Here is a 56617-nt window from a genome sequence, read left to right as displayed (position 1 = left end):
GTCCGCCCGGTCGGCTTCGAAGTGAGAACGGAGAAATCGGATGGTTAAGTGGGCAGGTTGGATCATCGCCCTCGCCGGACTCGGGCACACGCTGGGCAGCCTCGTCGAAGCAGCCCCGGACCACGCTGGAGCATGGTTTGGCGGGGTCTGGAACTTGGGGGACTACCCCGAGATGAGTGACGCCACCGTCGCGTGGTGGTACTCGGTGTTCAGTTTCGGACCGCCGCTTCTTCTGATCGGTCTGACCGTGCTGTGGCTGGACCGCCGCGGTATGACGCCGCCGCTGTTCATCCCGTGGGCCATGGTGGCGTGGGTCGTCGTGGGCTTCGTGGTCGACGGGCCCTCGCCCTTGCTGGTCCTCCTGGTCGCGGCCGGCCTGCTGCTGGCCGGAGCCCGGCGCACCAGGCGCCGCGAGAACGCGTCGCTCCGGGCCGACACGGCTTCCGGGGCGCGCATCGAGTCGTGATCAATATGTAGGGCTCGCCCTCGCGGTGGGGTTTGGGGCGTTAGGTCTGCTGGCGTGAAGCGCGTGCAACTAGCAGATGTGGAACGTGAGTTCAGTGGGTCGTGCCTGCCGGTCGGCGGGTACGGCCCGTATCCCGAGCACGAGGTCAAAGGGGGCGGTCTCGGGGAACGAAACGGGCAGGACACCGAGGCGGATCCCGGACGGGAGGAGTGACGACGTATCCGGCGCCGGTGCAAACTCCGGCTGAAGGCCGCCCTCCTCGGACGTTCCAGAGGTGGGCAGACCAGCAAGGTCCATCTCGCCGCCGACCGCGAGTGCCGCCCGTCGGCGTTCGTCCTGACTGCGGGCCAGGCGGCGGACAGCCCGCAGTTCGAGTGTGCCATCAACAGGATGAAGGCATGCCGGGTATCGCCACCCGCTACGACAAGACCCCGGGGAGCTGCCTCGCCGGCCTCCACCTCCGCGCCGCGATGATCTGGATCAAGGACCTCACGCGAGCCACTCCTTGATCACAACCAAATACGCGCCCTGGGTCCCCAGGCTCTCCTGTGTGCATGGCGTGATCGCCTGCATCCCATCTATGCTTTTTGACTGTAAACACCTGGAATTCCCTCTCCAAGGCTGTTGGCCACCAGTTCGGCCATCTTGAGCAGGGCATGGAAGTATCTGAACGCCTCGGGAAAGTTCGACGGGTGGCCCAGCCGGGGCAGATACCGGCGTAGTTCGGGCGCCCGCTCGGTGACAATGCGCCGACGGCCAGCGTCAAGGCTCCCGTCGTTTGCGAGGTACGTCGAGATGCACCCGGCCAGCCACGTGTCCAGCTCGGCCAGGACGCTCTTGTCCTCGCGCGGGATGCTGGGAAACGGTGCCCGGGCGAAATCGGTCCACAGCCGCCTGACCTCTTCGAGCATCGCGGGCTTGCCCTGGGGGCCGGGCCAACGGGGCCCGTACACGTAACGCACCTGCGCCCGCGGCGGGGTACGCCGGTGCCGGGTCTTCTCCCCGCGGCGGTGCTCGGCGAATGCCTCGGTCTCCCTGATCCATACTGTCCGGCTGGCCTCCAGCATCTCCAAGGCGCGCAGCAGTGCCTTTTCGTCGTTGCGCAGGTCCCCTGCTGTGCTGAGGTAGGCCCAGGTGCCGTGGAAGCCGAGCGGGCAGTAGAGCCCCACAGCGTCCCGCAGGGCGCGGTGGCGCCGGACGAGGGGAAGACCGCGGTCACGGACGCGTTTGGCATGCACGGAGAAGCTCACGCACCGATCATCCCCCAGGCGCTGGGCGCAGCTTCACGCGGAGTATCCGGAGCAGGCGTTGAGAGGGCGGGGGCCCCGGACGGCGATGCGTGCAGTGTTCGTTGAACTCCCCGCTTGGTTGAGCAACGGGACCGCGTGAGGCGACGAGTACCCCTGGCCGATTTCAGAGATCCCCATCGGTGAGTCGTTCACCCGCCGCCGTGAGATCCACCAGACCCCGTCGGCCGCGTAACGCCAGCATCTGCACGAACAGTGACTTCAGGGCATCACGGTGGCGTCGCACGAACCGCGCGACGGTGGAGTGATCAACCCTGCGGTTGGCAGTGATGACCCGGCAGCCCACGTCATCCCAGCAAGCTTGCTCGATTCGGCGGGATGCCCACACTCCCTTGCTGCGGCAGTACAGAATCAGCGCGACCGTGCTCGAGGGAGAGTAGGCGGCCCCTCCTTGCCTGTCGGCGCGGTAGCTGCCGTCGAACGCCGAAAGATCGAGTTTTCCGGCGACGTCGAGGGCCTTCCAGCACAAGTGCTCGGGCGGCAGCCAGCCCCGGGCGCTCCGCGGCATCCCAAGATCGCCTTCACGGTCACACCACAGGAAGTTCCGCCCCACGGAGCAAGATTCCGGGGCTGGCGTGGTGATCGGAACCGAATAGCGACTCGCTCTTGATTACCGCCAGGGGGAAGTCGTGCGACAGCCTCCCGGCTCGCCGCCCGGTGCACCAAAACCTCCCCGCCCGGGGCCAGGTCGGCCGCACGGCCAGTGGCGAGGACTCGCCCGACATCGTGACAGGGCGCCGGACGCCGGTTCTTCGAGACCCCCAGGCCTGGGACTCGTCGGCTTCACTGGAGTGGGCCCGCGACCTGTTCACGCCCCTGACAGAGTTCTTCCGGGGTGCCGCGTCCACCGGCCACGCGATGCTGATCTGACTTTCTGAGGCTGCCGACGCACCTGGGCCCTGGAGCAGGGGCGGTTCGGCGTGCCTGATGGTCTTCCGGCCACACAGGCGTCCACACACCCATTCGATGGAGGGGCGCGCTCGTCATGTCCCAGGACATCCAGCTGCTGGACAAGGCCTTGACCCGGACAACGCAGCTACTCGGCAACGTCACCCCGGACCAGTACGGGGCGGCCCACGCCGTGCGACGACTTCGATTTACGAACCCTGGCCAATCATGTCGTGGCCGGCAACCCCTACTACGTGATTCTTGCCCAGGGTGGTGCTCCCGACTTCTCCCTGTTCGCCCAGGACCACATCGGCGAGCGGCAGCCCGGGGAGGTCTATGCCGAGGGAGCCAAGGAGGTCCTGGCTGCCTGGCAGACCCAGGGTGCGCTGGAGCGGCGGATGCCGCTTCCGGGCGGCGGGCTGGGGCCGCGCCTGCCCGACCTGCACCTGCTGGAGGCCGTCCTGCACGGCTGGGGCCTCGCCACCGCCACCGGCCAGGACCGCGTCGGCGACCCGGGCGCCGTTGAGGCGGTCTTCCGGACCTGATACGGCAACTACCCCGACGAGATCCGCTCCCGGACGGGCACGTTCGGCCCGTCCAAGACCGCTGCGCAGGATGCCCCCGCCCTCGACCGGCTCGCCGACTACCTCGGCCGCACCGTCTGACCGGACGGCACTGTGGTGGCCTGACCGGGACCCTGGCAGTCACTCGCGCAGGGCAGGGGCGTCGGGATAGCGTGTGTGGGTACAGCCATATCGCGGTTAGCTGCGCAGCCCGTGGTGTGGATGCTGGCGAGGGTCGGCCCGGAACCGGGCCTCGCCAGGACGCAGAAAGAGGCCCCCGCCGCCGGCCGGAATCCGAGGGCGAGGGCCAACCATAGGTGACGGTTCTGACCGTCAGCCCTCAGGTTGTGTGAGGACTGGCGGTCACCGTCCGGTGAGCCACCTCCAGTTCCCGGATCACCGCTGCGATCCGTTCGTGGACAGGCTCGGAGGGCCCGGCGGGCGGCAGGCGAGGTGCGTGGCCAGCGCCACCCCGCCCCGTCCGGCCTGCCCCACACAGAATGCTGGTGAACCTCGCGCTCACGCCAGAACGCCGCCTGAGTCACCATCAGGTAGGTAGTCATGCCAGGACAGAGGCAGGGCCAAGAGCCTGATCCGTCCCACCGTTCCGAGCGCTGCATACCCACCAGCGATGGATCGCAGGCGGACCACCGCCCGCGTACTGAGCGCGCTCGGGTGGTGCGACAACGCCGTGAGGTACGGCATGCCTGGGGGCACCTCCCAGCGGTAGCCGGAGGAGTCGCAGGGCCCGCGTTGACCCGTCGGACACGCCTTAGGGCGTGTCCGATGGGTCAGCCGGGAGTCGCGGGGCTGATTTTTGCCAGCGCTGCACTTGGGCTGGTTTCGGCGCTGCTGGGTGACGCTTCCACAGGCCACTGTGAGGGCAAAAGGTCTGTCGAGAAGGGTGAGGATCATGCGCGAACGCAGTCGGCGCGTCGTCGCCGTTGCAGCACTGACCGCCACGCTGGGGGCCATGGGAGTCGCCAACGCTGCGACCTCCGGTGCGAGACCCGCCGCCGAGGGGCGGCTGCTCGATACGTACAGCCTTTTCACGTCCCGCTACAGCGGCCGGTGCCTCGATGTCGCGGGTGGCAGCAGCCTGGACGAGGCGAATATTCACCAGTGGGACTGTGTGGGCGTCGCGAACCAGCGCTGGAAACTCGCACCGACCGGTGACGGCTACTACTACATCACCGCTCAGCACAGCGGTAAGTGCCTGGACGTCGATACCCGCGCCGCCAACGGCGACTACGGCGGCAACGTGCACCAGTACCACTGCTGGGGAGGTGCGAACCAGCAGTGGCGCCTGGACTACATCGGCGATGGCTACTACTACGTGATTTCACGGCATAACAGCAAGTGTCTGGACGTGGACACCCGCCGTGGCAATGTGAACGGTGCCAACGTTCACAACTGGACCTGCTGGGGCGGAAACAACCAGATGTGGAAGATCTCGCCAGCGTAGGGCTTCCTGACAGGGCGTAAGGGGGCCGGAGCCGACAGCTGCAACGGCCTCCCCCTCACTGCTGCCCGACGGCACCGTGATCATCGGTCAAGTCTCTGCAGACTTCGCCGGAAGGCAGCGCCCAACGGCACTGCGGCCTTCAGCCATCCCCTCCAGACCGTGCGTGCTCGATGGGCTGCTGACGCGCGCGGCGATCCTCACGGGAGACGCCGGTCTGCAGGCGCGGCTCGACCAGTTCGCCACCCGGATCCTGCGGCTGCGTACCGGTGAACGATGGCGTGAAGCCCTCTCCACCGCGCTGCTGGGCGACTGGGTTGCCCCGCCGGCGCAGGAGCGCCGCCTGCTGCCCGATGCCATCGGCGTACTGCGGACGGAAGTGCGCACCATCCACCGGCAGCTGGTGCCGCTGTGGCGGCGCCGGGCCGGCGGCCTGTCCCGCGACGGCCACCGTATGGAACGGCGCGTGCTCCCGCTGGAGACGCCCTGCGGCAGAAGGCCTCACTCTGCGGGGCCTCCTCGCCGAAAGCACCTGCTCGGGCGACGCGGTGCTGTCCGACGCGACAACCCTGGGAGGCCCTGCACTTCGTCGAGCAGGTCCTGGCTGGTCATGTCGGTGTGCGCCTGTCACGGCGGCCGCCGCCGCGGACCCGGGCCGGGTGTGGGTCCTTTTCAGCTTGGTGTGACGGGTGTTGCGCGGGGTGGGGCACATGGCCGGTTCCGAATTATGCGGGTGAAGGTACGTGCAACCTCTATGGGGTGTGGAGTGTCTGGGGAGGCACGGGGACAGCCGTCCCCGCGTACGTCCTCAACCGGCACCATGCGACTCATCCACGGAGGAGATCAGTGAAGCGTGCTGTAAGTACCCGTGTTGCGGGAGCTGCGCTGCTCGCCGCTGCCACCACCGTCACAGGGTTGGTGGCAGGCACCGGGACGGCCGTCGCCGCTCCGGCCCGCGCCGCCGCCACGTACAACAAGGAGTGCGGCACCGGATACACAAAGGTCAACGAGATCCCGGTCCCGGGCCGCGGGACGGTCTTCCTGACCTACAACGCGGCCACCGGCAAGAACTGCGTGGTCACCAAGCGGAACACCTCGGCCGGCTCGCCGCTGTGGGTGGGCTCCTGGCTCCAGCGCAACCAGGAACTGAAGTCGAAGCAGGAAGAGTACGGCTTCTTCACCTCGTACGCGGGGCCGGTCTACCTGGACGCCAAGGGCAAGTGCGTTGACTGGGGCGGCGAGATCGACGGCTACGTCGTGGCCCGCTACAAAACGAACTGTAGCGCCCTGGCCCAGACCGGGCAGCAGGCCGACTGACCCGGAACCACGGCGGCGGGCGGCGGGACGTACAGCCAAGCCCCGCCTGGGGTCGCCTCCTGGAAGCAGGACGGCACTGACCGCCGCCTCCGCCGCGGACCGGCTCCACTGGTGAAAGGGCCTTGCGCCCCGACCCCCGGCGAGCAAGCGTTACGACCACGGGGCGGGGCCGTCTGGGCCCGTGTGCTGTTCCTCCCCGGCTGGTCGGTGTCCGTCGTTGTCAGTGCTGTCCTGCGGCCAGTTGTAGAGCTGCGCGGTCGTCGGCGGTGAGTATCCCGGCCGGCAGGGTCTCGTCGTTGAGCAGTGCGTGCACCAGGTGTGCGTGTTCGGCGAACGCGGCTCTGCACTGTTCGTGGTCCGGGTGGTCGCCGTCGGTGCCCCACAAGGTGCCTTTCTGGCCTGGTTCGAGGGGCCGGGACAGCTCGGCGGCGATGGCCAGGAAGCCGAGGAGGTCTCCCCGTGCCGGGACTTGCGGGTCGGCCGCGAGCCGCAGCAGGAACGGCAATGCCGCCGGCGTGGCCGGGCTCAGCAGGAACATGTGACTCATCAGGACGGTGGTCAGCACGCTGTCGGCTTCCGGTGCGGTCACCGGGTCGAGCAGTGCGTGCAGCAGAGCCGGCATCTCGGGGGTGCATCCGGGCAGCTCGGACCAGGGGATCTCGTTGCAGCCGCGGAGTGCGGGGTGTTCGGTGCCGTCGGTCCGTCCCGCCTGCGGGTACTTCTCCAGGAACCGCGCCACTCCGGCCTCTTTGGCCTCGGCGCTCATCTTGCACATCCGCCTGCCCCCCTCTTACTTGGTACCGACTTGGACGGGCAGCATCGCACGGGGGCAAGCCCTTGAAGGTGTGGGGGCGGCTTTAGCGGTTCCTGAACGGACGGGGCGAGGGTGACGGGGGTGTCGCTGGCCCGGGGGGAGTCGTGAATGTCCGGCCGGACGCGCCGGCCGGTGGCGGGGGAGGGTCACATCATGGCTTCCACTCCCGCGATGAGCATGGTCAGGACGGATTCGAACAGTACGTCCGGGGGCTCGTAGGCGGACTGGGCTGCGACGCGTTGCAGGTGGGGGAGTTCTCCGGTCGCAGAGTTCGGTGGCACGCCGGTCCATCCGGGCAGGTCCGAGCCGGGCGGCGGCCGGTCGTGCCAGGCGTCCCAGATTTCTGCGAACCCGGAGACCTGGAGGACGGTGATCGACCAGGCCCGGTAGGCGTTCTGCGGGGACAGTCCGAGGTCGAGGAAGAAACCCACGAGGATGTCGTCGGGCCGCATCAGGTCAGCGGACGCGAAGGGGGTCAGGTCCTCGGCACGTGCGAGCGCGAGCATTCCCGGGTGCACGCGGTACCAGGCGCGCAGGTCCCGGCAGTAGGTCCGCAGGCTTTCCTGCCAGCGGCCGGTGTCCAGCCGGGGCTGCGGCCGGTCGCTCTGGCAGACGGCCACGATCTCCCCGAGCAGGTCATGCCGGTCGGTCACGTAGTTGTAGAGGGCCCGCGGCGACACCTCGAGGCGTGCACCGACAGCGCGCATCGTCAGCTCCGCCGGTCCTGCCTCGCCCAGGATCTCCAGAGCTGCCCGGGCGATCCTCTCCCTGGTCAGAGTAGGCCGGCCCTTGCGGAACTCCGGGCGCCTGCGGCCTGCGGCCGCATGCCCGTCCGGGGGTGCAGCCGCAGGCCCGGCATCGTCTGCTGTTGTTGCCACGGCAGCATCGTAACCCTTGAACTTCACAGTGCGTTGACTTCATGGACGGCGGAAGGTTAGGTGAGCCTTACCAAGTTCGGGAATGCTTCGGGAGGTTGGCATGCAGTGGTCGGCGGTCCTCGGGTACGGCCTGGGCTACGGGCTGGCGCTCAGCCTGCTGTTCACCGCGGCGGTGTTCGCCGGAGCGGCCATGAGCAGGGACTTCCTGCTGGACGACTATCCACCCGCGATCCAGCGCCGGTACGGCAGGCCCAAGAGCGCCCGCGGCCGCCGGGTGGCGGTGCTCTTCGGCGTGTTCGTCTGGGCCGTCTGTGGCCTTCCCCTGATGACCGCGGCGATGACCGGCCTCGACGGCGCACTGGACGACGGCCTGGAATTCCTGCCCGCCGCTGTCTGCGCGGCCCTCGTCTTCGCCACGCTGACTGTCTGGGACCTGGTCGTCCTCGACTGGATCATCTTCGCCGGGCTGCGCCCCCGCCTGCTGGTCCTTCCCGGCACCGAGGGTATGGCGGAGTACCGCGACCTGCGATTCCATCTCAGCGCCGCCCTCAAGGGCAGCCCGCTGATCATCGTCGTGGGTCTGCTCACCGGAGGCATTGCCGCCCTGATCGCCTGAAACGAGAACCGGGGATGGCGGTGCCGTGCCGCATGAATCGTCATCGCGCGCAACGAGGTTCCGCGTGCTGCCTTGCGCGGCGGCTGCTCGTACTCAGGCTCCACGTGCGCGTTAAAGCAGGCGTGAACCGCCCCAGCGACGGGGCCGTTGTCCGCTTCACTCAAGCCGGCCGCCGCGCCATCGAAGCCGCCGAGTGGCGTTCGGTGTCATCGACCGTAGCCGTCACAGGCCGGCCCCGGCCTGGTGGCGGACACGACTCCGCCCGTGACGGGCATCGGGGCCCGCGTCCCTGTGCCGGGCCGGCTCCTGGCGGCCCGGCACAGGGACTTGCGGGGTGGTGTCAGCTGATGGGGTGGAGGTAGAAGGCTTCGTTGTCCGCGGGGTAGGGCAGTGGCCCGTACTGCTGGGAGTACTGGATGACGGGGGTGCCGTCGGCGGTGCCGTTTCCTGCGACGTTCAGGAAGTAGGAGGTGGCTTGGTTCGTGATGGTGGTCAGGTTCGGGAAGAGGGGCAGGGGGTGTTCCAGGGCGAAGTTCTGGGTGTCGTTGTACGGGCCGTGGCGGTGGCAGTCCCAGATGTTCATCCGGGAGCCTTGCTTGCTGGCTTTTCCGTAGTCGACGTCCATGCACTTGCCGCTGTTGGTGCTGACGATCCGGTTGAAGAGGTTCCGGAAGCCGTCGGGGCGCAGTGTCCACTGCTGGTTGGTGGCGCCGTTGGGGTGGTAGAGGATGACGTGCGTGCCGTTGGCCTTCTGTCCCTGGTAGACGTCCAGGACACCGCCGTTGCCGCCGTTGTCGCTGAGGGTGAACCGGGCGGGGCCGGCTCCGGCGCGCAGTGAGGAGAAGGTGATGGGCCAGTGGTCGCTGCCGCGGGGGTTGCCGCGGGCGGCCTGCCAGTTCTGGGTGTAGACGTTGGAGACGGCGTAGTCCAGGCGGCCGCCGCTGAGCTGGGTGGGTCCGCCGCTTTCGTAGATGTGGGAGTTGGCGGGTATGCCCGTGCGGCCGCCGACGGGCAGGGAGCGCGGGGCGCGGTTGAAGTCTCCCAGGACCACCCAGTTCGCCAGGCCCAGTGCCCGGGACCGGTCGGCGGTGCGACGTACGAGTGAGGCGGCGTCAGTGCCGCCGCTGGCACTGGCGTGGATGGAGGCGAACAGGGTGTTGTCCGCCCTGCGTACGACGCCGAGGGCGGAGCGGTAGACGCCGGGGATCTCCTCCACCCGGTCGGGGCGGAATGAGGTGATCATGGCCGGGTTCACACCCCGCTCGGGGCGGGCGCCCTGGTAGAGGATGTACAGGTACCGCACGCCCCGGGTACGGGTCGCGGGGATGCGATAGGCGCGGACGTTGCGGCCGATGCGGCCCAGCGGCACCGCGCCGGCGGGCGGCGTGACGGAAGCCTCCTGCAGGGCCACCACGCTTGCCCGGTCGGACAGTTCCAGGGCGTTGGCCCACCGGCCGGACGAGCGCTGCATGTTCCAGGTCGCCATCCGGTTCGAGTCCGGTGGCGCGGCTGCCGCGGTGCCCTCGCCTCCCAGCAGGAGTGCGGCGCATAAGGCGCCGACCGCCAGTGCTGTCAGTCCCCGTCGGCCTCGAACGTGCCGTTCGTTTGCTTCTGTTCTCTTGTCTGGGTGATGCATGCACGCCAATATCCTGCTGCCTCGTCCGCGACGGCCACTGCATTCAAGGCAGAGTTGCCGTGGGGCGAAGGGGCCGCTGTCAGCCGCTGTCAAGCGCCCTTCGATGCCGGGAGAGGGTAACTCGGCGTGCGTCCGGACTTGCCCGGCCTGCGCCACCTGGCTGCGGCTGATCGCCGCCCGCCTTGTTGCTGCAGCGAATGACAGTACCGGTATTCCCGATCATGCCTTCCTGGATCCCCGCCCCCTGCCCCGCGCGCCACGGCGCGGACGTGCGCCGGTGGCGCGAGATGACGGCGGCCCGCTTCGTGGGCCTGTGCCCGCCACATGTACGGGTCCATGCATGACCGTTCCTCGTCCGCTCTGGTCGGCCTGCTGTTCGCCCCGTTTACCTTGTCCGGGTCCCTCCTGTTTTCGGAAGTCGTATGAACAGGCACGTCTGTTGACGTTTTGTGTTCATCAAATTTAAGGTCGCCGGACTCTTAGGAGATCAAGACGACGGAGACCAATGACGCCCTCTCCCGACGTGCGGTCGCGCCCCGGCCGCCTGTCCGCCCTTCTGCTCGCCGGTGCGCTTGTCGCTTCGGTACCGCCCGCGGCCGCCGCGCCGGCATCACACCCCCCCACCACTGATCGTTCCTCCGCCTCCACCTCCCCGTCCCCGGGCAGTTGCCGGACCGGCGACGGCTGGACACTTGAAACAACCCGCGCCAGTGCCGACGGCACCCATCACGCCTACCTGGGCAACGGCTACCTGGGGCAGCGCGTACCGCCCAACGGTGCCGGCTACACCGGCACTGACGCCAAGACGGGCTGGCCGCTGTTCACTCCGAGCTACGACGGCTCGTTCGTCTCCGGGCTCTACGCGCACAACAAGGAGACCGCCGGGGACCGACAGGCTGTCGCGGCTCTTCCCACCTGGTCCGCGCTCACTGTCGGCACCGGTGGTGAACACGGCGATACGTTCAACTCTTTGACACAGTCGGACCGAATATCCGGATATCGTCAGACCCTCTTCCTGCACTGCGGCATCGTCCGGACCTCCCTGACCTGGACCGCCGCCGACGGGCGGAAGACCGACCTGGTCTACGAGGTCCTGGCCGACCGCAACGATGCGCATGTGGGTGCGGTCCGGCTGAGCATGACGCCGCGGTGGAGCGGCGAGGCCACCGTCACCGACCTGCTCGACGGGCGCGGCGCCCGGCGTATCCGGCAGACCGGCGGCGGCGATCGGACCACGGGGACCGGCCAGGGCAGCCCGACCACCATGGACGTGGCCTTCCGCACCGACGGCACGGACACCGACGGTGCCGTCGCCTCCTCCCTGAGCGCCGGGCCCGGCGTACGCACCGCCAAGGCCCAAAAAGCGGGCGCCGCCCGCGACTTGAGCGCCCAGCAGTCGCTCACCTTCCCCGTGCGCAAGGGCCACGCCTACGACCTCACCAAGTACGTCGGCGTCGACACCGCACTGACCTCACGCTCGCCCCGCCAGGGCGCCACCACCACCTCCCAGCGCGCCGCCCGGCGCGGATGGCAGACGCTGCTGCGCGCCCACACCGCCTCCTGGGCCCGGCTCTGGCGCGCCGACATCGAGGTGCCGGGCCGGCGCGAGCTGCAGGCGTGGGTGCGCTCCGCACGGTACGGGCTGCTCTCCAGCACCCGTACGGGCGCCGCGAACAGCATCGCCCCGGCCGGGCTGACCAGCGACAACTACGCGGGCCTGGTGTTCTGGGACGCCGAGACGTGGATGTACCCCGCCCTGCTGGCCACCTCACCCGAACTCGCCCGGACCGTCGTCGACTACCGCTACCGCACCCTCCCCGGAGCCCGCGAGAACGCCCGCAAGCTCGGCTACCAGGGCCTCTTCTACCCCTGGAACAGCGGCAGCAACGGCGACCTGGCCCAGGAATGCCACAGCGTCGACCCGCCCCACTGCCGCACTCAGATCCACCTCCAGTCGGACATATCCCTCGCCGCCTGGCAGTACTACCTCGCCACCGGCGACACCGGCTGGCTGCGCGAGCGCGGCTGGCCGGTGATGAAGGGCATAGCCGAGTTCTGGGCCGCAAGAGTCACTCGCAACACGGACGGCAGCTACTCCATCAAGGACACCGCCGGCCCCGACGAGTACAGCAACGGCGTCGACGACGCGGTCTTCACCAACGCCGGTGCCGTCACCGCACTGCGCAACGCCGCCCGTGCCGCGCAGCTGCTCGGCGAGCGCGCCCCGGGGGAGTGGACGGCGATCGCCGACCGGGTCAGGATCCCGTACGACGCGCAACGCAAGGTCTTCCAGCAGTACGACGGCTACAAGGGCAGCAAGATCAAGCAGGCCGACACGGTGCTGCTGATGTACCCCCTGGAGTGGCCGATGCCCACGGGCGCCGCGGCCGGCACCCTCGACTACTACGCCCAGCGGACCGACCCCGACGGCCCCGCCATGACGGACTCCGTCCACGCCATCGCCGCCGCCGGCACCGGCGAGCCGGGCTGCTCCACGTACACCTATCTGCAACGCTCCATCAGGCCGTTCGTCCGCGGTCCCTTCGCCCAGTTCTCGGAGGCCCGCGGCGCCAAGGCGGGGGCCGAGGACCCCCTGGCCGGCACGCCCGCCCACGACTTCCTCACCGGCAAGGGCGGCTTCCTGCAGACCTTCACAAACGGCCTGACCGGCATGCGCATGCGCGAGGACCGGCTCCACCTCGACCCCATGCTGCCCCCGCAGCTCAGCCACGGCGTCACCCTGCGCGGCATGCGCTGGCAGGGCCGCACGTACGACATCGAGCTGGGCGCCCACCGCACCACCGTGCGGCTCACCGACGGCGCGCCCATGACCCTCGAGACACCGCAAGGGAAGCAGGTCCTGACCAAGGCCGCCCCGGCCGTCCTCGAGACCCGCCGCCCCGACCTCACGCCCACCAACAACCTCGCCCGCTGCACCACGGTCACCGCCTCCTCCGAAGAACCCGGCCTCTACGCGGACGCCGCCGTCGACGGCAACCCGGCCACCGCCTGGGTTCCGGACGGCCCCAAGGGCAGCCTGACCACCGACCTCGGCAAGACCGCACGCATCGCCAAGGTCGCCCCCACCTGGAGCGGCCCGGAGCCGGTCTCCTACGACGTTCAGCTGTCCGCCGACGGACGCCACTGGCACGCCGCCCCTGCCGGTGCGGCCGCCGGCAGCGGTACGCCCGAGCCGGCACGGTACGTACGGGTGGTGGTGCGCGGTGACGCCGACGCCATCTCACGCACAGGCATCGCTGAACTGACCGTCTCGTAGCGGACGGCACCTTCCGCGCGCCGATGCGGCTTGCGTCGTCGGGTCCCCTTCCCCAGGGGAAGGGGACCCGACGACGGGCAGGTGACCGGACCGGTGCGGCCGCCGTGCGCGAGTGCCCGCCCGCCCGGACGAAGACGAAGGCGGTGTGTTCCTCGCGTACGAGGCTGTTCCTCGCGTACGAGGCCGGCGCGTTCCGCGACGGTGAGTGCGGCATCGCCCGGCCTCTCGGTTCAGCAGGCGCCGGTCCAGGTGGTCCAGGCGGTCAATGCGGCGGCCCTGCCGGCGTGAAGAACGCGGGGCTCGGTCGTGCGGGTGGCCCAGGCGATGTGGCCGTCGGGCCGGATGAGGATTTCGCTTACGTTCTTCAGGTCCGGGTGGTCCCCGTGCCCCAGCACGCTGACCCCGCGGACACGGCCGGACGAGGCCGGGGCGGTGGCAGCACGCGGGTGCTGTCCGCCGTCGAGGCGGAGCAGGACGAAGCGGCCGTCGTGCAGCAGCTCGTAGACCCGGGTTGGCCCTGCCGCCGTGGTGAGGCCGAGGTCGGGCATGCGTCGGCCGGTGAGCGGGTCGGCGTCCGGGGTGGTGGGGGGATAGGTGGTGTCAAGGGCGGAGATGCGGCCGGCCAGGTGCCGGTTGACGTCCTCCATGTCCAGGAGCGTGTCAAGAAGTTCGCACAGGTGCCTTGCGGGGCCCGCGTACTGTTCGGTGAGGGGGAGTTCCACCAGCAGGGTCTGGGCGCGGGTGGCGGTGGTGACGGCGTGTCCGACCGGGTGGCGCTCGGCGTGGTAGGTGTCCAGCAGGCCGGGGGGTGCCCAGCCTCGAACGGTGGCGGCGAGCTTCCAGCCGAGGTTCATGGCGTCCTGCAGCCCGGTGTTCAGTCCCTGGGCGCCGACGGGGAAATGGATGTGTGCGGCGTCGCCGGCCAGCAGGACGCGGCCCCTGCGGTAGGCGGCGGCGAGGCGGGTGGTGTTGCCGAAGCGTGACAGCCAGCGCGGCTCGCCGATGCCGCAGTCGCTTCCGCAGACCCGCATCAGCGAGGTGCGGAACTCCTCCAGCGTCACCGGTTCGGTGGAGGGCACCCGGATCCGCTGCGGGTCCATGACCACGTACCGCGTCAGCCCGGCCTCCAGGCGGGCGACGAGCACGCCGTGCCGCCGGGCCTGCTCATTGTGCGCGTGGTCGGCGACGGCGAAGTCCCCGACCACCGCGGTCATCGACTCCCGCGTCCCCGGGAAGCCGATCCCGGCCGCCTGCCGGACCAGGCTGCGCCCGCCGTCGCAGCCCACCACATACGCGGAACGGATCGTCACGCATCCGTCCGGGCCGTACACGTCGGTCTCGACGCCCTCGGCGTACTGCCGGAGGGCGACGGCCTCGTGCCCGCGACGGATCTCCACACCCAGCTCACGGGACCTTTGGGCCAGCAGCGCCTCGGTCCGGGCCTGCGCGAGCAGCAGGGCATAGGGGTGCCGGGTGTCGAGCGCGGTGAAGTCGAGCGGCCTCTTGAGGCTGACGGCGAACTGCCAGCCCGGCACCGTACGGCCCGCGGCCAGGAAGCGGCCGGCCAGGCCGCGCATGTCCATCAGCTCGATGCTGCGGGGGTGGAGGTTGAGCGCCCGTGACTCCCGGTGCGGCTTCGGGCGCTTGTCGATCACCACGGTCCGCACGCCCGCCAGGGCCAGCTCGCACGCCAGCAGCAGCCCTGTCGGGCCGGCGCCCACGAGGAGCACGCCGGTGTCCATGTGTGAGCCGGGGGACGTCACGCCCCCACCTTTCGGTGCGGACCGTTTCCCGTCAAGGCACCCTCCCGGAAGGTGTGTTCCCCGGAATGGCCGGGCCTGGGCTAGGCGGCGCCGCGGTCCCGTACTGGAATGTCGGAGGTCCGGACGGGAAGGTGTGGGAGGAGTCCGCTGGTGATCCACATGACCGAGACCCTGGCCGTGCAGACTGTTGAAGGGTTCCTCACGCCCGACGAGACCGCCGAGCTCACCAAGGTGCTGGACGAGCATCTCGCGGTCACCGGCTGGGTTCCCGCGCGTCCCAGCGAGGGACTCACCCCGCCCGAGGCGGCGCAGGCCATCATGGACGCCGGCCTGCAGCGTGCCCTGCCCGCCATCCGCCGGGCCTTCCCCTCCGCCACGGGCATCGAACCGTGGCTGTACCACGACCTCAAACCCGGTGACGAGATCCGTCCGCACGTGCACGGCGTGGGCGACCCGCAGGCCCGGCCGCAGCGGATCGCCCGGGTCGGCTTCGATCTCCAGGACGCCCGGCGTGGCGGTGAGTTCTACCTCGACACCTGCTCCGCCGACGCCCTGTGGAGCGACGTCACCGCGACGGGCAGCGACTACGCGCCCGGGACGCGGTTCGTCCACGAGATCACTGCCCGCACCGGCCCGGTGAAACTGGCCGACACCGCGCACACCCGTTGGACGTGCACCCCGCCACCCGGAACGACCGTCGTCTACGGCATCCAGCTGGTCCACGGGGTCCGGCGAGTCGAGGAAGGCAGGGTACGCAAGCTCATCACCACGCTCCTGGCGTGAGCCCGCACGGCATGGTCACCCTGACACCCCACGGCCCTGCCGGAGAGCCTGCAGGCCCCGGTCCAACTGGGAGACCGCCTCGTCGGCGGCGCCGTCGAGCAGTGTGCCGTCAGGCAGGGCCCGCAGCCAGGCACGCGCCGTGTCCCCGAGGCGTTCGGGGACCTTGAGCACCGGCCGGTGGAACCCACGGACGCAGGGCGCCGGGTTGAGCGGACTGCCCGGAAAGCACAGCAGTTCCGTCCCGCCTGGTGCGGGTGGCAGCGCCGCGCCGTTGGGTACCGGCAGCTCGAGCGCGACCAGGCCGGCCCTGGGCCTGCGAGGGGTTTGGCCGAGCGCGGCCTGTGCGTACGCCTCGTGCGGATCACAGCCCGTACTCGCCCAGCTCATGTTGGACACGCCGCTGAGCCGCCCGTTCACTTCGATCACCTTCAGCCGGCCGTCGTCCGTGACAGCGAAGTCGATCTGCCAAGGCCCCAACGGTCCGAAGGCGTCCGTCATGTCGGCGATCGTTGCGGCCAGTTCCCCTCGCGCGTCGGCTGGCAGTGCCGCGGGGGCGACCCTCACCCGTCGGCCCGGGTCGCAGTCGCTGCCGAGACGGCCCAGGGAAGCCACCGGCCACGCCACCGTGGAGGATGAACCGGACAGGAGCTCGACCGCGTACTCCTCCCCTGCGACGGCCTCCTGGACCAGCACCGGATACGTCACCTCGGCGCCCGCCCTGCCGAGACCCACCCCGTCCTGCACATAGTGGCGCCCCGAGCCGAACTCGCTGCGGGCTTCCTTGACCAGGACGGGGAAGCCGAGCTCCTCCACCGCGGCCTTCACCGCCCCGGGTTCTTCGCACACCACGCCCCGGGGCACGGGCCATCCCCGCTCCTCCGCCAGACGATGCAGCGCCACCTTGTCGCTGGCCAGCAGCGCGAACTCCTCCGCGTGCACGGGCATACGACAGCCCGCCTCCCGCACCCGGGACGCGGCGCGCGCGTAAACGGGCAGGAACTGTTCCTGCCCGTGGCACCCCAGGTTGGGCAGAGCGACATCGGCCCGGCAGGCGTGAAGCAACCGCAGCAACGCATGCCCGTCCAAGGCGGAGGGCAGCTCGGCGCACGCCACCCCGGGGCCGAGGAACGGGGCGAGGTCGGCAAACCCCAGCACGGTGACCTCCGCACCGCCGCGCCTGAGCGGCGCAACCACGCGGTCCGCACGAAACTCCCCCAGGACCACCACGCGCACCATCCGCACCACCCCATCGGTATGCCGGACACCGCCTCGGCAGGCTAATCCATCCAGCTTCCTCCATCACGACGCCAGTGACAGGGAGGCGTGGAGGCCGCATTCTCCCGGTGTTCCATCCCACAACTGGTGATTGATTCTGTGATGCGGGCTCATGTCAGCGCATCCCGCACACCTTCAGTGTTTTGATGTGGCAATGCCAGAATGTTGATCATGAGTGACCGTCAGCCCGAGCAGCCCCCGCCACCCCAGGAAGCCCCGCCGTCCGAGCCCGTCGATGCCCCGGAGCCGGCGAAGGCGGCGGATGCGGACTCCGGTACGGGCCCGGCGGAAGCGCCGGAACCCACGGGTGTGCGCGATACGGGCGCTGAGCAGGCGGACGACGCTCCGGAGCCGGCGGCTGCACAGGAAGCGGACAGCGCGTCGGAGAAGACCGGCACCCCGGAACCGGAAGCCGGACAGGCCGACATCGACGCCCCGGAGCCGAGGCCGTAGCGGAAACCGACAGCGCGCCCGAGGAAAGTTACACTCCGGAGCCGGAAGCCGAGCAGTGGGGACGATGAGGCTCCGGAACCGGCGACTGCTGAGGACGCAGACTCCGAAACCGGCCCGGCAGCCGCGCGCGAGGCGGATGCCGACCAGGGAGACGACGCCCCGGAACCGGCGGACGCAGAAGAAGCCGACATTCCGGAGCCGGAGGCTGAGCAGGCCGACGCGCCGGAATCCGTGAACGCGGCGGACGCAGATTCCGAATCAGGCCCCGTAGATGCGCACGACGCGGGCGCCGAGCAGACGGACGACGCTCCGGAGCCGGCGGCTGCGGAGGACTCACAGGAAACAGCTGAGGAGTCGGAGGCCACGGAGGGAGGCGACGACGAGGACGATACTGAACGCAAGGCCGAGACAGATGCCAAGATCGCAGAGTTTGAAAGCCAAGGCCACGGTCCGCAACGGCACCTGCACCCGAGTACCGAGGCTCTGAAGGCCCGAAAGGGCGAGCCGAAGGCCGACGACAACGGCAACGTGAAATTCAAGGGCAACGGCCATGTCGAGACCAAGCGCCACGTGAACCCGGAGACCGGCCGCTTCAACGACGTCAAGGCGAATGGTGGAACCAGGCCTCACGGTTGCGGGGATTACGCGACCAAGTTCGATAATGCCGAAGACTACGTCAAAGCCGAGCAGTACCTGCGCCAAAAGGCGGAGCAGACCGGAAAACCAAAAGTCAACGCCACTATCGAGGAGATATTCGGCCCCGGCGACCATTCGGATAAATTCGAGGGATATTACGTCGATCCCGCGAACCCCAAGAATGAGGACGGAACCGTCAACCATCTTCTCGTGGATTTCCGCAAAGGACGCATTATCGCTGAATTCAACGAAAGTGCCGGCGGACTGCATGCGATGTACCCCGACCCCAGGGCCGGACGACAGCCTTAGGAAAGCTACATGGACGAAAATACTCAAGACTTCATCAGCAGCGCATTCGGTCCCTCGTATATCAATGAGCCCGAGGTTCTCAAGGCGAACCTGGTGCACAGCCTCAGTGCGCCGGGCATCTTCACGGCGACCCGTAAGGCTCAGCGCGACGGGTTCGCCGAGGTGATCCGCAACCGCGAGATGTCGCTGACGGACTGGGACATCATCACGGAGGGCGTGATCCGCTTCCCGACCGAGGACGAGATGTACGCGTTCCTTCAGGCGTCGTACGACTACTTCTTCGGCGACGCCCTGGAGCCGCCGGACTACCCGGAGAGCGATGAGGACTGAAGTGGGCGAGCGCCAATCTGTCACGGCGATCGAGTTCGGGACCGATGAGGCCCTTTACGGATACCTGCGGGATGTCTACGACTTCCTGTTCGGGAGAAGCGGAAAGCAGGCCGTCCTTCCGAAATGCTGACGGTCATGGGATTCGCTGCGGAGCATGGTCCGGTCCTGCCCGGTGGCGGGGCCGGCACCCCCTACTCCAGTGAGGGCTCCGCCCAGTTCCTGGAGGTCCGGCACCGCGGACACGCCACCGTCGAAGACCACATCCGGTGCGGCAAGGACGCCGGGTTCGGCCGCTTACCCTCCCGCCACTTCGCATCAACACGGCCTGGCTCGAACTCAGCCTGGCAGCGATCGGCCTCCTCGCCTGGACCCGCGTCCTGCTACTGGTCGGCGAGCTGGCCGACGCCGGGCCCAGGAAACGGTGTTACCGGCTGCTGCACGTCGCCGCCCTCACCCGCGGCGGCCGCCGACTCCACCTGCGAATCTCCTCCACGTGGCCCTGGAGACACGAAATCGCCGCCGCGTTCCACCGACTCGCGGCCTTGCCCCGCCCGGCCAGCCTTCACGACTCAACGACGAATGAGACGTAGAACTGGCTTGCGGCATAGCCGACATAGCGGTATGCCCGACCAGGCTCACGGCACTCGTGCTGGTTCACCCGTTGCCCCCTGAACCGGGCTGACCGATCCCGCTGCCACCTCCGTCAACGCGTCACGGAAGCTGCGGGACGGTTCGGCTCGGGTCCCATGGGCCGGGCGCGCGGCCACCCGCCGCCGTACCTTCGGGCGCGGCGTGCCCGCCCTGATCCCCGCGCCGCCCTGGCAGCGGTCCGCCCGCCCCGTGCCGCTGCTCGTGCTGGAGGGCGTGGCCAGTAGCACCCGGCTGCCCTGGCCCTACTGGAATGCTCCGGGTCCCCGGCCCAGATCCGCAAGGCGGGACGGCGCCGGTTGGTGAACCTGCTCCGGCCGAAAGCACCCAGAATGGCCGAACGACTGGTCGACGACATCTGCACCGCCCTGGACGAACGACCGTCGTCGTCCCCGGGCCGCTGAACAACGTCACAGCCATTCGAGGACGTTGTCTGGACCGCTGACCGGGAGGTGGAGCGGATGGAGCGGGGTTGCCATCCACGCTCCCGAACACTCTGGTGTCGCACCTCTACGGTGGGCGGCAGGGGCAGTTCCAGGGCATCCCGCATCCGAGTATTGCGCTGGCCGGCCACCTGCTCAGCGCGCTGCATGGGTCCTTGCCGGCGGAGATGTTTGAGGACCTGCTGGCCGGACTTGTCGATGCGGTACATGCGGTGATCGCCGACGAGCGTCAAGAGAACGTGTTGCGGGTGGCCGGGTGCCTGGAACCGAGCGTCGGGTGACAGCTGGGTCGACCATGAGGCCCGGACCGTGGTAACCGCCACCCCGCCATGCCAAGCGGTCAGCGTGACCAGCGTGACGGCCACCATGGTGTACGCGATGATTGCCCGGGCTTTCATGCAGCCCCCTGTTCGTTTCTCGGCACCGCCCAGGGCCGCGTGCCGGGCCAGCGCCCGTGAGGCACTGCCGGTTGCAGGCTTTGGTCATCGAGGCGGCGGTCTCCGGTGCGGTCCCCCGTCTGGATCTGTCGCTATCGTGCTTCCGTGACTGGCTCTGTGCAGCGTTCCTTGTTGTTTCTCGATGTCGATGGGCCACTCATCCCATTCGGCGCGGTGTCCCAGCCGCATCCGACCTACGCGACGAGCCCTGAAGTGCCTGGTGCTGACGCGAATCCGCTCCTGACCAGGATCAATCCCGAGCACGGGCCCCGGCTGGCGACGCTCCCGTGCGAGGTGGTTTGGGCAACGACATGGATGGCGGACGCGAACGAGTGCATCGCGCCCCGCATCGGTCTGCCTCAGCTGGCAGTGGTGGTCTGGCCGGACCCGTCCGACATCGATGACCAGGATGAGCGGAACGGACTGCACTGGAAGACCCGCGCGCTTGTCGAATGGGCGGCAGGGCGTCCATTCGCCTGGGTCGACGACGAGGTCACAGATGTCGATCGGGCCTGGGTAGCTGCCCACCACCAGGGGCAGGCCCTGCTTCATCGTGTCGATCCCCGCCATGGCCTGACTGACAGCGACTATGCGGTTCTCGACTCGTGGCTGCGACAGTTGGCCTGAGACTCGGCTGGAGCCGCGAGGAGGACCGGCAGCATGTATGGGACGGCCCGCCGCCCGTGGGGGCGGCGGGCCGTCGAGACGGAACCCGCAAGCGTCAGCTGGCCGTGGTGGGGTCTTCGGCTCGTGCTCGGGTGCTTGCGAGGTGGTAGGAGTTGGTGCCGGTCTCGATGATCGCTCGTCGATGCAGAGGAGATAGACGCGGCCGTAGCGGGCGATCGTCTTGTTCAGCTGCTTCTCGTCGGCAGCCTCGACCAGCTCGTTGACCAGCTTCGTGGCGAGCGAGTAGTGGACGCGATAGTCGAGATCGAGCTGGCCGCGGTTGTCCACCTCGGCGAGGACGGGGTGGGCGCCGAGGCGGAACAGGGACGTGGCGGTGGCCTGGAAGGCCAGGGCCGGGACGATGACCTCGTCGCGATGCTGCGCCGCGTGCTGGTCTGACGGGATCCGCCTCACCGGATCAGCTTTTGAGGCTGTAGAAGTGGATTCGTGTGTTCGGCTTGAACCCGATGCGCGGGTATACGGGGGCTCCGGCAGCGGTGGCGTGCAGCGTGGCGCGGGTCAGTCCGGTGGCCCGCGCGCCTTCGTACAGCGCCTTGCGGGTGACCGCCTCGCCGTAGCCCTTGCGCTGCCACTGCGGGTCCGTGGCGACGAATGCGACGAACAGGCGGCCTTGTGCTTCGACCGTGGCGGCGCACGCCACCGGTTCGTCGCCTCGCATGGCCAGGTAGGCGTACACCTCATTCTTCCAGAGCGTGGATCCCACCAGGCCGTCGCGGCCCTCCTCCAAGGGGAAGCCGTACGCTCGCGATTGGAGGTCGGCGTAGGCCTGCAACTGCTCGTCGGTGCGCACGCGGGCGAACGTCAGGTCGGGGTGGTCCGGCTCGGGGATGGGGAGCAGGTCGCCGGCCATGCCCGTACCGGGGAAGGCGTACTGGAGGCCGGCCTGCTCGGCCGTCGTTTCCAGGGCGGAGCGGGCCTCGTCGTCGAGGAGGTCTTCGAAGAGCCACACGAGGCCCGGGTGCTTCTTTGTCCGCATGATGGCCGCGGCCTGGCTCAGACGGTGCCTGAGGAGTTCTGCTCCTACTTCCGTCTCGGTCAAGACGATGCAGTTCCAGAACCCGAACCGGCTGTCGGCCCAGCGGACAGTGATGCCCGGAAGCTCGCGCACGTCCGCGTCCGCGTCGCGGTCGAGCACCATGGTCCGCCAGACCGTGGTGAGCTGCTGTACCGATTCGATGGACTCCGCGGAAGCGGTCACCATGCCTCCATCACTCGTTGTGCTGGGAGAGGACCCTGAGCAGGGATGGGGTGCCGCTGGCGCCTCTGCGGCAGTGGGGACTCTACTGGCGACATGCGGTTCTGATGTCATCAGATGATGTTTTCGGCCTCTTCGGTCTGGTCGTGGGCGTTCGCCGTGCCGGCGCTGGGCACACCGTAGGAACGGCGTCCGAAGTGCCACCACAGGGCGGCCATGACGAGGGCCACCAGCAGGGCGACGGGCGTGTAGTTGAAGCTCGTGGCCGTGACCGGGCTGGACTGCGGCAGCAGGAACAGCACCGTTACCCCGGCTGCCCAGAGCACCGCCACCCAGCCGATCGGCCGGCTCCAGCGGCCCAGGTGCCAGGGACCGGGGGTGAACCGGTCCCGGTGGCGCAGTCGCAGCAGCACCGGGATGGCGTAGGCCGGGGTGAAACCCACGACGGAAATCGCGGTCACCGCCGAGAACGCCGTGGCGGAATACTGGGACGGCAGGGCCAGCACGAAGGCGACACCGACCGCGAGCCAGACAGCGTTGGCCGGGACGGCCGTACGACGGCTGACCTTCTGCCAGCGCGCCGAGCCGGGCAGGGCGCCGTCCCGGGCGAAGGCGTAGATCATGCGGCTGGCGGAAGCAGTGACGGTGTAGCCGCACAGGAACTGCGCAACGATGATCACCAGCAGCAACGCCTTCGCCATCGCCACGCCCAGAGCGTCCAGGAAGATCTGCGCCACCGGCACCCCGGTCTCGCTGCCCAGCGTCGCGGCGTAGTCCTGGACGGCGAACAGCAAGGCGCCCAACAGGACACCACCGGCGATCCAGGACACCGCCACCGAGCGGACGATCCCGCGCGCCGCGGCCACGGAAGCCCCACTGGTCTCCTCGCTCAGGTGGGCCGAGGTGTCGTAGCCGGCCAGGGCGAAGCACGGCAGCAGCATGCCCAGCAGGATCACGTACACGGGGCTCGACCAGCCGGTGTTGTTGGTGAACTCGGAGAATACGAAGCCGGCCGGCTGGTGGTGGGAGGGGAGGAGAGTCAGGGCGCCGATGATGACGACGGCCCCGGCCAGGTGCCACCACGCGCTCAGGGACGTCAGGACGTTCATCAGCCGGGTGCCGAAGAGATTCATGACCGCGTGCAGCGCGAGGATGACCGCGTACATGACCAGCAGGGATTTTGGCGTCGGCTCGTAGTCGAACTGCAGGTTCGCCCAGGCAGCGGTGAAGGTCGCGATGCCGTAGTCCTGTGCCGCGATCCCACCGAGCAGCCCCAGGAGATTGAGCCAGCCGGTGTACCAGCTCCACCGCTCACCGCCGAGCTGGCGGGCCATGTAATACAGGCCGCCGCTGGTGGGGTAGCGGGAGGTGATCTCGGCCAGCGCCGCGGCCAGGCACAGCACCAGCGGCCCCACGGCGAGCCACCCCCACACCACCACCGCGGGTCCACCGCTGTTCAGGCCGTAGCCGAAAAGCAGCAGCGTCCCGGACATGATGGAGATGACCGACAGGGAAGCGGAGAAGTTACCGAAAGCGCCCATGCGCCGGTGCAGTTGCTGGGTGTAGCCGAGCTCCTTGAGTATGCGCTCGTCGTCGTCCTGAGGCTCGGACCGCTTCCATCGTGCATGTGCTGATGTACGCATCGGGATTCTCCGCACATGAAAGAGCCGAATGGGAAAGGGGGCAGGGGAAGGGGGCTGCTGGGCTGCTGGGCCGTCAGCGCGGCACGGCGGAGCCTGCCGGCGGCCAGGGCCGGCAAACAGATCGGGGCCACCGGGTCCCCGGGGCTCAGCTCATCCGCCCTGCGGCATGCCTGTCGGGCCCTGTCCACCGGCTCATCCAGCTGCTGAACCCGCCGCGGGTCATCCACCGACTCTGCGCTGCGATGGGCATCCGGTGCCCGCTCGGTGGTCACCCTGGCGTACATCACCTGGGCAGCGGCGCTCCGCGGCTCCTCCTGCAACCACAGCTCGACCACATTGCGCCGGGCAGCCACTACGCCCAGCACCTGCGTGCGAGCGATCCGCTCCCGCCACGTGCCGCCTGGGTCGGCACCTGCCGCATCTGCATCCAGTGTCCCGCCTTCACGCCCTGCACGGCCGCGTAGAGAGCGGTGTCACGGCCGGCCGGGTGGTAGCTCACCATCAGCGGATACCCCCAGTCGGCCACGGAGCTGGCTGTACGGCAGGCACCAGGTGCGGCGTGGCACGATCAACCGGCCGCCGGGGCGTGGCGGGAGGAGAGATGAACCGGCCACCGCCGCGGGGTCCGGGCGTCCGGAACTGCGCCGTCCCGCACCGTGACCGGCGAAGGCCCGCGGCGGTGGGGATCGATAAGCACGATGCTGCGGCGCTTCGGGACTGAGACAGGCCGCCTGATAAAGGCATCAACGCTCCGAGGCAAGGGCGGAGGATGAGGGGGAGAACTGGGACACGCATGCCGTGGCGGGGCTGTCGCCTGACAGCCGCCGACGACGTGGGGCACCGTAGCAGTCCAGCACGTGCATGATGAAGCGAATCACCCGGCTTTTCAATGTAGTTGAGAGCCCTCGTGCTGCCGTACGGCACCGTCGGCCACCCGCCGTGCTCCTGGTCGCCGCCGCTCCGTGGCTTCGTCCTCTGCCGCCGACCGCTGCTGGTCGCCGCCGTGTCCAGGCTGGGTGAGGCCGGGTACCTCGGAGTTCTCGCGCGTGATAGATGCCGATGGTGCTTCGTCGGCGTCGATGGCGCCGTCGGCAGCAGGCATGCCGGGCAGTAGATGACGTCTTCGAGGAACACGCGGCCGCGGCCGTCGGTGCGGGCGGCGTGCACAGCTGGACTGCCAGGCCGAGCCGGTCCTTCGCGCTACGGCCGCGGCCGGGATCGATGAACCCCAGGTCCGCCGGGGTGAGCTGAAGAAACGGATCAGCTCTTCCTTGCTGATCTTTGGGAAGCCCCGCAGCCGGGCCGGCCCGTCATCCGAGAACACCCGCGTCGCCACCGAGACCCCCACTGTTCTCCCAGCAGCCCGGCCAGCTCCTAGTTGAGTTGCGCGGTTTTGCTGGCAACGAGCCGGCTGCCGGCGAAACCCTCCACGCGGGCGGAGCGAGCGGTGGCGGCGTTGGGGATGGTGATGTCGGTCTGGCCGTCGGTGAGGTCGACGGAGGCGCGTGGGCGCTGGTCGACGTAGACGTCCAGCCGGTCGATGTTGGTGGTTTTGATCTTGAGTTGCAGAGACCCGTCGGCTGTGGTCGCGTCTGTGATGGACACGGGGTGTGGCGTCAGGCTCTTGAGGATCTGTCCAGCGCGCTCGAAGAGGTCGGCGTTGCCCTCGAGCAGGTCCCGGCGGGTCATCCGGTGGAGCACCTCTGGGGTGATGCCGAGGTCCTCCACCGGTGTGCCGGAGTTGGCGCCGACCCGCAGGGTGCGGCGGATCGACACCCGCATGCCGGCTTCCTTCGGCAGTCGCACGTACGGGGTTTCGGGGTCGTCCACGAGGAGTCCTACGAGGCGCTCGTGTTCCCAGACGTTGGCGCCGCCGGCACCGGTGTTCTCGTCGGTGCCGAGGACGGGGCCGATCTGGTGGTCCTGGAAGCCGGCGGCGAAGATGTCGGTGGCCGAGTAGCAGCGAGCGTTGGTGATGAGGACAACCGGGCCGAAGTACTGCTGGCCGATCGCGTTGGCTCCCTCCTCGGGTGTGATGGGGACGGCGCTCGAGAAGGTGGTGCCGGTCTCGACGGCCTGTTCCATGGAGGGCATCCAGGCGCCCAGCTCATCCTGGTGCTTGCGGCAGATTTGCAGGTTGAGCGGCGTATTGATGAACTGCGACGGCTCGGGGGTGATGCGGCGCGGGGTGAGCGTCTGCAGGATGAACTCGGCGTTGAAGATGATGCCACCGCCGTTGTCCCGGACATCCAGGATCAGTCCGCGGTCCGGCATCAGGCCGAGCAGGCGGATGAACTCACTGACGAACCCTTCCACGTCGCGCTTGAGGAAAGTGAAGATCCGGATGTAGCCGAAGGTGCCGGAGGAAGTCCGTACCTCCTGTGCCCGGAACACAGCGGGCATCGAGGTGGAGATCTCGCCGGCGCGTACCTCGGGGGCGGCCTCGTCTGCTTCGAGAGCTTTCGCCCGGGCGACGACCTGCGGCGCGAACAGCATCACCTTGGCACGGTTGGCTTCGTCCATGTCGAGATCCAAGCCCTCGGCCAACGCGGTGCCCATCGGCGCCTGCGCCGTGACGAAGCGCGGGAGGTTCTCCACGATCCGCCAGGTCTCCCGCAGCTCGCGCTTGGTGCTGCTGTTGTCGGTGTAGCTGACGGTCACCCACTCTTCGAACGGGGGAAGATGCATGACGAGCGGCCGCACGGTCAGCGACTGAATACCACGGCTGCGGCGGGCGGCGGTGTTACTGCCCGCGAAACGGGCGGCGTTGAGATCAACGGCCTTGGCGATGGGGATGCCGCTCCAGTGGGTAATCTCGATGCCGGGCTCGAAGCCCGGAGCGGAGAATCCCTGGGCCACATGGGTGACCATGAAATGCTCGCCCCGCTCATCTTCGTACCGCTCGACGAGGAACGGCAGGTAGGCGACCTTGCGAGCGTAGGGGGCGGGGAGCAGATAATTGGTGTGGAGGTCCCTGACCGAGTGGAAGATCTCCGACATCTCGGCGTGGAACATCCACTCCGGAGGTTTCGTCGTTTCGGTCTGGCGCTCCAGTCGGCGGCGCAGAACCCGTAGACGCTGCACCGGGTTGACGGCGTGCATCGCCGTTTTGAGCGGCAGGTGGACGTAGTTCTGGTCCAGCATGAGCTTCGCCTGGTCGACAATGAGCTGGCGCTCGGCCAGCGTCAGGGTGCCGGCGTCGGCGAGGAACTCGGCCAGTCCGGTGGAGGTGGCCAGGTGTTCCCGGACAGGTTCGGCGGCCTGAGGAACGAAATCCGGGGCGGAACTGTCGGCTGGATGGGCCATCACGTCTCCCGAGGTTTTTGGAGTGGAGTCTCTGGGGCTTTTGACCTCAGTTATCGGGCGGCGTCCGCAGGAAAGTGAGTGATACACCCATCATTCGCCTGAAAAGACCTGCTCGTCGCGAGTGCCTGAGGTAAACGGCGCCGGGAGCCGACATCCGGATTCCGGCGGGGCGGGACTTCGAAGCCCACCCGGACGCCGACGCTGGAGCTGCTGACCAGCCGGCTCTCCGACTCCGGCCGATGCTCGTGTTCCGTAGCTTCGGCTCCCGGCCCTGCGCCGATGTCATCCGCGACCTCGCCTCTGTACTACGCCTCGATCTAACCGATGAGATTCGTGATGGCTTCAGCATCAAGCTTGCCCGGTGGATCTGCACCATGTCCGCCGTCTTCTCTTCCTCGTGGTGGCGTCCGGCAGCGCGTTGAGGCCGCGGTTCAACTACCTGGCCTTCCTCGGCCTCGCCGCGGCGATCTGCTGCTACAAACGAACCCACAAACTCACCATGTAGGACACGGCCTGACAACGGCTGACACGATGACTTCAGTTGCTGGTGGGTGATGAGGCAGCAGGCGAGTTTGAGGAACGCTTCGTGGATGTCAGTCCGTCGTTCCCAGCGGACCCGCAGGCGCCGGAAGCCGTGCAGTCATGCAAACGTCCGCTCAATTACCCACCGGTAGGTGCCCCGGGCCAGTCCCGTGCCAGGTGCCGCGGCGGGCGACGGCCGGCGCGATGCCGCGGGCGTGGACCTGGTCGCGGTAGATGCGGTAGATGTCGTGGTCGTAGCCGCGGTCGGCGAAGTGAGTGGGGCTTGCGGCGGGGACGGCCGACGCGTCCGCGGACCGGCGGGGTCCGCGTCGGGCAGTGGCAGGAACTGGGTGACGTCATTGCGATTGCCGCCGGTCAGCAGGACCGCGAGTGGGGTGCCGTGCCCGTCGGTGATGAGGTGGTGTTTCGAGCCGGCCCGGCCCGGCCCCGGCCGGCCGGCGACGGGCCCAACCCCGCAGTCGGCGCCAGCACGTCATGCCCGAGCCGAAACCGAGCCCCTTCGGCCGGTACTCCCACTGGATACCGGTGTGCAACACATACAGGATCCCGCACAGCACCTCCCGGTCAGGCAACAGCCTGCGGCCCGGATAGCGAAGACGCCGCTCGCGCTGCGGCGGCTCCAGGCGATCCCACAGCTCATCCGACACGATCCACGGCGACACCCCCCACCGGATCGAACGCTCGACGCCTTGCTGGACACGGCAACCAGGAGCGATCCACCTCATTGTGCTGGCCCTTGCAAGGGCACAGGCTCTGGCCTCTTTCGGCGCTGTGACCTGCTGTTGTGCTGCTCGTTGACCTGGTATCGGGGGCAGTACTCGGCTGCGGCGGGCTCGGGGGTTGAGAATGCGGCGTCGGTGGACCGTGACGTGGGCGTTGTGTGGTGCCTTGACCGTCGGGCTGGGGATGGTCTGGGCATTGCTGGGGTCCGGCGCGGCTGCCAATGCCGGTTCGGTGGTGTCCGCTGTCATCGGGCTCTTCGGCGTACTGGCGGTGTGGGTCTGGCGCCCTGGCACAGGCAGGTGTTCCAGCGCGGGGCAGGTGACGGATGCGGTCCGGGTGCTGGCTCGGTCGGTGCGACGGCAGTGGGAAGCCGAGGCGGTGTTGCGGCAGCTGTTCGATCCGGCGCCGCTGCCGGTGGTGTGGGCGGACTGTCCGCTTCCCGGAGTGTCCGATCACCGGCAGTTGATCGGTGATCCCGTCTCCTGTCGGGCAGACGCAGCAGACGAGTTGGCAGCCGCCTTTCGCAGGCTGCCGCGCCGTCGCCTGGTCGCCGTGGGGCCGGCCGGGTCTGGCAAGACCACCCTCGCCGTCTTGCTCACGCTCGCCCTGCTGCGTGACCGCGACGCGGATGATCTTGTGCCAGTGGTGTGCTCGCTGGCTTCCTTCGACCCGGACCGGGACAGCGTGCGGAGCTGGCTTGCCCGCCGGATCGCCGCAGACTAACCGGCGCTGGCCGACGTGGAGGTCTTCGGCCCCAGCGTGATCGAAGTCCTGCTCGACGAGCACCGGGTGCTGCCGGTCCTGGACGGTCTGGACGAGCTGCCCCCGCCCGCCCACGCGAGGGTGCTGGCTGCCCTCAACGACACCCTCGACGCCCATACCCCTTTGGTGCTCACCTGTCGCACCGCGGACTACACCACCGCCGTGGCCCAAGCCGGCGTGCTGGCCGGCGCGGCGGTCATCGAACCTGCCCCTGTCCGCGCGACCGATGCCTTGGCCCTGCTGCGCATGGCCACCCCGCCAGGAGTCCGCCAGGCACGACTTGGTGCACTGGCCGAGCACCTGGCCTGCCACCCGCAGGGTCCGACCGCTCAGGCCCTGGCCAGTCCGTTGATGGTCGCCCTGGCCAGAGCCGTCTACGCTGACGCTCCCGCAGACCCGGCCGAGCTCACCGACTCCCGCCGCTTCCCGACCGCGGCAGCCGTCGAGCACCACCTGCTGGACTCTCTGGTCCCGGCCCTGTACGCCCGCGCCCACCGCCAGGACCCGACCGCACGCGGCCCCGATCCGGCGCGCGCTCGCGATTACCTGACGTACCTCGCCACAATGCTGGACCGTCACGGTATCCACGACCTCGCATGGTGGCAGCTTTACCGCTGGACTCCGGCCCTGGCCCAACCCTGGACCCGCGCCATGGTGTGGGCCCTCGCCGCCGCGGCGCTGAGCCCGCTAGATGTCCTGTCTCCCGAGATCAATCTGCCGATCGTGCTACTGGCAGGAGTTGTGGCGCTGGTCTGTCTGCAGGGTGCCGGGGCCTGGATGGCGTCCCGCACCACCCTCACAGCCCGGCCGATCGCTGCGGCCGGCTTCACCGCTGCATGCGGCGGACTGGTCGCCGCCACAGCAGGTGGCACTTTCTATGCCGTGCGCCACGACCGAGGGATAGACGGATTTGCCGGTTCGGTCGGAACCCTCGCAGGTGCCTTGGGGTTCCTGTCCCTGATGGTGATGTTCGGCTCTGGCCTGCCCGTGCCGCCGCGCATGCCCAGCCGTGGAAACCTCAGCCTGCGCAACTGGCGCCGCCGGCTGCCGCGAGCCGCCGCAACCGTTCTCAGCGGCGCCGTGCTCGGCGGCGCGGCCCTGAACCTCTCTGCCCTGAATTTCACCCCTCACAGCCACGAGATCCTGACGTGGAGGGCCTGGCAGTACGGCCTCGCGTTCGGCGCCGTACTTGGAACAGGACAGGCTGTCCTGCAGTGGACGAGGCACTCCGCGAACTTCCACGACGTCACCACCGCCCGGTCATCAATGCGGGCCGACCGGTTCGTCACGCTGGCCAACGGCGTGACAAGCGCGATCCTCGTCACCCTGGCCTCCCTCATCCTCCTCGTCACATACCCGCCACCTGGATGGGGAGAAGTACGGTTCCAGCTGCTCTTCGCCCTGCCTGTCGTCGGCCCCTTTGGGCTGACACTCGCCGCAGTCGCCCACGCCTGGCCCCACTACACACTGACGAGGACCGTCCTGGCCCTGCAGGGTCGGCTCCCTTGGCGGCTCCAGGGGTTCCTCGCCCACGCCCATCGTCTGGGAATCCTGCGCCAAGTCGGTGCCGTCTACCAGTTTCGTCACGCCCGCCTGCAGCACCACCTCGCCCGGCCCGGCTCCGTGCCCCGCCCACACACTTCCCCCACACGCTCCGATTCCCCCTCCCTCAGGTGAACCCGACGCCGCGGGCACGAACCCGCTCTGCCTGCTGACCTCTACGAGCTGGTCAGCAAACAACGACGAACGACCGGTATCCGGCTGAGCCGCATACCCGGAGGCCGGTTTCATCGAACCTCTGGGCGGCGACGCGCCCAGAGGGGGTGTGGTATCGCAGGGTCAGCCCCCCCCGGGCTGGCACGGTCCGATCCGGGCGTGACACGTACGCCTCCCGTCGCCGTCATCAGCGCACCCACGCCGCTGGGTGACGAGTCGGCGATGAAGTGGGCCTCGAACTGGCGTGTGAACGGCGGTCATCCCTCCGGTCGTCGTGCTGTCGGCCGTGCCCAAGCCGACGGCGCCCCAGCCGGTAGGGTGCGCGGCCTCGGCGAGACGGCAGGCCGCCTTCGCCGTGGCATCGGCGTGTTCCTCGACTCCCGGTGCGGCACCGGCGGAGAGATCCGTTGTCTTCTCGGCGACGGACGGTTCGGGGGCGGAGGTGATGACGAGGGTGCGGAGTCCTCGGCCGAGGGCGCGACGCGGCTGCGCTGTGTCACGGCAGGAGTCCGCCGTACCGGTGGGACCGTCGGGTCGTGGTCCGGGGCGGGACGCCGGGGATCAGGCGATGGTGAGCGGCCCGTCGATCAGGTAGGCCACCAGCGCACCGGTCATCGTGTCCCGTGCCGGCGGATGCAGGGCCAGTCCGTTGGCGCAGCCGGCGAGCCGGCTGACCTCGTCGGAGGTCGTGGAGTCGAGGTCGCCGAGGAGTTCGACCGCGCGCGGGACGACCCGCGAGAGGGTGTCCTGCACGCTGTATCGGACGTACAGCGCGTGGGCGAGTGTGGATTCGTCCGTGTCGCCGTCGTCGATGCGGCGGGCGACGCCCTGCGCGGCCGACATCGCACCCTCGACCTCCACCAGCAGCCCGACCCGTTCGGACTCGGGCACCCGGTCGTCGCGCAGCACCCGCTCGACCATGGCGTCGGCGGCTCCAAGACAGCCGCCCGTGGTCAGCAGCTGGAACCAGGCGAAGCCCGCGGTCAGCGGGTCCGGTTGCCCGTCGGGGGCCGGGGTCGTCACCAACAGCTCCGGCGGCACCAGGACGTCGTGGAGGGTGACCCGCTCGCCGTCCGTCCCCGCCCCGTCGATGCTCAGGCTCTCGCTTTCCGCCGACACCAGCGCCACCGCCGGTTCCTCGCCCGGCTCGCCGTCCAGGCGCGGGACCATGACGCCGGTGGCGAGCAGGTCCATCGACCGGGCCAGACCGCGCGGGCAGGTTACCCCGCCGACCCGCAGCCCGTCGGGCTCCACCGTCGCGGTCGTCGCAGGGGCGAGGATTCCGGCGTCGGCGCGTTCCTCGGCGAAGCCGAACGCCACGAGGCGGTTGTCGACGGCCATCTCCTCGGCCAGCATCCACCACAGGCCTTCCTCAGTAGCGGCCTGAGCGAGCAGCACGGCCACCGAGAAGTGGTGCAGGGCGGTGGCCGCGGCCAGCGACGGCGCCCTGCCGCCCAGTGCGCGCTGCACCCGCAGGGCCTCCAGTGCGGTCGCTCCCCGCCCCCGACGGGCGGCGGGCACCAGCAGCCCGGGGCCGCCGCTGTCGCGGAAGAGCTCGATGCCGGGGCCGCTCGGGTTCTCCAGCTCCCTGAGGGGCATCGCCCGCAGGCTCTCGTCCAACCCCGGCAGCAGCTTCGCCACAGTGGCGCGTTCGCACTCCAGAAAACGCATGTCTTCCCCCACTCCCACCCGCACGACCACCCGATCGCCGGCCCGGGTCCGCCCCACGGCGCGTCCGGCCGCCGCACCGCCCCCGGGTCGCGCCGGCCCCGGAAGGCAATGTCCCGGGGCAGCACCGCGTGCGGCGCCCGTTTCTGCTTGTCGTCGAGTTTGCGTCGCAGTCGGATGGATCCCCGTGCCGCGGCCCGCCGGCAGGCGCACACAGCATGCGAAGGCGCGGCTCGCGGACGGCGGTTCATGCTCCACACCGGGCCCACCGGGCCCACCGGGCCCACCGGGCCCACCGGGCCCACCGGGCCCACCGCGCCGCCCGACTCACGCAACGCCCGCGATGATCGCTCCAGCATGAAAGAGTGCGACTGTGGCGATAGAGAGTCTCCGTGACCTGTGCACGGCCATGGATACGGCAGCGGTAGACACCTGGGGACGCATCGAGTTCGGGCGTCTTCCCGGGCGCAGGTTCGATGAGGCGTCTGTCACGGACAACCTGCTCTTCACGCTCCAGAACCAAGTCCCTGGACTGCTGACTTACCAGAGCAGCCAGGTGCAAGAGCGGGATTCGGGCGCTGACTGGGAGTGGTGGATCGGAGACGACCAGGCGGGGTGGATCTGCCTTCGCATCCAGGCCAAGCGCGTCTACGAGGACAACACCTACCGGATGCTGAAGCACCATGGAGCAGGCGAAGACGCGTTCCAGTACGACACGTTGCTCAAGGGCTGTAACCCTGATCAGGCCCGCTACGCGTTTCACGTCTTTTACAACGGCTGGCCCGAGGGCACCTTCGAGGAAGGAACGTACTGGGCGCCGCCGGCCCGGTGGAACGCCTGCCCAGGGCTGAGTTCGTACAAGGACTGCAAGCACGCCGAGCCTCGCCACTACGGCTGCGCCATCATCTCTACCCTCGACGTCAAGAAGCTCAGCGACAGCGACCTCGCCACGCCCGCCGCCGCCAGATTCCGCGTACAGAGGTACCTGTCGGCAGCCGTTCCCTGGTCGTACGCCTTTGGTTTCCCGCCCTGGGACCCCAAGCGAGAGGAGGAGCGCTGGCACCCCAGGCTGGACCGCGGTGACTGGGTCGACCGCATCCACGGCACGCTCGAGGTGCTCACCCGGCGAGGTGGCGCCCGCGGGGCCCGGGACGCCTCGGGGCACCTCGGAGAGATCCCGATCGATCGAAACCAGCGGGCCTTCGAGCTTCCGCCGTACGTCGAGGCGATGCGCAGGAGCACCCCGGGACGCTTTGAGCCGGCTTCTGAGGACGAGGCGCCTGCCGCGCCTCAGACGGTGATCGTTGAGCGGAAGCCGAAGCGGGCACGGAAACGGAAGTAAGAGCGCTGCCGCCTGCGGCAGGAACCCTCCTGCTTCAGGACCGCAGCGGTGCCGGCCAGCTTTCGCGACGGCCAGGGCTGGCGTGCTCAGTCACACCGGTGTGCCTCGTTCGGCTCAGTCCGCGCAGCGCAGGACTTCAGCCGGTCCGCGCCTCTGCGGAAAGAGGAAGCTGATGTCACTTCGAGCCGACCACGTGCTGCGTAACAGTGGTGCAGCAGACCGGCCTCCACGGCCCGAAAATCCCGCGGCTGATCTCATCTCGATCGCTACCCTCATGTGCCTCTCACGATCACTGAAGGTGCACCATGCAGCGTGATGAGCAGCAGGCACTCGCCATCGCGACAGGTCTTTTGCTGCTGGTCGGCGGAGTGCTCGTAGGCTGGACCTGCCGCGGTTGCGGAGCCTGATCGATGGCGTGCTCCTCACGCTGTGCCAGCGCTACCGTCACCAGGACTTGCCGACGCTGTGCGAGCGCCTCGGTCTTCCGCCGCGTCCCTCCGGTGACGGCTTGAAGCGCGCGGTTAGGGCTGGAAAGCGTACAGGTCAAGGATTCCTGGTCCCCAAGGCCGGGGTCGGATTAGGGAAGCGGAGGGCCCCGCACGAAACCGGGAGGTCGGGGGTTCACGTGCGGGGCCGCTCACGGGGTGAGGGTCGTCAGACGCCGGTCAGGGTGTACGTACCCGTACCGTCCTGCCTGCCGCTGGAGTACTGGCGGATCAACTCCCCGTCCGCGTACCGGTCGTGGCCCATCATGGAGCCGGTGTACTTGTTCTGTACACCGATCTTCGAGCTGCCGGGTACGTCGCGGTAGATGTAGAACCGCTGGAGGTCGTCCTCCCCGCAGTTGGCCGTCGTCAGGTAGGCCTGCTCCTGGTTGGCGATGCTCGCCGGGATGGTCGCGCATCCACCGTTGCCCCAGTTCTTCAGGGACGCCTCGAGGACCCCGTTGTTCTCCGTCACGTTGCACAGGAACCAGTTGTCCAGGTGGGCGCTGAAGATTGTAGATACCCGCAGGCGGATGCCGTCGTTGGCCAGGAGCGGTGCGCTCCAGTTCAGGGGCTTGCCGGGAACGTCGATCCTGTAGGCGCCGGGTTGGCAGTTGAGCGCGGCCTGCGCGCTTCGCCCGGTGGCCTTGGGCTGTTCGGCGGACGTGCCGCTGGTGGGAGCCGGGCGCTGCACGAGGCGGTCCTGCGTCTGCTTCGCCGTCGGGGCCACCGCACCCGCCGGGTGCTCGGCCTTCGCGGCGGCCGAGCCGCAGTCGAGGAGGACTTGTGCCTTGGCCATGATGCTGTTGGCGGGCACCTTGTCCTGGCAGCGCACCGCGCCTTCCTCGAGGGCGGTGTAGGTGGTGAAGCTGCCGCTGCCGGCCCCCTCGATCCACCTCAACGCCCAACTGCCGTCGCCCTGTTGGGCGCGGTTGCAGTTGAGGCTTGCGTACGTACCGGTGACCTTCTTGGTGCCCTTGTAGACGCCGTAGTAGCCGGGCCGGTTGAAGTTCCACGTGACCGAATTCGACACGCTGCTGGTGGAGGAGTAGTTGACCTGTACGTTCAGGCCCAGGCTCGCGCCGACGGTGCCGAGGGTCTCGACGGCGAAGCTGCCCTGGACGTTGCCGTTGAGGCCGACGGAGACCGAGATGGTGGTCTGGGTGCTGGTGGTGACGTTCTGGTAGCCGGTTGAGCCCTCAGTGACGTACCAGCCCTTGAAGTGGGTGATCTCCGGGGTGACTTCGGTCGTCTTGATGTACGGGTGGCGTGTGCCGAGGTCGGCCGTCGTGCAGGTGTCGCCGGGCTTGACCTGCGTGGCGGCGGCGGACTTCGCGGGTGCGGCCGAGGCCGGTGAGGCGGCAAGGCCGACGGTGGTTACAGCGGCCGAGGCAGCACAGGCCATGAGCGTTCTGCCTATGCGGCTGACGGGTCTTGTGGGGCGCATCGTTGCCCTTTCCCCCTGGTCGTGTGTGTTCGGTCAGGGGGTGAACGTAGCGGCCACGGGAGTGGGGGTGTGAGCCCGCAACGGGCCAAAACTGATCATGGAGGGACTTATTCCGCCCCTGGCGCGCACGGGCGCCGGACCGGTTCCATCCCTCACGGGCCCGTACGCCACCGAACAGGGGGATCACCCTTTGAAACACGTCATACGGCTGCTCGCGGCGACAGTCTCGCTCGCCCTGACCGCAGTTCTCCTCGCCCTGGGCGTCTCACCGGCCGCCGCCGCACCGCTGTCGGCCGGCCGGGCGGCCCCCGAGGGCCACGGCACCTGCACGGCCACTACCCCCGGCTCCAAGCTCGCACGCCAGGGCGCCGCGTGGACCTGCATGAAGGAGCGGCCCGTCACCGCCGGGGATCTCGCCCGAATCCGCGCCCGCACCGCCGCTGTCCCCGGGGTCGCCGCCGCCCCCCGGCATGGCGGCGGCGACCCCGGGGACAGCCCGGAGGCGCTGTGCGCCTCCAAGAAACAGCAGGATGTCGTCTCCAACCGCCACGCCTACTGCGCGCGGCACGGCATCCTGTACACGCTTGAGAACCGCGCGGGCGGCACGATCGGCACCGCCGAACTCCTGGTCACGGCCCGGTCCGCGCCGGACCCCAACAGCGTGAAGTGGCAGGAGAACATCGCCGTCTTCGCCGGGGTGTACACCAACGTCTCCGCTGTGAGACTCGCTCTGTCGTCGTCGTGCACCTCGTGCATACCGGGGCCGCCCGCCTGGGGCGGCGGGGCCATCGAGCTGCGCGCGGGCGAGGAGAACCAGACCGGACACCTCTCCTACGAGACCACTACCCGGGGCGGCGGCGAGCGCTCGCGCAGCATGATCGCCTACCAGAGCCAGACGGAGAGCCCCGACGCGGACTACCCCGTCATCAGCTATGGGCAGTGGGCGGGCCCCTCGGTGGCCTGTGACGGGCAGGTCGGCAATACCCCCGGCTGCATCGTCACCGAGGACCTGGCCAGGGTGACCCTCAGCAAGTCCCAGTACGGGGCCGCCGCGGTGGCCTACGAATGGGCGCAGAACAACCTGAGCGACAACAACGCCATGGGCGCCGCAAAAAGGCCGCTCACGCGTGACGGCGACGAAAAGCGGGCGGACAGCAGGCGTTACTACACCTGCAAGGCTCCCCCGAAGCCCTTCGTAGCCGACCCCACCGTCGTGGACGATGAATGTGACGAGTTCCCCTTCGCCAGGACCCGCCAGGGCGGCACGATCGGCTCCATGTGCTCGGAGATCATCCCCCGCTACGTGGGCGGCGGCACATGGCGGGTGGATGTCGTACGTGACGAACCGGTCGCGCCCTGCATCAGGGGCCATGTCCCCTCAGGCGAGAACCAGAACGCGGGGCGGTCCCTGGGCCGTCAGGTTCAGTCCGAGCGCATCCTCCAAGGCGAGGCGTACCAGGTGGTCATCACCCCATAGGCGCTGGGCCTCCCTCCCCGGGTGCCCGGGGAGGGAGGCCCCTGCTCGGTGAGCGATCTCGCCGAAGCCGTCGGCATGGAAGCCTCCTCCTGCTCCCGCCGGCTGCGCCTGCTGCGCAACCTCGGACTGGTCACCGGCGAACGCCACGGCCGGTCGGCCGTCTACGCGCTCTACGACAACCACGTCGCCGAACTCCTCGACCAGGCCCCCAACCACGTAGAGCCCCTGCGCGTGACGTCCCTGCCGTCGTGCCGCAGCCAGCTGTCGCCGACTGACCGTGCCGGTTTCGTTCGCAGCTACCGCGGCAGCTTGGCGGTCCGCTCGGGGTGGGCGGTGACGACGTTGCGCATGGTGGTCTGCTCGGTGATGCCGAACACGCGCATCAGCCGGAGCGGGTCGGCGCTTTCGGCCGCTTCGTTGAGGATGTGGTCCTGGCGCAGATCGCCCAGCGTCAGCCGGCGGGGGAGGACTCCGCGGAGAAGTACGAAGGTGACCGCGGGTGGTCCGGGTCGACTGCGGTCTTCCGGCTGACCAGGAGAGCAAGCGCGTTGTGCTGGAAGTCGACGGCATGCAGCACTTCACACGCAACGGCGGAGCCGAGCCAGCCGGCGCGAAGTACGCCGCGACCATGGCTGGTGACCGCGACCTGAAGTTCCGAGGGTACGAAGTTTCCGCTTCGGCCACGACGAACTGCGCGAAAGTGAGCGCGCACGGCCGATGGTCACTGACTTCTTCCGCCAGCTCCTGAACCGACCACCCGACGGTCACTTCTGAGACGGTCAGGGTGTTTCGGCGACGGCTCAAGAGCGTGCGGTGACCACCGTCGCGAGACACGGTGAAAGGCCCGGACCACTTGGTCCGGGCCTTCGGCGTATAGAGACCTGTTAGTTGGTGTAACGCCTCTCAGCAAGTGGTGTCTGGGCCGGCCGGGGGCGCTACGTCACGCCCCGGTGGTGGTCATTGTGAGGACCACCAGGTCGACGAGGTGACGGCGGTGAAGCCCAGCGACTCATACAGGGGCCGTCCGAGCCGTGAGGCGGTGAGGGTCACCGGAAGGTTCGCCATGGGCGCGAGCGAGCCGAGCATGACGGCCCGCCCGGCGCCGCGGGAGCGGTGCGCCGACGGCGTGCCGACCCAGTAGTGGCTGCCGAACCCGTCGTGGACGACGGTGACACCGGCTCCGACCGCCTCGCCGTCGAGGACGGCGAGGAAGACGTCCACGCCTGGCTGCTCGGTCAGTGTCGTGGGGAACATCTCGCCGGGACGGTAGGGGGTGAATCTGGTCAGCTCGAAGCCCTCGATCACGATCTGCTCGGCAGTCTGCAGCTCGTGCGTCCGCTGGACTCGGATCACCTCCATCGCGGGGGCGGGGACAGGGCCAGGCGGGCGCATCATGATCGGCATCTGCCAGTTGCGCATGCCCAGGTGACTCAGGTCGGTGGAACTGAACGGATCCTCAGCATCCACCGGTCCGGTCGACCGGCCGGCCAGCTCGGTCAGCTCGGCGAGCTCGTGCGCGTCGAGGTCGGGTTCCTGCAGCAAGATGCGTGTCCCGGCGCGCTTGCTGCCGAGCACCGCGAGGAAGCTGCGTCGGCGGATCACCTCGTGGCCACGGGATTTCCCGGTTGCGGCCCAGAGCGCGGCGGAGTTGCGCGCCTGGCGTATCACCGCGTCGTCGAAGGCCGCAGGGTGATCTGGATGGTCCTGCCTGCTTCGATCCTCGACACGAGCGTCGGGGGTGGTCTGCCAAGTGTTGGCCACGGGTGGCTCCTGTTCAGTAACTGCGCGGTGATCCAGGCGAAGGGGCCGGCGGGGCCCAAGCAGAAGTCGACTCGGGTCTCCGTCATGCCCCCAAACGACGCAATGTCTCTGATAGCTGGGCCGATCTCAACCGAGATTGCTGAGCCATTCGCCTTCTGCGATCTCGCCCGAGCCCGCATGACGCTGTCGTACTCGCGCGATCCGTTCTGCTCCTTCACCACTGGCCAGGACCTGCAGACCTACTGTCGACTGCCACCGGCGGGCGCGCCCACATCGGCGGGGTGGCGATCATGATCGTCTACGACCGTGCCAAGACCGTCGTGCGCCGCCATGTGCTCTCCGGGCGTGCAGCGATGGGCCTGAAGACCGAGTGACTCGTCTTCAGGGGACGACTGGGGCGCTTGGATCCTTGGTCCGTCCGCACGTGCGTCAAGCGAGGGAAGGCGCCGGTGGCCTGGGTGACCAGGACGACGGCGCCAACTCGTACATCGAAGGACCTGCCAAGCCGCCCAAGGAAATGTCCTTGGCGCAACGCAAGGCGCAGATGCAGGCTTTGTAAGGCAGCTACTCGCCCATGCGTGAGTTCGCTCGCCCCAAGGCGCCGAAACTGCCGGCAGTACCGGCGCCAAGCCCGACAGACCGCTGAAGAGCGGCCCCGCGGCGGCGCCCTCATCCGGTTCAGCATCGCGTGCAGCGCCCGTGGTGCCCACCCCGGATTGGGTGTCCGCCTTCGCGAGCGCCTGCCCCGGCATGCTCTCCATCGGTGGGCGGACGAAGTTGCCAGGCCGTCCGGCGGCCACGTTCACCACCCCACGGTCCAGCACCTCTGCTCTTGGCATGTCGGCTTCAGCAGCAGGTTCTGAGCTTGTCTTTTAACCTCCGGTGTTCTGTGACGGTCCCGCAGTTGGATCGCCCGAGATGTTGCCCGGGGTGTTCATGCTTCTATGCGCAGCCAGGTGTTGCCTGCGCGGAGCCAGAGGGAACCGTCGCGGCCTTGGCCGCAGTGCATGACGACTCGACCGGGCAGCCGTAGCCGACGGCGGCTGGTGACTGCCCAGGTGGTGCCGTTGAGCTCGGCCCGTATGAGTTCAACGGACCGCTTGTTGTGGTCGCGGCGGGTGAGTACTGCCCTGTTGCCGCGGACCGCGAATCCGTCCGGGGCGGGGACGGGGCTGGGGTAGCTGGCAACCTCGCCGGTGGACGGAGTGATCCGTGTCAGGAAGGTGCCGCCTCTGCCGCTGCCGGAGTACCAGACGAGCCATACCTGTTCGTTCTCGGTTGCGGCGGTGCAGCCTTCCAGCGGGTGGTCGGGCAGCCGGCCCTTCGGAGCCCAGGAGTTCCGGCCCTGGGTGTCCCAGCCCGCGAGGCCCGCTCCCGACTCGGGGTGGCCGCCGTAGATGCCCTCATCGCCGTAAGCCGTCCAGATGCCTCCGTGGACGTCGGTGACCAAGGCGGGAACGTCATCACCGACGCAGAACTCGGCCTCAGGTGTCCCGGACGGGGAGAACACCACAGCGTTGGACGCCCAGGTCCCCTCGGTCTCGTTGCGGAACGTACGCCCGCTCACCAGCAGGAATCGAGAATCCGGAAGCAGGGCCAAGTGACTGGGCCGAATCCGAATGTCCTTCACCAGGATGCGCCGCTCCTCCTGTCCCGTGACGGTGACCAGCTCACCCGTGAACGGGACTCGCGGCCCCCACCCGATCCACCCCTTGATGTAGCGGGAGTGATCAAGGTATCGCCGGTGGACCAACAGGACAGCAAGCTCCCCGGCGGGACCGACGCTCCACCAAAGGGCTCGGTGCCCCCGCATCGCGTCAGCAACGGGAAGCCGCCACACGTTGTGTATCGCAGCATCGGAACCAGCAGCCAGGGGGCGGAGATTCATTGGCAGTCGCCTCTAGGACTCCGGAGCCGAGCAGCCCGAAGAGCACTACCTTACCGGCCCTTCCCAGTCGAACTCCGGTGGCGATTCGTCCAGCGCCCGTGCCACGGGACATCCGGTGCCGAAATGTACCTCGAACTATGCCGCTGACCTGGGCATTCTCCGGACGCTGAGGCGGCCTTCGTCTGATCATGCGCTGCGACCAGGGTGCACCGATCGCCCGAACTGCTCCATCTTCTCGCCGACGTACTCGCTCTGGGCGACGAGGTGACCTGGGGTATCGATCTGGCCGACGGCGGAGCCGCCCTGGCCATCACGGTCCTGCTCAACCGCGGCCAGCCAGTCTACGAATGACCGCCTGAGACCCACGCTTGGAAGGTAGGACAAGCTTATGGCTTCCCGGCATACGGGAGGCCGGATCGAGGGCTGAGCGCAGCAGGGGAAGGATAGCGTCCTGTCTGGGAGATGCCGCAGTGCCGCCCCCGCGCGCAGACGGAGCGGTCCACGCCGAACCAGCAGGCCAGTACTTCCTGCGTCGTGCCGTGCCGCAGATGGGCGAGAGTGGCCGGCAGCCGGTCGACGAAGACCAGCTTGTGCCGAGCCCCGGCCCCGGCAGCTCGCTTCCGGTCCCGGGAAGCGAGCTGGGCCTGGTGGCGCTCCTGCCACAACGGACCGACCTCGGCGACGAATTCAGTGACCACCGTCCACGACAGCCCTGTGATCCGCTGATTTTGAGCGATCGCCGCACGCGTCATGACCTCCACCACGGCCGGCACAACGATCAAGGAACGGACGCGCCACGGCCAGCCGTGCACAAGCTCGTCAGGGCGCCGACTTCTCGGAACACACCCTGAGCATCTAGACATTGTTACCACCGAGCTTCTTGAGTCATCCAACGCAACCTTGCCTTCTGGCAGGGGCAGACAGGGAGGTCTGCGCATGGAGGAGCTGACGGAGCTGACAGACATTGAGGCAGTGGTGGCCGGCGAGGGGCATGTGGCCTGGGCAGCGCAAAGGCACAGGGGCTGCGGGTTGGGTGCCGGGGTACAGGCATGGCGTTGTGGAGGAGCTGTGGCTGTGGCGAGTCCGGGCGTCTCCGGACGGGACCGGATCGCGGTCGCCGGTGACTCCCGCGATGCCGTTCGGTTGATCCGGCGCGTGCTTGAGGCGGTTGGCCCTGCGTACCGTCCATTCGGTGATGCTCTGCTGATCGCCCGGCTCGCCGAGCAGATCCCGTCCCTCAGCATGGTGGACGAGTTCTACTGGGCGGAGACCCGCTCCCCGACTGGAGTGTGCCAGGACGGTGTGCGCTGGCTGGACGAGAGCCTGGAACGGGAAGCGGCGCTGTTGTTCGACCGCTGCTTCCCGCGTTCGTACGCGCGGCCGGGAATGAAGGATGGGGCGGCCCGGTGGGCCGGGGTGGCCGATGGGACCGGACTGCTTGCGGTGGCGGCGGATGCGTGGTCAGGGACGGGATGCGGTTTTGTGGCTGGTGTGGTCGCCGCGCCGGAGGTGCGAGGCCGGGGGCTGGCCCGTGCGGTGTGCGGGTTCGTCGTAACGGAGCTGGTGCGCCAGTACGGCCGCGCGGCACTCATCGTGGACGCCGACAATCTGCCGGCCGTCGCCATGTATAAACGTATCGGGATGGCCAAGCGACTCTTTCGCGCGGCGTATGTGACCCTCTGTGATGGCACTTCGTACGGTTTGAACGGTGGTCCGGACGCCCGGGAACCGTAGGACCAGTCGGTCCGGTGGTCCAGCATTGCCCGCCCGCCCAGCGGCGCTCAGACCCTCATGCGGGTGAGTGGCTCCCCGAAGCCCCCCGAGGACTGTCCGCATATCAATACCATTGAGGGCATGAAAATCCGCCGGGTCTGTTTTGATCACCCTGACGCCGTCAAGCTGAACGGGCAGGTGCAGCGCGAGTACGCCGAACGCTACGGGGACAACGGCGATATCACGCCGCTCACCCCGGCCATGTTCCAGCCACCCAGGGGCCTGTACCTGATCGTCTACGACGATCGCGGCGCCCCGGCCGCCAGCGGTGGCTGGCGCGGCCAGGACGCCAACGAGGAGGGTTACGCAGACGGCGATGCGGAAATCAAGCGGATGTACGTCATCCCCCAGCTACGCGGACGTGGCCTCGCCCGGATGATGCTGGCGGCCCTCGAAGACAACGCCCGCGCCGCGGGCCGTACCCGGATGGTCCTGGAGACGGGCATCAAGTTGCCGGAGGCCGTCTCCCTCTACACCTCCAGCGGGTATCTGCCCTGCGCCGGATTCGGCCCCTACCGCTTCGACGAGCTCAGTCGCTGCTATGCCAAACCGCTCGTACTCGGCGCCGAATTCGCACCTACGCCCGTGACCGATACCGGGTCTGGATATGACGCGCGCTGAGCCAGCGGCACGGACTCGAAGTCCTGGTGAGCGCGCGCCGCCGTTGCCACCGCCGGGGGAGGGGTACCGCTGTCCGGCTGTAGAGATGATGCGCCCGATGCTTCCGCTGACAACCGAGCGGAAAGTGCGGTACAGCCCTTATTGATCCGTAACGGCTGGCGTTCTATTCGAGGGTGTAGCGGACGTAGGGGCCGCCGAAGTAGCCGCGGACCACGTGGGGTTACCATCGGTCTCAGTGGAAGAACCTGCGGGTTTCGGCTGCGAGCAGGGTCTGGTCACGGGCTCGGCTGCACATCGGCAGAGTGCGTTCTGGACAGGCTGGCCGGGGCCGGTCTGCTGGAGATTGGTAGTCGTCGTTTGACGGGCCGTTCGGGTCCGGGTGGGCCGTCCCGCCAAGCTGTACGCGCGGGTCCGGGCGGAGCGGGCGGTGTCGCTGCCGGCCCGCGATTACCGCACCGCTGCATGAGTTGCTCGCCGAGGCCGCCGAGCAGGCCGGCCTTGACGCCGGGCTCTGCATGGCAGCGCGCCGCCGGGGTGAGGCCCTGCGCGGCTCGGCGGCGCCCTGCGGGGGCTTTGAGGAGGCCAAGGAGACGCTGGCTGTCCGCGGCTACGAACCGTACCTGGAAGGCGCCGGGGATGCCCGGGGTGCCCGGGATGCCGAAGGTGCCGAGGGGGCGGCCAGGGCTCCCGAGCGCGTTATCCGTATGCGCAACTGCCCCTTTCGCGCTGTTGCCGAACGCTTCCCACCGCTGGTCTGCGGCATGAATCTCGCGCTGCTGGAGGGGTTGCTCGGCGCTGACGGTCCCGTCCGCGCTCGCATGGACGCCCGGCCGGGGGAGTGCTGCGTGGTGGTCGAGACTTCTAAAAACGATGGTGATTGACTTAGAAAAGCGGGCCGTGCTGGGATGAAGCCATGACCGCATCCGCGCATGCTGTTCACCTCGCCGAGCTCAACGTCGCCACACTCCGACACCCCTTCGACGACCCGCGCATGGCGCCGTTCGTCGAGATGCTCAACCCGGTCAACGCATCCGCCGACAAAGCGCCCGGATTCGTGTGGCGGCTCGCGGAGGAGGGGGCGGCTGACGCAACCGGCCTGCGCCCGGCGGGCGAGGACGTCATCGTCAACCTGTCAGTGTGGGAGACCCGCGAGGCCCTGTGGGACTTCACCTACCGCAGCGGGCACCTGGAGGTGATGCGGCGGCGCCGCGAATGGTTCGAACGGCACGTCGAGGCGCACCTGGTGCTCTGGTGGGTCCCCGCCGGTCACCTCCCGACCGTCGGCGAGGCTCTGGAACGGCTGGCGGACCTGCGGGCGCACGGGCCGTCCCCGCGCGCGTTCACCTTCTCCTCTTTCTGCACCGCGGCCGAGGCTGCACAGCACCGCCAGGCCTTGCCATCGGTGCAGCCTGTGGAGCCCGCCCAAAGTCCGCGGGCGACGCTGGCCGGGGACGCGACGGCGGTATAGGGCAGGATGCTCAGTCCGGCAGGGCTGGGCGGCAGCGATGTGCTGCGCGGCATACCTGCCCTGCGCGGAGCGCACTCGCCTCGAGCCTGGCCGCCCGGAGGTACATCAGCCTGCCTCCACCTCGTCCCGCGTCTCGCTGAGCTCCGCATGACGGCTATGCGCTGGGACGGCACCGGAAGGGCCGCAGATCATGTCCGTCTCTCAGTGCGTCCACCAGGCGCCAGGCCGCCTCGCCACCCGCCTGCAACAGGACCCGAACATCGCGTACGTACAGCCGCGCATCGCCGACCCGGACACCGGCGTCACCATGCGCCGGTGGGTACCCTGCCTTCCTCTTCCAAGAAGGCATTGACCTCGCCTGGCGATGCTGGGACCACGGCTATACCGGTTACTGCATGCCAGGCGTCACCGTCCACCATCCGGCCACCAACCCGGCCCGGCATGCCACGTTCCACTGGATGAACGCCCTGGGTCTGGCTGGCCCGCCGCAACCTCCCGCGCGTCCTGATCCCTGCCAACCTCACCCTCTGGACACTCCTGACCCTGCTGCCTGGGATCAGCCTTTGTGGTCAAACCGTAGGGTGCTGACCGGGGTTGATCCGTTCGGATGTGGGATCGCTGCGGAAGGAGGAAGGGGACGATGGCCGTTGCTGGCTGGGATGTCGGTGCACGGTGGCTGGGCGGCTTCGCCACAGAGAGGGCCACGCAGTGTGATTGCAGTCTTTTCGCCGAATCCGGCACCAAGACAGCCTGCGGGGACGCGACCGCCCGACGCCGACGGCGGCTACCGGGGCACCGGACTGCCCATCCCGCACCGCCGTCAGGCCGGGCGGGAACGGTGCTGCGGTGGAAAGAGGAACACAACACATCGAACCGCCGGTTGCGGGCACGCGTCGAGCACGTCTTCGCCCATATGAAGAACGGGAGGACCCTCCGTGACTGCAGGCTCAAGGGCAACGGTGTCTGGTGGGCCGCCAGCAGCTTCGCCCACATGCGCAACCTCGCCCTCGCCGGCTGATCTCAGCCCCGAATTCCACAACGCCCGTATCGCCCCAGCATAGTTAGGGAGGTACGAAAAGATCTTTAGTGACCGCCGCGCGCGTCCTGATCCCCACCGCGACCGACACAACAATCAGAGAATGGGCGCGCCACGGCCAACGGTGCACGAGATCGTTAGCCTCTGTATGCAGTACCGATTGCAAGGTCGGACGCGCCACTGTGTTCATGCATCGACAGCGTCGACCAGTCATCTCTCTGGAGGTATGTTTGTGTACTCATCCCAGACGGGCGTGGCAACTTCTACCGTTGGAGCTGCTGTTGCATGGTGCGAGTACGGTTTTGCGCTGGGTCATGTAACGAACCCCCGTGGCTTCATCGGCAAGACGATCAGTGCCCCTTTGTTGTTTGCCCTTAGGATTCCATGGCGTCGCTCCTCTTATCGCGAAGCACCACTTCAGGCCCAACATAGCCGGAACCTTGAACTTACCGGCCTGGCACTGGCCACCACCGTGGGCGTGGCAGTCTTCTGCTTGCTGTTCGCTACGATCAACCCGCTTCTTCAGCTCGATTCCATGGACAGCGACGAGATCAGACGGCAATGGAACAGCGGGATTCTCGCCCTGCGCGCAGCCTCCGTGATCTTTGTGGTGTTTGTTCTGCGGAATTCGGTATCCTATCTGCGCTGGCTGGCTGAGCTGGGATCCAAGAAGAAGCTTCACGAATCCAAGATCGAATCACCGCTTGATATCCCCGCTCGTCTCAGCGAGGAGGACCGGCAGCTGCGCGACCTTTGCCAGTCTGCGATCTTCACTGCGGCGCTGTTTGTCATGTGGGTGCTCTACGCGCAAGGAGTGCGCACTGCATGGACAGCAATCATCGCCTGGGTGTTCACTTTCTTTAGCGACGACTGGGTAATCATGTCGGACTATTCCCGCGTGCTCAAAGGGCAGCTGCTACGCTGGCACCGCTTGCGTATCAACGTTGCCAATGCGCTCCTAGTGGTGATTCTCGGCATTGTTGCTTGGCAGCAGTGGGTCTGGCTGGGCGCCTTCTATTATCTTGCGAATACGACAATCCTGGTGGCCCGGTACAGAATTGATCGGTAGAAGAGCCTGGATCTTGCGAAGTGCGAGTTGTGGACCGTGGCATATGTAAGTCCGGCACTGCCATTTTCTGCCCCGGGTCATCGTCGACCGCACTCATGGGCGCGCTCTTCCTTGTCGGCCGTAAATCCACACCCCGGGCCCGGTGGACGCGGTGGTGGTTGATGTCGTGGGGTTCAGCGGCTGCCGCAGCGCCGTGCTCGTCCCGACGGCCCCGGGCTGGACCCCACGGCGTACCGAAGGGTGGGCGTCGCCTGTGTATGCCCGCGTCCCCGTGAGCCAGGCCCTGCCGTCCTGGTCCACCCCCACCACCATGTCCGGCTTGTCGCGTCGGTGAGCAGGATCCCTGCTCGGGCTGCCCGTTGCTGCTCAACAGACCCAGAGCAGCAACTTCTCGGGGTGATGGAACGTCTCTTCGAGCATGACGTCCTCGAGTCCGCACGGGTGGCCGTCCTGCGGCCACGAAGCCGGGATCGCGACCGATTCGGTCGGGTGTCGTGGCAGACGCCTCCCCGGACGTATTGCCTGCTTGGCCCATGTGAGTGAGGGTGAACGGAGCGACTACTTCTCCACCCTGTCTTCCGGTGCCGACATCGATCACCGCGGTACTCCCTTTACGGAACAACTGCTCACCGACCTGCTGGGCGCTCTCACGGTTCCTGCAGGCCCGCCACGTCTCGGCCACGCTCTGTTCGACCGAGCCGAGTTCAGCGATGACGTTCGATTCGACGGGGTCGAGTTCAGCGGCGACGCTCATTTCGACGAAACAGAATTCAGGGGCGAAGTTCACTTCGACGGGGCGATCTTCAGTGGCAACATCCACTTCAATGGAGCCGGTTTCAGCGGCGACGCCTGGTTCCGGAGAGCGGTGTTCGAGCGCGCTGTGGTAGTAGGGCCTCTGCGGTGCACGGGAATGCTCGATCTGTCGGAGGCTGTGTTTGGATCCCCGGTCACCATCGAGGCGGCAGCAGCGTCGGTACGTTGTCGACGGACGCAGTGGGTCTCCACTGCCGTGCTGCGATTGCGTCATGCCGCCGTTGACCTGAGTGACGCGGTCCTGGAACACCCGGTAACTCTCGCCTCCGCCTCGCGGCCCTTCACTGAGCGGAATGGTTTCCAGCTGGCCGAACCGAACCTGCCCGTTCGCCAGGTACGGGTCATGTCGCTGCGAGGGGTGGACGCGGCGCACTTGGTACTCAGTGACATCGACCTCAGCGAGTGCCGGTTTGCCGGCACCATCCACCTTGACCAGCTGCGGCTGGAAGGGAGATACCGCTTGGCCGCCACACCCTCCGGGCTGCGTCGGCGGGGAATGTGGCCAGTGCGCTGGACGCCACGCCGGACGATGGCCGAGGAACACTACTGGCGTGCCGCCCGGCGCGTCGGCGCAGAGGGCTGGTCACCAGCTCCCGAAGGGGAAGAAGTGCTGATGCCGACCGCGCTGGCACCGGTGTACCGACAGCTGCGCAAGGCCTTCGAGGACGGCAAGCATGAACCTGGTGCGGCAGACTTCTACTACGGCGAAATGGAAATGCGACGCCATGCCGATGACATACCCTGGGGCGAACGGAGCCTGCTCACCGTCTACTGGTTACTCTCCGGCTACGGCATGCGTGCTTCCCGCGCCTTCGGATGGTTGCTCCTGGCCATGATGACCACCGTGCTGGCGATGATGCTGTGGGGTCTGCCGCAGAGTGATATCAAGTCGGCCCACACTGGCACCCTCACCGGACGCATCATGACAATGACCACTGAGACCCCCGATCCGGTGAATCCCAATGGGTCCTATCCAACGCGCCTGTCGACAGAACGGTTCGACAAGTCCCTGCGTGTCGTGCTGAACTCAGTGATCTTCCGGTCCTCCGGGCAGGACCTGACGACCACCGGAACCTACGTCGAGATGGCATCTCGCCTCTCCGAACCCGTTCTGCTGGGCCTGGCCGTCGTCGGTATTCGGAGCCGCGTCAAACGTTGAAACCTGCCAGTTGGTCGATATCGCGGCCGTGGGCGCCCCACTTGTCCGGATCGGCAGCCGTCGCCCCGTCCAGTCGCCCCGGCCCGAGTGCGTCGTTGAGCGCAGCGCGGTTGGTGGCGTAGTCGGCCGCCGTGCCGCCCATGGCGGCCGACGGGGGTCTGAGGGAGTACCGGTGGTCGAACTCGGCCGCCACGCACAGATGGTCGCGGTGGTCAAGGACCCCGGTTCGGATCGCGGCGACGAGTGGTCACCTCTCCTGAGCTGGTACTAGGAGGCGGACCGGTGCGGCACTGGCCCGGGCACGCTGATCCCTGACGAACGTACGGTCGCGGAGAGCCCCGGGCCATCCGTGCTGAGCCTTCCGGGCGAACCGGGATTCGGTCCCATCCGGCAGGCTCTCAGCCCTCGGCATGGAAACCGCGCGGGTGCAGGTTGTCGCCGACAACAAAGACCGACGAGGAGGCTATGGCCGACTCCGTCGGCCATAGCCTGGGTGCGGTCCCATCTGCACAAGGCCCAGGCGGTCTATCGGAGGCCTCCAGTCCCGCCTGGCGGGATGTTCGTCCATCAGTCCATCGGAGTGATGACGCCGTCCTCGTCCAGGAAGTAGCTGCCTTTCGCGAGGTCTTCCACGGTGTTGTCCTTGAGCCACTGCCGGGACATCTTGTGCACTGTCTGGGCCCGGCGCTCCCAGGGGATCTGGTGGCCTGCGCAGGCGATGCGGAACATCAGCTTCTGTGCGCCGGGGATGGCGTCGTAGAGCGCAGGCACCGAGAAGTGCAGCAGGCCGAGGTCGGCCGGCGTGTTGACCGTGGAGTCGAGGTCTCCGTAGATGATGAGCACGGGGACGTCGGAGCCGAGGATGCCGTCCAGCGGCACGGTGGTGGAGTTCCAGCCCCACCAGTACGGATTCTTGACCCGCATGACGCCCTCGGGCACCCCGGGCGCCCCCTCCGCCTCAGGGCCCCATGTGGCGCCGATTGCGTCGTTCTCCATGATCGCCTTCCACGCCACGTCGACCATCCCCTCCTCCCGCTGTTTGTGGCACTTCACGTCTCTGTCCCACGCGGCGGTGAAACCGGCCTTGGTGCCGAGGGTCATGGGAAAGCCGAAGACGGCGGCGGGTACGCTCACGGGCATCGGCAAGGGCGGATCCCAGCGCGTCCCGGGTTTGCTCTGTCTGCCGTTCGGCGGAAAGATCGGCGCGAGCAAGAGCAGGCTCTTGACGTTCTCCTTGTGCTGGATGGCATAGGGACCGAGCTGTTGCGCGGCGGCCGACCAGCCGATGAGGTCGAGCTTGGAGGCGCCTGTGAGGTCCTTGATGTAGGTGACGACCTTGTGCACCTCGTCCCAGTTGCTCTGGGAATTGTCCAGCTGGGACGTGTATTGCACAGGGCCCGATGCACCGCCCGGGTGGTCCTGCAGGAGGTACTTCTGGGCAGGGTTCACGTTGCGCGGGTCGTCCATTTTCGGGCGCGTGGACCGGCCGGATCCCTGGAGGTCCATGACGAACACGTCATAGCCCGCGTCGGCCAGGAATTCGGCCCAGCCGTACTTGCCGTGCTGGAGGTCGAAGCCCGCCAGGGCCGGCACACTGCGGCCGTGCAGCATCAGGACGGGCTCGCGTGGTTTGTTCGGCTTGGTGCCGTTGCGCTCCCTCACGAAGAGCGTGGCGGGCTCGTTCTTGTTCGCGGGGATGGTCGACGTCCACGGGATGCTGTGGTCTGTCAAGACCGGTGCTGCCATGACTACACTCCGACGGTGCTCGGCCCGGGACGGGTTCCCCGGCCCAGTCAGCATCGGAAGGCGGGACGGCAGATGTCGGGAGACCGGCCGGGCGGCCGGGCCCGCTGACACCATCGAGTGGCAGTGACGCTGCCGATCGGCCGCCCCAAGGCAACCTGCGCGCTGTCGTATGGGAGGGGGCATCCAGAGGGCCGCGGCCGAGGCTGGAGAGGGCGGGGATCTGGCCGTTTCATGTACTGGAACCCAGGAGGCCATCATGCGCCACGGCCAGCCGCAGACCGTTGGCGTCGGCCACCACCACATCAACTCCCTCACCGACGCGGAACTGGACGGCTACATCCACGCACTCGACGTGCTCCGGCAACGTTCCGAGGTGGACGAGAACGATCCGACCGGGTACGCGTTCCAGGCGGCTCTGCACAACGGTTCCGCGGGATCCCCGCGCATCGCCTGCGAGCACGGCAGCGATCTCTTCCTGCCCTGGCATCGGGCCCATCTGCACTACTGCGAAAAGCTGCTCCAATCGGCCGACCCGCCGCGCACGCCGAACGTCACTATTCCGTACTGGGAATGGATCAGCGAGCAGACACCCGAGAAGTTCCCCCTCGGGCCCAAAGTGGGCACGATCGGCCGTTCGTCGCCTCGCCCCCATGGCCCGGCGAGGCCGCCCGGCTCGTCACCGATCACATCGTCGGCGCCATGCTCACCCTCGAGGACGACATCCGCGACCTGCGCCGGCTCCAGCGCCGCCGGCCGACTGCTGAGGGAGCCGCCATCGCCTCCGCGGTACGGTTCCTCTCCGCACACCTCGACTGGGCTCTGACCGAGCGCCCCGCCGCCGCAGAGGTGCACGACCGACTTTCCGCCAACCCCGCCGCGCAGATCCACTCCTGGCACACCGCCGCGATCCACTTCACCCGCCGGGACACCGGAGTGGAGCGCTATGCCGCGCCCTGCCCGCGCTGCGATCTGCTGGGGCTGTTCCGCGCGGACGGTGACGACTACATCGAATGCCGCAATGTCACCTGCGGCCTGCTCCTGACCCCGGCCGAGTACGCCGCGCACACCGCCACGCTCGCCGCCTCCTACGCTGCCTGGCCGTTCAACGGCGTTACGCGTAACGTGATCGCCAGGTACATGTGTGCCCGCTGACGACCACCCCGGACTCATGAGCCCGGGGTTTTCGCGTTCGTGGGAGGCGAGAATGGTGGATCTCGACGGTGACCTCCAGACAACGCTGTGGACGACCGCGCAGGCAGCCGAGGCAGCTGGCGTCACTCGCGAGGTCATTAGGAGCTGGGCACACCGCGGTCACCTCGTCCGGGCGAACTCCCCACGATGCAAGGTCCCCAAGTACCGCGCCATCGACGTGGTGAAGGCCGAGCAGGCCACGCGTCAGCGAGCGCGGCGGCACTACACCGCCGCTTGATCAGCTGTCGAAGACCGTAGCTGAGCGCCCCTGTTCGCAGGACTGGCTCAGGTCATTCGGATTCCGATGGCCCACGCTTTGATCATGGCGGGAGACGGCTTCACATGGTCCTTGGCCGATGCCGTCACACCCTGGTTGAACGGCTCGATCTGCCACAGCAGCGAACCGGGTTCCCCCCAACGCGCCTCCGCGCCGATCCCGGTCAAGGCGAAGGCGCCGTGCAGCGTCGCCGTGGCGGATGGATGGGCGGCTGGACCGCCGATGCTGCTGCTCGCCCGGCGTTCAACCCTTCCCGCTCCAGGGATATGGGCCCTGAGCCCGACGGAGAAGACATCAATGGTGCAGGGTGCCGGCTCGATGTGGTCCTTGGACCGGGCCGTCCACTGTTCATCAAACTCGGGGAACGACGCTGTGGCCAGGTTCCCCGCCCCAGGTCGCCAGTTGACCCGAAACCCTCCACTGATCAGGGCAAAGCCCTCGGACGGTCCTCCGGAAGCGGTGGGGTGCTGCGCGCCGCCGCTCGTGACCTGGGTGAACTGCAGATGCTGCCTCAAGAGGTCCCGCCGGCTCACACCGGCGATCCTCATCCCGATGGAGAATCCCACCAGCCGGTGGGGTTCCGGGACGAGGTGGTCCTTGGAGGACACCAGCCATGCCGACCGGTTGCTGTCCGGGTAGGAGGCCGTCAGGAGCGCTCCTTGCGGAGCATCCACACCTGTCGCCCCACCGCCGATCGCCACCATGTCGGGATCGACGTCGACCTGAAAGTCATGGAAGTGAGCCGCCGGGGCTGATGCCTGCCGCCGGAACACCGCGATGGTGACCTTGCCTGAGTCGTCCGTTCGCTGAAATATCTTGTCCGCCACACGCGTCCCTCTCATCGGAGCAAGAACGGGCTACGCCAGGATCGGCTCGGTCCGACACCCCCATCAAGCAGCGCGTGACGGCGCACCACTGGGCGTGTGAGGCTCGACCCCGGCACACATTCTTCTCAACGCTCCGGAGCCCAGGGCCTGTCAGGACATGGAAGCGGTCTGGTCGGCTTGCCAGGCTCTAGAACCCCTGAACCGGGGAGGTGCCCGTGGCCGGACTCCCCATGCGGTGGACCACCTGGGCGGTATCCGGGTCGCAGTGGGCCGTGACCTTCGAGCTGCGCGACGACAACGGCGGCCCCATGAACATCAGCGGCAAGGCCTTCGAGTTCGTCGTCTGCCCCACCGCGGCCGACACCACCACGCCGCCGCTGATCAAGGTCACCACCGTCAGCAGCGCCCAGGGCTACATCACCGTCGACACCACCACGGCCACTGTGCAGGTCGTCCTCAGCCCGGCCGCGACCGCGCTTCTGGGGCGCGGGGCCCATGGGCATGCGCTGTGGATGGACCCGGGTCTACCGACGGCGGAGAACCTCGTCGAGGGCACCTTCAATTCCCTCTCCGCCTCTGCAGCTTGAAGGGGGTGCCGTGTGGCAACTGTCATCGTCCTGGCTTTGTTGGTGGGTTACGGTTCTGGTCCAACTTCTGTGGTGTTCCTACTCCTTGTGACTGTTGATCTTGCTGGTAGATCTCGCGAGATCGTCTGGAAACTGCTGGTGCCGACAACGTTCGGGCTGATGGTTCTGGGCTGTGCGCGAGGTACTGCTCCGGCTGGAAGAGCTACTCTTCCTGGCGGATCCGGGGATCAGGGTGGAGTCGGTGCAGGACGATGGCGAGGTGATTCGGGTCGGTGTCAGATGCCGGACGGCTGGGGCTCGGTGCCCGGGTTGTGGGAGCTGGTCGGGGCGGGTGCACGGCTCCTACCTGCGGTTTCCAGCTGACCTCCCCGTGGCGGGACGGCGGGTGGTGCTGCGGCTTCGTGTCCGGCGCTTCACGTGCGAGGACGTCTCCTGTGTGCGGCGGACGTTCGTCGAGCAGGTCGCGGGCCTGACCCGGCGATACAGCCAGCGGACCGAACGCATGCGGTCAGTCCTGGCCGAGGTCGGCCTCGCATTGGCCGGCCGTGCCGGTGCCAGGCTGGCCGACGTCTTCGGGGCGAGGATCAGCCGGAATACGGTCCTGCGGCTGGTCGACGCCCTCCCGGAACCCCAGCCACAGGTCCCGCGAGTGGTCGGCGTCGACGAGTACGCGATGCGAAAGGGCCGCGTCTACGGGACTGTGCTGGTCGACGTCGAGACTCGCAGGCCGATTGATCTGCTGCCGGATCGTGAGGCGGGCACTGTCGCGGCCTGGCTGGCCGAACGCCCGGGGATCGAGGTCGTCTGCCGTGACCGTGCTCCGTTCTTCGCCGAGGGGGCCAGGATCGGGGTGCCCACTGCGGTCCAGGTCGCCGACCGGTTCCACCTGTGGCGCAACCTCGGCGAAGCGGCCGAGCGGTGTGTCTCCCGCCACCGCCCGTGCCTCCGTGCGGCCTTCGTAGAGTCGGTGCCGGAGAAGGCGCCGGCCCCGGCCGAGAGCGGGTCGCCATGGCCGACCGGGCACCGTTTCGCCGATCGCACCCGGGCCAAGCACGCCACCGTCCACGCGCTGCTGATTGCCGGCCACAGCCGACGCTCGATCCAGCGCCAGCTCGGCATGACCTACCGAACCGTCCAACGACTGGCCGACGCCGCCAGGCCGGAAGACCTGTTCCAGGGGCAGTGGCAGAACCGCCTGACCAAGCTCGACGACTTCAAGCCCTACCTGCACGAGCGATGGGCCGAAGGCTGCACGAACGCCTGGACCCTCTGGGAAGAGATCAAGGCTCACGGCTACACCGGCGGCTACGGAGCCGTCCGTGCCTACCTCCAGCCGTTCCGCACAACCCCGACCGCACCAGCAGCCCGCCGCCGTCCCCACGCACGGTCACCAGCTGGATCCTGACCCACCCCGATACCCTGCCGGAGAGCGAGCGCCTGAAGCTCAAAGCCGTCCTCGCCGGCTGCCCCGAACTGGATGCCCTCACGGGGCATGTCCGCGCGTTCGGGAAGATGCTCACCCAGCTCCAGGGCGACCAGCTCCCGCAATGGATCAAGGTGGTCCGCGCCGACGACCTGCCCAGCCTCCACACCTTCGTCAACGGCCTCGAACGCGATCTCGTAGCCGTCACCGCCGGCCTCACACTGCCGTGGAGCTCCGGCGTCGTCGAAGGCCACGTCAACCGGATCAAAATGATCAAGCGCCAGATGTACGGCCGGGCCGGCTTCGGCCTCTTGCGAAAACGAGTCCTGCTGGCGTCCTGACGGGCCCGTCACGAGCTCTGCTGGAGTCGCTCCGCAGCCTGAGCAGGGGTGTCGTAGTAGCCAGGCCGTGCCAGCAGGACCGAGCTGAAGTGGTAGCCCTGCTCTTCCTCGGGCTCATCGTCGGCTGCGAATGGACGCCAGAAGCTCAGCAGCAAGTCCGGGGCAATGAATGAAGCATCGTCGTCAGGATCTTCCTCAATCGAGGTGAACTCGCCCATGCGCTGGACAACCTCGCGGGCCGGAAGCGCGAACACGTCCACACCCTGAAACAACACTCGGTCCGTCTGGGACGACGGCCTTCCCAACTCGATGGCTTCAAGCATGTCTCGCATGCAGTGGATGCTGATCATCAGCCCGCTGGGACGGAAGACGTGCTGGCCCGGCCGATCAGACTCCGAGACCGCAGAGAGATCGCGGAGCGAGTCCAGCGCCGTGTTGGCCGCGTGCCGAGTCATACCGATCCGCAACGGCCCAACGCCGCTCGGTGGGGCGAGGTCGAAGTCCATGTGGGCATGATCCCAAACAGGTCTGTCAACGAGTCACGAAGGGCCATCCAGTCCCGGCAGGTTACAGAGCGTGAGAGCTCCACAGAAGTTGGACCAGAACCCGATCTCACCTACGCAGCCACCCAGGTGGCGTTTGCGTCCGATGATCCGTTTTCCTGCGTCGGTGCCCTGGCCCGCGAGGTGCACGTTGGCGGAGGTCTTGACGGTCTGGGAGTCCAAAACGCTCGCGGACGGCTCGGCGTTTCGGCCCCAGGGTCCCTTGCATGATCGAGGTCTGTCCGGTTTCATCCGGTGAGTCCGAGGGCGGCCAGGGGCCTTCGCCAGTCGCGGGCGGTGTGACGTAGAGCGGCGGCGATGTTGGTGTGGCCGTCCTGACGGTGGACGCCGATGGCGAGGTTGCGCAGGCCGGCCATGCTGCGCGGGAGATGGCCGACATGGATCTTGGAGTCGTCCTCGCGGAACGTGCGGTCGCGGACGTGGTGCAGAAGATTTTCGATCTTCCAGTGCCCTCTGATCCAGTCGGCGAGCTGGGCGTCGGTGACCGCGCCGGGCGGCAGGCTGGTGATCAGGTAGACGCGCTCGATGGTGAGCTTGCCGCTGGTGAAGTCCTTCCTCCAGCGCACGACTTGCAGGGCCTGGCGGGCATCTGGTTAGCCGAGGTGGGCGAAGGCGGTGGCCTTCAGCCGCCGGATCTCCAGGCGGTGATGGGCCCGCGTACGGTCGTGGTGGTCGGGCCTGATCTCACGCCATGGCAGGCGGCGGACTCTGTCGAACAGGCCGGGATGGTTGGCCTTGGCCTGGGCGATGTAGTGGGTATCGCGCTCGCGGAGGTAAGT

51 protein-coding genes and 12 pseudogenes are annotated in these 56617 nt (G+C 68.2%); 35 read left to right on the top strand and 28 right to left on the bottom strand.

Annotated elements, in window-relative coordinates:
• Positions 1 to 40: 40 nt before the first annotated feature.
• Together IE295_RS28930 and IE295_RS34560 are read left to right on the top strand one after the other, a co-directional pair.
• The gene (locus IE295_RS28930; protein ID WP_224323449.1) at positions 41 to 466 is read left to right on the top strand and encodes a DUF6463 family protein; all 426 of its coding nucleotides are present in this window, start codon (positions 41 to 43) and stop codon (positions 464 to 466) included.
• 213 nt (positions 467 to 679) lie between these two features.
• Positions 680 to 975: pseudogene (locus tag IE295_RS34560) on the top strand (hypothetical protein); the annotation flags it as partial.
• A gap of 69 nt (positions 976 to 1044) precedes the next feature.
• Here the strand turns inward: IE295_RS34560 and IE295_RS28920 are convergent.
• Positions 1045 to 1716, bottom strand: a complete 672-nt coding sequence (locus tag IE295_RS28920) for a hypothetical protein (RefSeq protein ID WP_190066724.1) — start codon at positions 1714 to 1716, stop codon at positions 1045 to 1047.
• A 163-nt stretch (positions 1717 to 1879) separates the two neighbouring features.
• Positions 1880 to 2326 (bottom strand): transposase, encoded by a 447-nt coding sequence (locus IE295_RS28915; protein WP_190066723.1) that lies wholly within the window; start codon positions 2324 to 2326, stop codon positions 1880 to 1882.
• A gap of 568 nt (positions 2327 to 2894) precedes the next feature.
• On the opposite strand from IE295_RS28915, the gene IE295_RS28910 reads away from it, so the two are divergent.
• Together IE295_RS28910 and IE295_RS28905 are read left to right on the top strand one after the other, a co-directional pair.
• Entirely contained in the window at positions 2895 to 3206 is a 312-nt protein-coding gene (locus IE295_RS28910; RefSeq protein ID WP_190066722.1) for a DinB family protein, read from the top strand.
• 931 nt (positions 3207 to 4137) lie between these two features.
• Complete coding sequence (locus IE295_RS28905; protein ID WP_190066721.1) at positions 4138 to 4689, top strand: RICIN domain-containing protein; 552 nt, start codon at positions 4138 to 4140, stop codon at positions 4687 to 4689.
• Positions 4690 to 4828: 139 nt separating this feature from the next.
• Here IE295_RS28905 and IE295_RS28900 read toward each other — a convergent pair whose 3' ends face one another.
• Positions 4829 to 5191 (bottom strand): hypothetical protein, encoded by a 363-nt coding sequence (locus IE295_RS28900; protein ID WP_190066720.1) that lies wholly within the window; start codon positions 5189 to 5191, stop codon positions 4829 to 4831.
• Between the two features lie 413 nt (positions 5192 to 5604).
• Between IE295_RS28900 and IE295_RS28895 the strand changes: the two genes are divergently transcribed.
• Positions 5605 to 6003 carry a spore-associated protein A gene (locus tag IE295_RS28895; RefSeq protein ID WP_224323459.1) on the top strand — a complete coding sequence of 133 codons (399 nt, stop codon included), beginning with the start codon at positions 5605 to 5607 and terminating at the stop codon, positions 6001 to 6003.
• Between the two features lie 220 nt (positions 6004 to 6223).
• Here the strand turns inward: IE295_RS28895 and IE295_RS28890 are convergent, their stop codons facing one another.
• Positions 6224 to 6769: a hypothetical protein gene (locus IE295_RS28890; RefSeq protein WP_190066718.1), complete on the bottom strand. Its 546-nt coding sequence runs from the start codon at positions 6767 to 6769 to the stop codon at positions 6224 to 6226.
• Positions 6770 to 6963: 194 nt separating this feature from the next.
• Positions 6964 to 7695: a TetR/AcrR family transcriptional regulator gene (locus IE295_RS28885; RefSeq protein WP_190066717.1), complete on the bottom strand. Its 732-nt coding sequence runs from the start codon at positions 7693 to 7695 to the stop codon at positions 6964 to 6966.
• Between the two features lie 82 nt (positions 7696 to 7777).
• Between IE295_RS28885 and IE295_RS28880 the strand changes: the two genes are divergently transcribed.
• Entirely contained in the window at positions 7778 to 8311 is a 534-nt protein-coding gene (locus IE295_RS28880; protein ID WP_190066716.1) for a hypothetical protein, read from the top strand.
• Between the two features lie 340 nt (positions 8312 to 8651).
• Here the strand turns inward: IE295_RS28880 and IE295_RS28875 are convergent, their stop codons facing one another.
• Entirely contained in the window at positions 8652 to 9797 is a 1146-nt protein-coding gene (locus IE295_RS28875; protein ID WP_190066715.1) for an RICIN domain-containing protein, read from the bottom strand.
• A gap of 655 nt (positions 9798 to 10452) precedes the next feature.
• On the opposite strand from IE295_RS28875, the gene IE295_RS28870 reads away from it, so the two are divergent.
• Entirely contained in the window at positions 10453 to 13224 is a 2772-nt protein-coding gene (locus IE295_RS28870) for a discoidin domain-containing protein (RefSeq protein ID WP_190066714.1), read from the top strand.
• A gap of 230 nt (positions 13225 to 13454) precedes the next feature.
• Here IE295_RS28870 and IE295_RS28865 read toward each other — a convergent pair whose 3' ends face one another.
• Entirely contained in the window at positions 13455 to 14966 is a 1512-nt protein-coding gene (locus tag IE295_RS28865) for an FAD-dependent monooxygenase (protein WP_190066794.1), read from the bottom strand.
• A gap of 171 nt (positions 14967 to 15137) precedes the next feature.
• Here IE295_RS28865 and IE295_RS28860 point away from each other — a divergent pair, with 171 nt between their 5' ends.
• On the top strand, positions 15138 to 15770 hold the full coding sequence (locus IE295_RS28860; protein ID WP_190066713.1) for a hypothetical protein: 633 nt from the start codon (positions 15138 to 15140) through the stop codon (positions 15768 to 15770).
• A gap of 15 nt (positions 15771 to 15785) precedes the next feature.
• On the opposite strand, the gene IE295_RS28855 is transcribed toward IE295_RS28860, so the two are convergent.
• A complete protein-coding gene (locus IE295_RS28855) occupies positions 15786 to 17006 on the bottom strand; it encodes an ATP-grasp domain-containing protein (protein WP_190066712.1) in 1221 nt (406 codons plus the stop codon).
• Positions 17007 to 17216: 210 nt separating this feature from the next.
• On the opposite strand from IE295_RS28855, the gene IE295_RS28850 reads away from it, so the two are divergent.
• The 7 genes and pseudogenes from IE295_RS28850 to IE295_RS28820 all read left to right on the top strand — a co-directional run bounded on the left by IE295_RS28850 (position 17217) and on the right by IE295_RS28820 (position 20928).
• Positions 17217 to 17498 (top strand): hypothetical protein, encoded by a 282-nt coding sequence (locus IE295_RS28850; protein WP_190066711.1) that lies wholly within the window; start codon positions 17217 to 17219, stop codon positions 17496 to 17498.
• A 231-nt stretch (positions 17499 to 17729) separates the two neighbouring features.
• Entirely contained in the window at positions 17730 to 18443 is a 714-nt protein-coding gene (locus IE295_RS28845; protein WP_190066710.1) for a hypothetical protein, read from the top strand.
• A 9-nt stretch (positions 18444 to 18452) separates the two neighbouring features.
• The gene (locus tag IE295_RS28840) at positions 18453 to 18773 is read left to right on the top strand and encodes a hypothetical protein (protein WP_190066709.1); all 321 of its coding nucleotides are present in this window, start codon (positions 18453 to 18455) and stop codon (positions 18771 to 18773) included.
• Between the two features lie 186 nt (positions 18774 to 18959).
• Positions 18960 to 19363 (top strand): annotated as a pseudogene (locus tag IE295_RS28835) (transposase); the annotation flags it as partial.
• Positions 19364 to 19648: 285 nt separating this feature from the next.
• Positions 19649 to 19818 (top strand): annotated as a pseudogene (locus IE295_RS28830) (IS110 family transposase); the annotation flags it as partial.
• A gap of 75 nt (positions 19819 to 19893) precedes the next feature.
• Positions 19894 to 20145, top strand: coding sequence for a hypothetical protein (locus IE295_RS28825; RefSeq protein WP_229923014.1), 252 nt, complete (start codon positions 19894 to 19896; stop codon positions 20143 to 20145).
• A gap of 261 nt (positions 20146 to 20406) precedes the next feature.
• Entirely contained in the window at positions 20407 to 20928 is a 522-nt protein-coding gene (locus IE295_RS28820) for an HAD domain-containing protein (protein ID WP_190066707.1), read from the top strand.
• A 174-nt stretch (positions 20929 to 21102) separates the two neighbouring features.
• Here IE295_RS28820 and IE295_RS34555 read toward each other — a convergent pair.
• From IE295_RS34555 to IE295_RS28795, 6 genes and pseudogenes are all read right to left on the bottom strand, one after another.
• Positions 21103 to 21225: pseudogene (locus tag IE295_RS34555) on the bottom strand (IS21-like element helper ATPase IstB); the annotation flags it as partial.
• A 63-nt stretch (positions 21226 to 21288) separates the two neighbouring features.
• Positions 21289 to 21381: pseudogene (locus IE295_RS34550) on the bottom strand (hypothetical protein); the annotation flags it as partial.
• 4 nt (positions 21382 to 21385) lie between these two features.
• A complete protein-coding gene (locus IE295_RS28810) occupies positions 21386 to 22186 on the bottom strand; it encodes a GNAT family N-acetyltransferase (protein ID WP_190066793.1) in 801 nt (266 codons plus the stop codon).
• A gap of 110 nt (positions 22187 to 22296) precedes the next feature.
• Positions 22297 to 23826 (bottom strand): amino acid permease, encoded by a 1530-nt coding sequence (locus IE295_RS28805; RefSeq protein ID WP_190066706.1) that lies wholly within the window; start codon positions 23824 to 23826, stop codon positions 22297 to 22299.
• A gap of 352 nt (positions 23827 to 24178) precedes the next feature.
• The gene (locus tag IE295_RS28800) at positions 24179 to 24352 is read right to left on the bottom strand and encodes a hypothetical protein (protein WP_190066705.1); all 174 of its coding nucleotides are present in this window, start codon (positions 24350 to 24352) and stop codon (positions 24179 to 24181) included.
• A gap of 848 nt (positions 24353 to 25200) precedes the next feature.
• The gene (locus IE295_RS28795; protein ID WP_190066704.1) at positions 25201 to 27132 is read right to left on the bottom strand and encodes a S41 family peptidase; all 1932 of its coding nucleotides are present in this window, start codon (positions 27130 to 27132) and stop codon (positions 25201 to 25203) included.
• Between the two features lie 361 nt (positions 27133 to 27493).
• Between IE295_RS28795 and IE295_RS28790 the strand changes: the two genes are divergently transcribed.
• Entirely contained in the window at positions 27494 to 27637 is a 144-nt protein-coding gene (locus IE295_RS28790; protein ID WP_190066801.1) for a hypothetical protein, read from the top strand.
• 27 nt (positions 27638 to 27664) lie between these two features.
• On the opposite strand, the pseudogene IE295_RS28785 reads toward IE295_RS28790, so the two are convergent.
• Positions 27665 to 28380 (bottom strand): annotated as a pseudogene (locus IE295_RS28785) (transposase); the annotation flags it as partial.
• A 183-nt stretch (positions 28381 to 28563) separates the two neighbouring features.
• On the opposite strand from IE295_RS28785, the gene IE295_RS28780 reads away from it, so the two are divergent.
• Both IE295_RS28780 and IE295_RS28775 read left to right on the top strand, forming a co-directional pair.
• Complete coding sequence (locus tag IE295_RS28780; protein WP_190066703.1) at positions 28564 to 29121, top strand: PhoH family protein; 558 nt, start codon at positions 28564 to 28566, stop codon at positions 29119 to 29121.
• A 15-nt stretch (positions 29122 to 29136) separates the two neighbouring features.
• Positions 29137 to 30837, top strand: a complete 1701-nt coding sequence (locus tag IE295_RS28775; protein WP_190066800.1) for a hypothetical protein — start codon at positions 29137 to 29139, stop codon at positions 30835 to 30837.
• A gap of 600 nt (positions 30838 to 31437) precedes the next feature.
• On the opposite strand, the gene IE295_RS28770 is transcribed toward IE295_RS28775, so the two are convergent.
• Positions 31438 to 32547 (bottom strand): acyl-CoA dehydrogenase family protein, encoded by a 1110-nt coding sequence (locus IE295_RS28770; protein WP_190066702.1) that lies wholly within the window; start codon positions 32545 to 32547, stop codon positions 31438 to 31440.
• Between the two features lie 370 nt (positions 32548 to 32917).
• Between IE295_RS28770 and IE295_RS28760 the strand changes: the two genes are divergently transcribed.
• Positions 32918 to 33886 (top strand): DUF6615 family protein, encoded by a 969-nt coding sequence (locus IE295_RS28760; protein ID WP_190066701.1) that lies wholly within the window; start codon positions 32918 to 32920, stop codon positions 33884 to 33886.
• A 654-nt stretch (positions 33887 to 34540) separates the two neighbouring features.
• Here the strand turns inward: IE295_RS28760 and IE295_RS28755 are convergent.
• Positions 34541 to 35776, bottom strand: a complete 1236-nt coding sequence (locus IE295_RS28755; protein WP_372479472.1) for a hypothetical protein — start codon at positions 35774 to 35776, stop codon at positions 34541 to 34543.
• A 232-nt stretch (positions 35777 to 36008) separates the two neighbouring features.
• Between IE295_RS28755 and IE295_RS28750 the strand changes: the two genes are divergently transcribed.
• The 3 genes and pseudogenes from IE295_RS28750 (at position 36009) to IE295_RS28740 (ending at position 38043) form a co-directional block, all read left to right on the top strand.
• The gene (locus tag IE295_RS28750) at positions 36009 to 37295 is read left to right on the top strand and encodes a NucA/NucB deoxyribonuclease domain-containing protein (RefSeq protein WP_190066699.1); all 1287 of its coding nucleotides are present in this window, start codon (positions 36009 to 36011) and stop codon (positions 37293 to 37295) included.
• 36 nt (positions 37296 to 37331) lie between these two features.
• Positions 37332 to 37529 (top strand): annotated as a pseudogene (locus IE295_RS28745) (ArsR family transcriptional regulator); the annotation flags it as partial.
• Between the two features lie 316 nt (positions 37530 to 37845).
• Complete coding sequence (locus IE295_RS28740; protein WP_190066698.1) at positions 37846 to 38043, top strand: hypothetical protein; 198 nt, start codon at positions 37846 to 37848, stop codon at positions 38041 to 38043.
• A 209-nt stretch (positions 38044 to 38252) separates the two neighbouring features.
• On the opposite strand, the gene IE295_RS28735 is transcribed toward IE295_RS28740, so the two are convergent.
• Together IE295_RS28735 and IE295_RS28725 are read right to left on the bottom strand one after the other, a co-directional pair.
• Positions 38253 to 39056, bottom strand: coding sequence for a GNAT family N-acetyltransferase (locus IE295_RS28735; RefSeq protein WP_224323451.1), 804 nt, complete (start codon positions 39054 to 39056; stop codon positions 38253 to 38255).
• A gap of 934 nt (positions 39057 to 39990) precedes the next feature.
• Positions 39991 to 40623: a hypothetical protein gene (locus IE295_RS28725; protein ID WP_224323452.1), complete on the bottom strand. Its 633-nt coding sequence runs from the start codon at positions 40621 to 40623 to the stop codon at positions 39991 to 39993.
• Between the two features lie 537 nt (positions 40624 to 41160).
• On the opposite strand from IE295_RS28725, the pseudogene IE295_RS33880 reads away from it, so the two are divergent.
• Positions 41161 to 41280 (top strand): annotated as a pseudogene (locus tag IE295_RS33880) (IS110 family transposase); the annotation flags it as partial.
• A gap of 50 nt (positions 41281 to 41330) precedes the next feature.
• Here IE295_RS33880 and IE295_RS28720 read toward each other — a convergent pair.
• A complete protein-coding gene (locus IE295_RS28720; protein WP_229923012.1) occupies positions 41331 to 41708 on the bottom strand; it encodes a helix-turn-helix domain-containing protein in 378 nt (125 codons plus the stop codon).
• 172 nt (positions 41709 to 41880) lie between these two features.
• On the opposite strand from IE295_RS28720, the gene IE295_RS28715 reads away from it, so the two are divergent.
• From IE295_RS28715 to IE295_RS28685, 7 genes are all read left to right on the top strand, one after another.
• Positions 41881 to 42678 carry a GNAT family N-acetyltransferase gene (locus tag IE295_RS28715; protein WP_190066697.1) on the top strand — a complete coding sequence of 266 codons (798 nt, stop codon included), beginning with the start codon at positions 41881 to 41883 and terminating at the stop codon, positions 42676 to 42678.
• Positions 42679 to 42798: 120 nt separating this feature from the next.
• Positions 42799 to 43338, top strand: coding sequence for a GNAT family N-acetyltransferase (locus tag IE295_RS28710; protein ID WP_190066696.1), 540 nt, complete (start codon positions 42799 to 42801; stop codon positions 43336 to 43338).
• Positions 43339 to 43805: 467 nt separating this feature from the next.
• Positions 43806 to 44219: a helix-turn-helix domain-containing protein gene (locus IE295_RS28705; RefSeq protein WP_373314195.1), complete on the top strand. Its 414-nt coding sequence runs from the start codon at positions 43806 to 43808 to the stop codon at positions 44217 to 44219.
• A 32-nt stretch (positions 44220 to 44251) separates the two neighbouring features.
• Positions 44252 to 44806, top strand: coding sequence for a DUF3291 domain-containing protein (locus IE295_RS28700; RefSeq protein WP_190066695.1), 555 nt, complete (start codon positions 44252 to 44254; stop codon positions 44804 to 44806).
• A gap of 880 nt (positions 44807 to 45686) precedes the next feature.
• Positions 45687 to 45824 (top strand): hypothetical protein, encoded by a 138-nt coding sequence (locus IE295_RS34545; protein ID WP_372479476.1) that lies wholly within the window; start codon positions 45687 to 45689, stop codon positions 45822 to 45824.
• 271 nt (positions 45825 to 46095) lie between these two features.
• Positions 46096 to 46911 carry a hypothetical protein gene (locus IE295_RS28690; RefSeq protein WP_190066694.1) on the top strand — a complete coding sequence of 272 codons (816 nt, stop codon included), beginning with the start codon at positions 46096 to 46098 and terminating at the stop codon, positions 46909 to 46911.
• Between the two features lie 535 nt (positions 46912 to 47446).
• Positions 47447 to 48883, top strand: coding sequence for a pentapeptide repeat-containing protein (locus IE295_RS28685; RefSeq protein WP_372479478.1), 1437 nt, complete (start codon positions 47447 to 47449; stop codon positions 48881 to 48883).
• Here the strand turns inward: IE295_RS28685 and IE295_RS28680 are convergent.
• From IE295_RS28680 to IE295_RS33870, 3 genes are all read right to left on the bottom strand, one after another.
• Positions 48873 to 49076: a hypothetical protein gene (locus IE295_RS28680; protein WP_190066692.1), complete on the bottom strand. Its 204-nt coding sequence runs from the start codon at positions 49074 to 49076 to the stop codon at positions 48873 to 48875. The genes IE295_RS28685 and IE295_RS28680 overlap by 11 nt on opposite strands.
• Before the next feature lie 374 nt (positions 49077 to 49450).
• Complete coding sequence (locus IE295_RS28675) at positions 49451 to 50629, bottom strand: alpha/beta fold hydrolase (protein WP_190066691.1); 1179 nt, start codon at positions 50627 to 50629, stop codon at positions 49451 to 49453.
• 229 nt (positions 50630 to 50858) lie between these two features.
• A complete protein-coding gene (locus IE295_RS33870) occupies positions 50859 to 51116 on the bottom strand; it encodes a hypothetical protein (protein WP_229923011.1) in 258 nt (85 codons plus the stop codon).
• Here IE295_RS33870 and IE295_RS34540 point away from each other — a divergent pair.
• From IE295_RS34540 to IE295_RS28665, 3 genes and pseudogenes are all read left to right on the top strand, one after another.
• Positions 51075 to 51173: pseudogene (locus tag IE295_RS34540) on the top strand (tyrosinase family protein); the annotation flags it as partial. The gene IE295_RS33870 and the pseudogene IE295_RS34540 overlap by 42 nt on opposite strands.
• A gap of 26 nt (positions 51174 to 51199) precedes the next feature.
• Positions 51200 to 51781 carry a hypothetical protein gene (locus IE295_RS33865; protein ID WP_229923010.1) on the top strand — a complete coding sequence of 194 codons (582 nt, stop codon included), beginning with the start codon at positions 51200 to 51202 and terminating at the stop codon, positions 51779 to 51781.
• A 52-nt stretch (positions 51782 to 51833) separates the two neighbouring features.
• The gene (locus IE295_RS28665) at positions 51834 to 52058 is read left to right on the top strand and encodes a hypothetical protein (protein ID WP_190066689.1); all 225 of its coding nucleotides are present in this window, start codon (positions 51834 to 51836) and stop codon (positions 52056 to 52058) included.
• A 47-nt stretch (positions 52059 to 52105) separates the two neighbouring features.
• Here the strand turns inward: IE295_RS28665 and IE295_RS28660 are convergent, their stop codons facing one another.
• The gene (locus tag IE295_RS28660) at positions 52106 to 52924 is read right to left on the bottom strand and encodes a hypothetical protein (protein WP_190066688.1); all 819 of its coding nucleotides are present in this window, start codon (positions 52922 to 52924) and stop codon (positions 52106 to 52108) included.
• A 215-nt stretch (positions 52925 to 53139) separates the two neighbouring features.
• Between IE295_RS28660 and IE295_RS28655 the strand changes: the two genes are divergently transcribed.
• A complete protein-coding gene (locus tag IE295_RS28655) occupies positions 53140 to 53511 on the top strand; it encodes a hypothetical protein (RefSeq protein ID WP_190066687.1) in 372 nt (123 codons plus the stop codon).
• Between the two features lie 172 nt (positions 53512 to 53683).
• A pseudogene (locus IE295_RS28650) lies at positions 53684 to 55275 on the top strand (ISL3 family transposase).
• A gap of 8 nt (positions 55276 to 55283) precedes the next feature.
• Here the strand turns inward: IE295_RS28650 and IE295_RS28645 are convergent.
• The 4 genes and pseudogenes from IE295_RS28645 to IE295_RS33845 all read right to left on the bottom strand — a co-directional run.
• A complete protein-coding gene (locus IE295_RS28645; RefSeq protein WP_190066686.1) occupies positions 55284 to 55781 on the bottom strand; it encodes a hypothetical protein in 498 nt (165 codons plus the stop codon).
• A 129-nt stretch (positions 55782 to 55910) separates the two neighbouring features.
• A pseudogene (locus tag IE295_RS33855) lies at positions 55911 to 56030 on the bottom strand (IS5 family transposase); the annotation flags it as partial.
• A gap of 35 nt (positions 56031 to 56065) precedes the next feature.
• Positions 56066 to 56404, bottom strand: a complete 339-nt coding sequence (locus IE295_RS33850) for a hypothetical protein (protein ID WP_224323463.1) — start codon at positions 56402 to 56404, stop codon at positions 56066 to 56068.
• Between the two features lie 27 nt (positions 56405 to 56431).
• A pseudogene (locus IE295_RS33845) lies at positions 56432 to 56617 on the bottom strand (ISAs1 family transposase); the annotation flags it as partial.

It is taken from the genome of Streptomyces griseocarneus (assembly GCF_014655595.1).
Taxonomy (GTDB): domain Bacteria; phylum Actinomycetota; class Actinomycetes; order Streptomycetales; family Streptomycetaceae; genus Streptomyces; species Streptomyces griseocarneus.
This window is presented reverse-complemented; position numbering and strand designations above follow the sequence as displayed.

Excerpts from the sequence above, each read along its gene's own strand:
- IE295_RS28930 (WP_224323449.1), top strand. The coding sequence starts at position 41 with ATGGTTAAGTGGGCAGGTTGGATCATCGCCCTCGCCGGACTCGGGCAC.
- IE295_RS28905 (WP_190066721.1), top strand. The coding sequence starts at position 4,138 with ATGCGCGAACGCAGTCGGCGCGTCGTCGCCGTTGCAGCACTGACCGCC.
- IE295_RS28890 (WP_190066718.1), bottom strand. The coding sequence starts at position 6,769 with ATGAGCGCCGAGGCCAAAGAGGCCGGAGTGGCGCGGTTCCTGGAGAAG.
- IE295_RS28880 (WP_190066716.1), top strand. The coding sequence starts at position 7,778 with ATGCTTCGGGAGGTTGGCATGCAGTGGTCGGCGGTCCTCGGGTACGGC.
- IE295_RS28875 (WP_190066715.1), bottom strand. The coding sequence starts at position 9,797 with ATGGCGACCTGGAACATGCAGCGCTCGTCCGGCCGGTGGGCCAACGCC.
- IE295_RS28870 (WP_190066714.1), top strand. The coding sequence starts at position 10,453 with ATGACGCCCTCTCCCGACGTGCGGTCGCGCCCCGGCCGCCTGTCCGCC.
- IE295_RS28865 (WP_190066794.1), bottom strand. The coding sequence starts at position 14,966 with ATGGACACCGGCGTGCTCCTCGTGGGCGCCGGCCCGACAGGGCTGCTG.
- IE295_RS28855 (WP_190066712.1), bottom strand. The coding sequence starts at position 17,006 with ATGGTGCGCGTGGTGGTCCTGGGGGAGTTTCGTGCGGACCGCGTGGTT.
- IE295_RS28850 (WP_190066711.1), top strand. The coding sequence starts at position 17,217 with ATGAGTGACCGTCAGCCCGAGCAGCCCCCGCCACCCCAGGAAGCCCCG.
- IE295_RS28840 (WP_190066709.1), top strand. The coding sequence starts at position 18,453 with ATGGACGAAAATACTCAAGACTTCATCAGCAGCGCATTCGGTCCCTCG.
- IE295_RS28805 (WP_190066706.1), bottom strand. The coding sequence starts at position 23,826 with ATGCGTACATCAGCACATGCACGATGGAAGCGGTCCGAGCCTCAGGAC.
- IE295_RS28795 (WP_190066704.1), bottom strand. The coding sequence starts at position 27,132 with ATGGCCCATCCAGCCGACAGTTCCGCCCCGGATTTCGTTCCTCAGGCC.
- IE295_RS28770 (WP_190066702.1), bottom strand. The coding sequence starts at position 32,547 with ATGCGTTTTCTGGAGTGCGAACGCGCCACTGTGGCGAAGCTGCTGCCG.
- IE295_RS28755 (WP_372479472.1), bottom strand. The coding sequence starts at position 35,776 with ATGGCCTGTGCTGCCTCGGCCGCTGTAACCACCGTCGGCCTTGCCGCC.
- IE295_RS28715 (WP_190066697.1), top strand. The coding sequence starts at position 41,881 with ATGGAGGAGCTGACGGAGCTGACAGACATTGAGGCAGTGGTGGCCGGC.
- IE295_RS28710 (WP_190066696.1), top strand. The coding sequence starts at position 42,799 with ATGAAAATCCGCCGGGTCTGTTTTGATCACCCTGACGCCGTCAAGCTG.
- IE295_RS28700 (WP_190066695.1), top strand. The coding sequence starts at position 44,252 with ATGACCGCATCCGCGCATGCTGTTCACCTCGCCGAGCTCAACGTCGCC.
- IE295_RS28675 (WP_190066691.1), bottom strand. The coding sequence starts at position 50,629 with ATGGCAGCACCGGTCTTGACAGACCACAGCATCCCGTGGACGTCGACC.
- IE295_RS33870 (WP_229923011.1), bottom strand. The coding sequence starts at position 51,116 with ATGCCAGGGCAGGAAGAGATCGCTGCCGTGCTCGCAGGCGATGCGCGG.
- IE295_RS33865 (WP_229923010.1), top strand. The coding sequence starts at position 51,200 with ATGGATCAGCGAGCAGACACCCGAGAAGTTCCCCCTCGGGCCCAAAGT.
- IE295_RS28665 (WP_190066689.1), top strand. The coding sequence starts at position 51,834 with ATGGTGGATCTCGACGGTGACCTCCAGACAACGCTGTGGACGACCGCG.
- IE295_RS28645 (WP_190066686.1), bottom strand. The coding sequence starts at position 55,781 with ATGGACTTCGACCTCGCCCCACCGAGCGGCGTTGGGCCGTTGCGGATC.